Genomic DNA, 54,949 nt, shown 5'->3' on the forward strand with positions numbered 1-54,949 from the left:
GGCGTACCTCGAACACGGCGATGCCCTCGTCGGCGAGGCGCAGGGCGAGGTTCTTGGTCCACATGGCAAGCCCCGCCTTGGACATGCAGTAGTCGGCGCGCTCCGGCGAGGCCATTTCGGCGCTGACGGAGGTGATGTTGACGATGGTTCGCGGGTGCCCGGCAGGGGCGGCGAGCATCGCCTTGACGACGGCCTGCGTGAGAAAGACCGTGCCGCGCAGGTTGACCGCCATCACGCGGTCGAAATTCTCGGGCTTCAGATCGAGCAGGTCGCCACGCGTCGGCGCGGCGATTCCGGCATTGTTGACGAGGCAGTCGATACGGCCGAAGGCGCCAAGCGCGGCCTCGACGAGCTTCGGATGGTCGGCAAGGTCGGAAATGTCGGCCCGATGGAACGCGAAGCCGGCGCCGCAAGCCTCCATCGCCGCACGCACCTCGGCAACGCCCTCCTCGCGCACGTCCGTCACCACGAGATCGAAGCCCTCGGCGGCAAGCGCCTCGGCCACGGCACGGCCGATACCGCGCAAGGCCCCGGTGACGATGGCGGCAGGGCGGCTCATGACAGCTCCTCGCCGCGGATGTGATCGGCCACGCGCAGCGCCTGTGCGGCGACGGTGAGCGCGGGGTTGACGGCGGCGGATGTGGGCAGGAAGCCGGCGTCCACCACGAAGAGGTTGCGGTGATCGTAGGAGCGGCAGAAGGGGTCGAGCGGGGCTTCCGCCGGGTCCACACCCATGCGCACGGTTCCGCACTGGTGCGACGGCGTGCGCTTGTCGAAGGGGCGCGAGAGCACGATGGGATAGCCGGAAGCGCGGCAGATTTCGCGCATGCGCCTGGTGAGGCGCTTCAGGGAGCCGAGGTTAGTGCGGCGCCATCGGAGGACGATGTCGGCGCCGTCCACCATGACGCGACTCTCCGGGTCCGGCAGGTCCTCGGTCATCAGGTACCAGTCGACCGAGCGGCCGGCGATGAAGTCCGCCGCCGGGCCGGGCAGGAAGCGCACGTTGGGGCGCAGGATGTCGCCGGAGATCTTGCCGAGAAGCTGGACGTTGCCGAGCGGCCTGCCGCCGTTGCCGTCTGTGAGGTAGAAATCGTTGAAGCCGAGGGTCTTCTGGTAGACCGCGTCGTTCTTCCGCCACGGGTCGATGGCGAGCATCGCCGCGCTGTTGTGGTTCATGAAGTTGCGGCCGACCTGGCCGGAACTGTTGGCAAGTCCGCCATTCTCGCCCGAGCGCAGAAGGAGTGCGGCCGAGTTCACCGCACCGGCCGACAGGATCACCAGCTTGGGGCTCACGCTCTTCTGTTCGTTGCCCTGGCGATAGTGCACGCGGGCGATGGATTTGCCGTCGGCCGCCGCTTCCAGCCGCTCCACCTTCGCTTCCGTCTCCAGGCGGATGTCGGCGTCCTCGAGTGCGGCGGCCAATGCGCAGGTCTCCGCGTCCATCTTGCCGCGCCCGGCGTTGGGGAAGGCGTCCCACGGTGTTCCGGCGCGGCTGAGCCAGGCTTCGTGGTCGACGCCGAGCGGCAGGGAGGCAGGGTGGAGGCCCTGCGCCTTGAGCTTCTCGCGCACGCTGGCGATGGCCGGCTCGTCCGGCACCGGCGGAAAGGGGTAGGGGGCGGAGTGAAAGGGCTCCGTCGGGTCCTCGCCGAGCGCGCCACGCACGTTGAAGAGCGCCTCGGCCTTGGTGTACCAGGGCTCCAGCTCTTCGTAAGGAAAGGGCCAGGCGGGCGAGACGCCGCCGAAATGCTCGATCTCGGAGAAATCCTCACGCCGGAAACGGATCAGCACGGCGCCGTAGAATTTCGAGTTGCCGCCGACATAGTAGTAGTTGCCGGGGTTGAAGGGCGCACGGCCGGCCTCGCGCCACATCTCCTGCGGCCGATAGTGGCCGGCGCCGAAGATGGCCTTCGCATCGATGCATTCGGGCGTATCGGCAAGCCGCCCGCCGCGCTCCAGGATGAGGATCGAGGCGCCGGAGTGGGCGAGCCCGGCGGCCACCGTGGCGCCGCCTATGCCTGAGCCGATGATGACGATGTCCGGACTTTTCCGCATCAGCTCAAAGAATCCGGCTCTCTGTCTCCGGGTCGAAGAAGACGCTCTTGGAGAGGTTGAAGGCGAGTGGCGCGGTGGTGCCCGGTGCGATGTTGGCGTCAGCGCGCAGGCGGGCGATGACGCCCTTGCCGCCCAGATGCGTGACGGCGAAGGTGTCGGAGCCGGCCGGCTCGACCACCTCGATGAAGCAATCGGCATGGGCGAGGCTGACAGCGTTGCGGTCGGCGCCTTCGGGGTCGGTCAGCGCCTCCGGGCGCACGCCGAAGATCACGTCGCGCCCCTTGTAGGCGACAAGCCCCGCCGGCGGGTGGGCGAGCGGCAGGCTGATGGGGGGTGCGGCGCCGCGCTCCAGGTCGAGCGCCAGGCCGGCCGAGCCGTTGGTGATCTTAGCGGGGATAAGGTTCATCGCTGGCGAACCCATGAAGTCGGCGACGAAGGTGTTGACCGGGTTGTTGTAGATCTCGGCAGGCGTGCCGAACTGCTGCAGAACGCCGTCCTTCAGGACGGCGATCTTGGAGGCGAGCGTCATCGCCTCGATCTGGTCGTGGGTGACGTAGACGATGGTCGTGCCCATGCGCTGGTGCAGACGCTTGATCTCCGTGCGCATGTCGACGCGCAGCTTGGCGTCGAGGTTGGAGAGCGGCTCGTCGAACAGGAAGACCTGCGGGTCGCGCACCAGCGCCCGGCCCATGGCGACGCGCTGGCGCTGGCCGCCCGAAAGCTGGCTCGGCTTGCGGGAAAGCAGGGGGCCGATCTGCAGCGTCTCCGCCACGCGGGCAATCGCCGCTTCGCGCTCGGCCTTGGGTACGCCCCGGATTTCCATGCCGAAGCCGATGTTCTGCGCCACGGTCATGTTGGGGTAGAGCGCGTAGGACTGGAAGACCATGGCAATGTCGCGCTTCGACGGGTGCAGCTCGTTGACCCGCCGCCCGCCGATGCGGATTTCGCCGGCGGTGATCGGCTCCAGCCCGGCGATGGTGTTGAGCAGGGTCGACTTGCCGCAGCCCGACGGCCCGACGAGCACCAGGAAACCGCCTTCCTCGATCTCCAGATTGATGCGCTTCAGCACTTCGACATTGCCGAAGGATTTTTCAAGGTCGATGATCTGAAGAAAGGACATTGGCCTACCCCTTGACCGCGCCGGCCATCAGCCCGCGCACGAAATAGCGGCCGGAGACGATGTAGACGATCAGCGTCGGCAGCGCCGCCATGATCGCGCCGGCGAAGTGGACGTTGTACTCCTTCACGCCCGTGGAGGAGGAGACGAGGTTGTTGAGCGCCACCGTCACGGGAATGGAATCGACGCCGGCGAAGGACGCCCCGAACAGGAAATCGTTCCAGATGTTGGTGAACTGCCAGATGACGGTGACGACGATGATCGGGCCCGAGGAGGGCAGCAGGATGCGGCGGAAGATCTGGAAGAAGCTGGCGCCGTCGATCTGCGCCGCGCGTACGAGCTCGCTCGGGAAGGCCGCGTAGTAGTTGCGGAAGAAGAGCGTGGTGAAGCCGAGGCCGTAGACGACGTGCACCAGAACGAGACCGGGGATGGTGCCGGCCAGGCCGAGCAAGCCCAGCATGCGCGCCATCGGGATAAGCACGATCTGGAACGGGATGAAGCAGGCGAGCAGCATCACCCCGAAGACGACGCCGGCGCCGCGGAAGGTCCATTTGGTGAGCACATAGCCGTTCAGCGCGCCGAGCACGGTGGAGATGAAGACGGCTGGAACCACCATGAGGATCGAGTTCATGAAATAGGGTTTGAGCCCCGTCGGCTGCACGCCGATCTGCGCCGTCGACCAAGCTTTGAGCCATGGCTCGACGGTGGTGGCCAGCGGCAGGGACAGCATGTCGCCCTGGCGGATCTCGCCCAGCGGCTTCAACGAGTTGACCAGCATCACGTAGAGCGGCAGCAGATAGTAGACCGCGAACAGGATGAGCGCGGTGTAGATGAGTGCGCGGGCGAGCCGGTTCGGCGCGAGGGTGGAGGGCGTGCGCGAAGCGGCAAGCGGCGTTTCGGTGGCTGCCGTCGTCATCGCCGTGCCCCCGCCCGCAGCTCGGAATAGAGATAGGGGATAATGATCGAGAAGATCATGATCATCATGATGATGGCCGACGAGGCGCCGATGCCCATGAGGTTGCGCGTGAAGGTGTAGGAATACATGAAGGTGGCCGGCAGCTCGGTTGCCTGGCCCGGTCCGCCGCCGGTGAGCGCGATGACGAGGTCGTAGGCCTTGATGGCGAGGTGGGCGAGCACGACGAAGGCCGACAGGAAGACAGGCCGCATCAAGGGGATGATGATGCGGCGGTAGGTGGTGAAGGTCGAGGCACCGTCGATTTGCGCCGCCTTGATGATGTCGGGGTCGACGCCGCGCAGGCCGGCCAGGAACATGGCCATGACGAAGCCGGAGGATTGCCACACCGCAGCGATCACCACCGTATAGATCGCCATCCGCCGGTCCTTGATCCAGTCGAAGGCGAAGCTCTCCCAGCCCCATTGGTGCATGGTGTGTTCGATGCCGATGCCGGGGTCGAGGAACCACTTCCACGCCGTGCCCGTGACGATGAAGGAGAGCGCCATCGGATAGAGATAGATGGGCCTGAGCACGCCCTCGGCGCGGATTTTCTGGTCGAGCAGGATGGCGACGAGCAGGCCGAGAACGGTGCAGATGACGATGTAGAGCGTGCCGAAGATCGCCAGGTTGGTGATGGCGCGCCACCAGTGCGGCAGCTTCCAGAGGCGCTCGTAATTTTCGAAACCGACCCAGTTGTAGGAGGGCAGGATGCGCGAATCGGTGAAGGAGAGGTAGCCCGTATAGGCGATGAAGCCATATACGAACAAAAGGATGAGGAAGAAGCTGGGGCTCAAGACCAGCTTGGGGATGTAATCCTGCAGGCGTTCCTTCACCAAGAAACTCCCTTTTCGGGTGGGGGCGCCGGCCGTTTTCGGGTGCAGCCTAGGCCGTTTTCAGGTGTGGCCAGCGGGGGCGCAGGTGGCGCCCCCGACCGGCGTGGTGCCTACTTGACGGCTTCCACCGCGGCGGCGAGCTCGGCCGGTGCGTCGTCGGTCGAGATGTCGCCGTTGAAGTGCTGGGTGATGACGTCGTACATGGCGTTCTTCACGGCGGCAGGATTGGCGTGGCCGTGGGCCATGGAGCCGTAGAGCGCGCCGTTGGTGTTGGCCTCCGCCAAATCCGCCATGCCCTTCTTGCCGCAGTCGTCGAACTCCTCGTTGGGGACGTCGGTGCGCGCGGGCACGGAGCCCTTGACCGTATTGAAGGCGATCTGGAAGCCGGGGTCCATGATCGCCGAGGCCATCATGAGCTGCGCTTCGCGCTGCTCCTCGCCGACCTGGAACATGACGAACTGGTCGGAATTGAAGGTCACCGCTCCTTGCGTGCCGGGGAAGCGGATGCACACGAAATCCTCGCCCGGAGTCTGGTCGGCGTTGAGGAACTCGCCCTTGGCCCAGTCGCCCATCATCTGCATGCCGGCCTCGCCCTCGATCACCATCGAGGATGCAAGGTTCCAGTCGCGGCCGGAGAAGTTGTCGTCGACATAGGAGCGCAGCTTCTCCATGCGGGCGAAGGCTTCGCCCATCTTCTCGCCGCCGAGCGCTTCGGGATCGAGGTCGATCATCGACGCCTTGTAGAAATCCGTGCCGAGCGAGAGAACGACCGCGTCGAAGATCGTCGCGTCCTGCCATGCCTGGCCGCCATGGCCGAGCGGCGTGATGCCGTTCTCCTGCATCTTGTCTAGGACAGCGATCAGCTCGTCCCAGGTCTCCGGCGCCTTGCCGCCGGCGGCATCCAGCGCTTCCTTGTTGATCCACACCCAGTTGGTGGAGTGGACGTTCACGGGAGCGGCGATCCAGGTGTCCTCATATTTGGAGAACTGCTTCAAGGCGTCGGGGACGACCTCTTCCCAGCCCTCCTCGCTGGCGATCTGGTTGAGGTCCGCGACGACGCCCTGTTGTGCCCAGTCGAGAATGTCGAAGCCCAGCATCTGCACCGCCGTTGGCGCGTTGCCGGCCGTGACGCGGGCGCGCAGGGCCGTCATCGCCTGCTCGCCGCCGCCGCCGGCAACCGGCATATCCGCCCAGGTGACGCCCTTGGATTCCAGGTCCTTCTTGAGCACGTCGAGGGCGGCGGCTTCGCCACCCGAGGTCCACCAGTGCAGCACCTCGACACGGCCGACGTCCTGGGCGTAGGCCGCAGCGCCGACGCTTGAGGCAAGCATTGTTCCGATCAGAAGTTTGCGCAACATATCGTTTCCTCCCTAGTTGCAGCATTCTCCGGCGCGGGGGCGCCGGAAATTCCACAGCCTGCCGGGCACCTTTGGCGGGTCCGGCTGTCGGCTGATCCTGTGGTCCGTTCCTCCCTTCGTGCGGTCGCCCTCCTGTGCGACCTTGCCCTCATTTCCGACCGAAGGCGGGCGTCCGCTTGTCGCGGAAGGCGGCCACACCGGCGCGCAGATCACCCGTCATGGCGACGAAGCCGCTGGCGAGCACGTCCGCCGCTGCATCGTCGTCACCTTCGGCAATGGCTATCATCGCCTTCGTCGTCTCCGTGGCCAGCGGCCCGCGCGCGGCGATAACGGCCGCCCAGGCACGCGCCTCCTCCAGTCCCTGTCCGGTCTCGGCCAGCCGGTCGACGATGCCCAACGCGAATGCGGCCTCCGCCGTCAGCACCTCGCCGCCGATGGCCATGCGGCGCACTGCCTGGGCGCCGAAGCGGCGCACCGCGCGCTGCGTGCCCGACCATCCCGGCACCACGCCGATCCCCGTTTCGGGGAAGCCGATCTTGGCATGCTTCTCGGCCACCCGAAAGTCCGCCGCGGCCGCAAGCTCCAGCCCGCCGCCCAGTGCGTGGCCGGAAAGGACGGCGATGGTGGGCTGGCGCAGGCGGGCCAGGCGGTCGAAGACGCGGTTGCCGAGGCGGATCCATTTCGTCTGGAAGTCGGCCGCGCTCAAGGCGGACCAGGCATCGACGTCGCCGCCGGCGCAGAAGCCTTTGCCCTTACCGCAGATAAGCACGACGCGGACCTTTTCGGCCGCCTCGATCTCGTCCAGGCGGCGGGCGAGTGCTTCAAGCGTCGGGATATCGAGTGCGTTGAACTTCTCCGGCCGGTAAAGCGTGACGATGCCGAGATGGCCGTCGGTCTCCAGCCGCACGAGCGTATCAGACACGGGCGCCTCCGTTGAGTTCCAGGCCCATGGGGCCTTCGCCATAGAGAATGGCGGGAGACGTTTTGAGGCCGTCGGCGACGCGCAGCGGGATATCAGCCTGCGCCAGCACGTCGCGCTCCAGGTCGATGCCGGGGGCGAGTTCGGTGACCAGAAGGCCGTCGGACGTCAGTTTCATAACGCAACGTTCCGTTACATAGGTGATGCCCTGCCCTTGCTCGACAGCGCGGCGGCCGGAGAAGGAGACCTGCTCGACCTTCTCGACAATCTTGTTGACCTTGCCTTCCTGGTCGATGGCGATGCCGCCGTTGTTCAGCGACAGCTTGGCACCGGCCTTGAAGAAGCCGGAGAAGACGATCTTCCTCGCCCGCGCCGTAATGTCCACGAAGCCGCCGGCGCCGGCCGTCACATGCGGGCGGGCTGCGAGCCTGGAGACGTTGACGGAGCCCTCCCGGTCGATCTCGAGGAAGGAGAGCAGCGAGGCGTCGAAGCCGCCAGCCTGGAAATAGGTGAACTGCTGGGGCGAGGGCATGATGGCCTCGGCGTTGGAGGCGCAACCGAATTTGAAGTCGAGGAGCGGAACGCCGCCCACCGCACCCTGCTCGATGACCCAGGTCACCTTGCCGTGCTGGCCTTCCTCGAGGAGGATGCGCGGCACGTTGGCGGAGATGCCGAAGCCGATATTGACCGCCATGCCCTCGGCAAGCTCCATGGCGACGCGCCGGGCGATCGCCTTCTGCACGCTCATCCCGGGCGTGGAGAAGGAGGAGAGGGGGCGGAAGATTTCGCCGGAGATCGCCGGGTCGTAGGGCGTCTGCGTCGTCTGCAGCTGGTCCGGCGCCACCACGATGCGGTCGACAAGCACACCCGGCACGCGCACGTTGTGCGGCCTCAAGGTGCCGTTCTCGACGACGCGCTTGACCTGGGCGATCACCACGCCGCCATTGTTGCGGGCGGCGAGCGCCTGGTCGAGCGCGCCGAGATAGGCACCCTCGTGCTCGTAGGTGAGGTTGCCGCGTTCGTCGGCCGTGGTGGCGCGGATGATGGCAACGTCCGGGGCGATGGCGCGGAAGTAGAGCCAGTCCTCGCCGTCGAAGGAGACGCGGGCAACGATGGGCTCGCTGGCCGCCACGTTCATGGCGCAGCCCTCGTTTTCCGGATCGACGAAAGTGCCGAGGCCGACCTTGGTCAAGACGCCCGGCCGCTTGGCGGCCGCTTCCCGGTGCATGTCGAAGAGGATGCCGGAGGGCACGTTGTAGGCCGCCACTTCGTTGGCGCCGATCATCTTCCAGATTTCCGGCGGTTCGGCGGAGGAGGGGCCGGAAGGGTAGGAGCCGCAGAGCGTCTTCTTCAGGAGACCGGGCTTCGCCAGATGGTCGATGCCCTTGATGCCGTACATGTCGCCGGCGGCGATGGGGTGCAGCGTGGTGATGGCGCGGGGGTGCCCCTCGCGCTCGAAGCGGGCGCCGATGGCGGCGAGCACGGCGTCGGGACAGCCGAGCCCCGAGGAGGAAGAGACGGAGACGACCGCGCCGTCGCGGATCATCTCCGCCGCGTGCGCCGCTGTGACCTCTTTCTTCACGCGCGCGCCTCCAGCTTTGGATCGATGGCGACGGTCCTGCCGGTGCGGGCGGCTTCGAGTGCCGCTTCGGCGATCGCCAGCGACCAGACGCCGTCTTCGCCCGTGGCCGACGGCGTTCCCTCGCCGCGGATAGCGGCGTGGAACTGGCGTAGCGAGCGCGTGTAGAGGTCTTCCCGGTCGAAGCTGAGTTCCTCCTCACCTTCGGCCGTGCGAAGAACGACGCTGCCCACCGGCTTCTGGGTCATCACGTCGCGGGCGATCAGGGAGCCCTCGGTGCCGTGCACTTCGAAGCCGGTGCCGGCATGCTTCACCGTGAATGCGTCGTGCGTCTGGGCGATGAGGCCGGAGGAGAACGTCATCACCGTCATCACCCCGTCCTCCAGCCCGCCGGCGGCCATGCCGGCGGATTGCGTAACGGCGGCGACCTGCGCCGGGTCGTCGCCGAGCACGAAACGCAGCGTGTCGGCGTCGTGCACCGTGATGTCGAGCACCACGCCGCCGCCGGCCTCCGGCCGCGTGATGCGCCAGCCTTGCAGGTGCTCCGGCAGATAGACGGCATGGAAGACACGGGCGGCGAGCGGACGGCCGATCCGGCCTTTTTTGATCGCCTCGCGCATGGCGCGGTGGGCGCCGGCGTTGCGCAGGTGATGGTTGGTGCCCATGACGACGCCGGCCGCCCGGCAGGCCTCGACCATCGTGCGTGCGTCAGTGCTGGTGAGCGCCAGCGGCTTTTCGCACAGCACATGCTTGCCGGCCTTGGCGGCGGCGAGCGTCTGTTCAAGATGCAGTTCGTTGGTGGTGGAGATGTAGACAGCATCGATATCGGAAGCCAGAAGGGCGTCGAGATCGTTGAAGTGACGGGGGATATCGTTCTCCCTCGCATACGCCTCGGCGCGCTCCGCGCTCGAACTCATCACGGCGACGACCTCGCCGTCCGGCTGGCGGCGGATGGCGCTTATCATGAACTGCCGCGCGATCGTGCTGGCGCCGATCAGGCCCCATTTCACCGTCATGCCGTCCTCCTCGCTTCCGTAATGTCTGGGCCGCAGCTGTCGCGCACGATCAGGCTGATGGCACCGATGTGACTTTCTGCGTCGGTGGTGCCGGCGCGGATCATGTTGAGCATCGTGTGCGCTGCGCGTTCGCCGAGCCCGGCGGTATCGACGGCGACGCTGGTGAGCGCGGGCATGTAGTGCTGGGCCTCGGCCACATCGTCGAAGCCGACGATGGCAAAATCGCTGCCGGGCTCCAGGCCGCGCTTGCGCAGGCCGGTCATGGCGCCGAAGGCGACGGCGTCGTTGAAGCATACGGCCGCCGTCGGCGCGGGGCTGAAGGCAAGCGCCGTATCGATCGCGCTCATGCCGCCTTTGCGGTTTGTATCGCCCTGGATGACCAGTGTCTCGTCCGCCACGATGCCGTGCGCGGCAAGCGCCTCGCGATAGCCGCCGACGCGTTCGTGATAGACCACCATATCCGGGAAGCCGCCCAGGAAGGCGATGCGGCGGTGGCCCTTGCTGATGAGGTGTCTCGTGGCGAGGAAGGCGCCCCGGGGGTTGTCGGGCACCACCACCGGGATGCGGCTGCCGGACAAGCGGCGCATGGTGAAGATCACCGGTATGCCGGCCGAGCGGATATGTTCGAAAGCGTCCGGCGACGTGCCGTGGGCGGGTGAGACGATGAGGCCGGCCACACCCTGCTCCAGCAGCGATTTCAGAACCTCGCCCTGGCGCACGGGGCTCTCCGCCGTGTTGGCGATGAAGGGCACGATGCCGGCCGACTGGAAGACCCGTTCCATGCCGACGGCGAGCTCGGCGAAGAAGGGGTTGGTGAGGTCGTTGATGACCATGCCCACCACGTTGGAGTGGGCCTTTCTCAGATTGGCGGCGCCGCGGTTGTAGACGTAGCCGACCTCTTCGATGGCCTTCCTGACCCGCGACGCGGTCTCCGGCCGGATCAGCGCGCTGCCCTGCAGGACCAGCGACACGGTCGACTTGGAAACGCCGGCCTTGCTGGCGATGTCGAGGATCGTCGCCTTGCCGCGACTGGCCATGTTCCTCCCCGGAGCAGTGGTTCTATTTGGAACGTTCTAATTCACGGAAGTGCTTGACGTCAACAGGGCTTTTCACGCTGCCGGTGACGCGTCATCAGCAGTTAAAGCCGTTACCGAAGAAAAATAGACCGTTCCAATTCCTCTCGCGCACAAGCATCGGAGCCGCCACTTATGCATGGCGCCGGATCCTCGCCTATTCCCCGTGCAGCCGGAATTCCAGATAGAGGTTGCGCTGCAGTATCGAGTGGTTGTCGTCGGACAGGAGCGAGACCATGAGGGCGCCATCGGGGCGGCGCCAGACGTCCAGCGCCTCCATGTTGTCGATCTGGTAGCTCATATCGGCTTCAAGCAGCACCGGGCCGTCGGCCACGCCGCCGGGGCGGATGCTCGCGGCGGAAATACGCCGTAGGCGCATGGCGACGCCCGACGCCATGGAAAAGCGTCGCTCCAGGAGGAGCAGGTCGCCGTCGGGCAGGAAAGCGCCGTCGGTGATGTCGTAGTTGTCGCTGCGGGCAACGGTGAAGACGCCTTTCAGCGGGCCTTCGAGGATGGCGGCGAAGACGTTGCCGCGCGTGTCGATGCTGCGCTCGGTAACGGCCACGCGGGCGCCGGCCAAGGCGCTGTCCTCTGGCGCGGGGGCGATCGTCTCGAAGCCGCGGTTCATGCGCAGTTCGTAGGCGGGAACGAGGAAATCCACCTCGCCGGTGGCCGCGCCCATGGCCCCGGGCGTGAGGCGGAACTCGGCGATGCGGTGGGCGCGCTCGAAGCCGACCGTCACGCGATCGCCTTCAACGGCGATGGCCTCGGCGTCGGTGGTCCACTTTTCCCCGCTGACATTGCCGTCGAGGTCCTGGATAGACTCCATGGTGAAGGTGCCGATACCATCCGGGCGGCCTCCGGCATCGTGCGAGAGCGCACCGAAGAACCAGAGGCCGGTGTCGGCGACGCCGACGAACCGCCTGCCCGCATCCAGGAAGCGGAAGGAGGAGAGGCCGCCGAAGGCGCGGCTGCGCGACGTCATCTCCAGTCCGCCGATGAACTCCAGCGGCCCGAAACGGGTCTCGCTGGAGCCGATGCGAAACTCGGCGATAGGACGGGCTATGATCTCATAGGCTTGAGGTACTTCCTCGGCCCATGTGCCGGAAGGGCAGAGGGTGGCAAAAGAAACGAGAAGCGCGCAAAACCCGGAAGGAAGGCGTCGGCGCACGGAGCGTCAGCCCGCGCGCCGCAAGCGGCCGGCCTGGCCGCGGCGAAAGCTTTCCTCCTCGAAGAGGGAGGCGAGCTGCTCCGTCATGGCGCCGGCGAGTTCCTCCGCATCGACGATGGTGACGGCGCGACGGTAGTAGCGCGTCACGTCGTGGCCGATGCCGATGGCAAGCAGTTCCACGGGCGAGCGCGTCTCGATGAGGTCGATGATCCCGCGCAGGTGGCGCTCCAGATAGTTGCCGGGATTGACGGACAGCGTGGAATCGTCGACCGGGGCGCCGTCGGAGATCATCATCAGGATCCGGCGCTGCTCGGGGCGGGCGATCAGGCGCCGATGCGCCCACAAAAGCGCCTCGCCGTCGATGTTCTCCTTCAGGAGCCCCTCGCGCATCATCAGGCCGAGATTGCGCCGGGCGCGGCGCCAGGGCGTGTCCGCGCTCTTGTAGATGATGTGGCGCAGGTCATTGAGGCGGCCGGGGTTGGCGGGCTTGCCCTCCTTCAGCCATTTCTCGCGTGCCTGCCCGCCCTTCCAGGCCCGCGTGGTGAAACCCAGGATCTCCACGCGCACGCCGCAGCGCTCCAGCGTGCGGGCGAGGATGTCGGCGCAGGTGGCGGCCACCGAGATGGGCCGGCCGCGCATGGAGCCGGAGTTGTCGAGCAGGAGCGTCACCACCGTGTCACGGAAATTGGTGTCGCGCTCCTGCTTGAAGGAGAGCGGCTGCATGGGATCGATGATGAGACGGGGGAGGCGGGCTGTGTCGAGCACGCCTTCCTCCAGGTCGAAATCCCAGGAGCGGTTCTGCTGCGCCATCAGGCGCCGCTGCAGACGGTTCGCCAGCCGCCCGACGACGCCCTGCAGGTTGGCAAGCTGCTTGTCGAGGAAGGCGCGCAGTCGGTCCAGCTCCTCCTCGTCGCACAGGTCCTCGGCGTTCACCACCTCGTCGAACTCGGTCGTGTAGAGGCGGTAGTCGATCTCGCTCGCGGCCTGATCGAAGGGGCTTTCGGGGCGCCTTGCCTCGCCCGGCGTCTCGGTGTCGAGGTCCTCCTGCTCGGAAACGTCTTCCGCCGTGGTCGCGGCGGCATCATTCTCGCCCGCTTCGTTCTCATCGCTGGCGGCATCGGCCTCGTCCGCCTGGCTGCGGTCGCCTTCGGATTCGTCCTCGCCGCCTTCCTCAGAGGATTCTTCGCCTTTGGGCTGGTCGCTGTCCTCTTCGCTTTCCTCGCCCTGCTTGTCCTCCTCGAGATCCTCGCCCATGTCCATAGAGCCCAGGAGCTCGCGCACGGTACGGGCGAAGGCGTCCTGGTCCTCGATGTTGGGCAGGAGGGCATTTAGGTCGGTGCCTGCCTTCTCCTCCACCCAGTCGCGCCATAGTTCGACGACCCGCTCCCCGCTCTTGGGCGCGGCGCGGCCCGTCAGTTTCTCGCGCACCATCAGCGCAATGGCTTCCTCGAGCGGTGCATCGGCCCTCTCGCGCACCTCGGCGAGGTTGGCGCGGGCGAACTTCTCCTCCAGCATGGCGGCGATGTTGTCGGACACGCCTTGCATGGAACGGGCGCCGATCGCTTCCACGCGCGCCTGCTCCACGGCGTCGAAGATGGCGCGCGCCTGCTGGCCATGGGGCGCCAGGCGGTTGTGCAGGCGCACGTCGTGGCAGGCGTGGCGCAGGGCCATGGAATCGCCCAGACCGCGGGTAACGTGCAGCGCTTCGGGCGTCGGCTTCTTCGGCGGTTCGGGCAGGCGGACATGGTTGCCGGCGATGCCCGGCCTGTCCTTCGTGAAGCCCACCTCCAACTCGTGATCGCCGGCGATCGCGCGCACGCAGGCCGTCACCGCGCGCTTGAACGGGTCGAGCGGCGCTTCCTGGGGCTGGCCTGGCTTGCGGTTCGTTTGGCTCAAGGACGTATTCTCCGACCGCTCAGCGGGAGCGGCCATCCACCTGTTTGATGTCCAGGGCGTCGAGGTCGACGCCCTCAAGGCAGCGCACGTTGACCGCCGTCATCTTCGTGCCATCCGGCATGGCGGCGCGGGCAAAGGATTCCATGCCACAGACCGCGCAGAAGAGGTGCTGGATCTTCTCGGTGTAGAAGCGGTACTCGGTCAGGCTGTCTTCACCCCTTTTAAGCTCGAAATTCTCGGCCGGCGTGAACGCGAGGATGCTGCCGCGCCGCGTGCAGTAGGAGCAATTGCAGGTGACCGGGCTCGACAGGTCGACGTCGACGTGGAAGTGCACCGCGCCGCAATGGCAACCGCCTTCGTAGGGCATCTCCTTCTCCTAGCTCAGCACCACGTTGGCCGCCGATTCCGGCAACTCCTCGCCGAAGGCGCGCTGATAGAACTCCGCCACGACGGCGCGCTCCAATTCGTCGCACTTGTTCAAGAAGGTCAGCCGGAAGGCAAAGCCGACATCGCCGAAGATCTCGGCGTTCTCGGCCCACATGATGACCGTGCGCGGGCTCATGACCGTGGAAAGATCGCCGTTCATGAAGGCCGAGCGCGTCATGTCGGCCACGCGCACCATGCGGCCGACGATTTCGCGGCCCTTCTCGTTCTGGTAGTGCTTGGCCTTGGCCTGGACGATGGCCACCTCGTCGTCATGCGGCAGGTAGTTGAGCGTGGTGACGATGGACCAGCGGTCCATCTGCGCCTGGTTGATCTGCTGTGTGCCGTGGTAGAGCCCGGTGGTATCACCCAGGCCCACCGTGTTGGCCGTGGCGAAGAGGCGGAAGGCCGGGTGCGGGCGGATGACGCGGCTCTGGTCGAGCAGCGTCAGGCGGCCCGAGGATTCCAGCACGCGCTGGATGACGAACATCACGTCCGGACGCCCGGCGTCATATTCGTCGAAGACCAGCGCCACGTTGTGCTGGTAGGCCCAAGGCAGGATGCCGTCGCGGAACTCGGTGACCTGCTTGCCTTCCTTGACCACGATGGCGTCCTTGCCGACGAGGTCGATGCGGCTCACGTGGCTGTCGAGGTTGATGCGTACGCAGGGCCAGTTGAGGCGCGCCGCCACCTGCTCGATATGCGTGGACTTGCCGGTGCCGTGGTAGCCCGCCACCATGACGCGGCGGTTGTAGGCGAAGCCGGCCAGGATGGCGAGCGTCGTCTGCCTGTCGAACAGATAGTCGGGGTCGATGTCCGGCACATGGGCATCCGCCACGGAATAGGCAGGCACCACCATGTTGGCATCGAAGCCGAATGTTTCCCTCACCGAGGCGGTCGTGTCGGGCAGGTTGGCGATATCGCGGTCGATCTTGTTCATCATACCTCCAGCGTGCAGCGGACCCCTGTCCGCGCCGCTCGTCGTTTAAACCGTGGCCTCTTAGACCAGTTTATCGTTTCGTGGAATCGATGAACTGGTCTAGCTCTTGCAATTCCGGATGGAAAACCGGTTTCCACTTTTCCTGGAATTGCTCTAGCAGAGACCGGGGTTAACAGAAACCCGCTTGCTTCAGGAGCCTGTAGGCCTGAAGGACGTCGCGCAGGCGGGCCTCCGAGCCCCGGTCACCGCCATTCGCATCGGGATGGTGGCGTTTCACCAGGGTTTTATAGCGTGCCTTGATGTCGACGCCAGTCGCTTTGGCGTCCAGGCCCAGCGTTTCCAGCGCCTTGGCCTCAAGGGGCTTGAGGCGCTTTTCGACCGGCCTGCGCGCCTCGGCCTGCGCATCGCCGAACAGGTTGAAGGGGTCGCCCAGGCGCCGGTAATAGGCGGCGTGGCCGGAGCGGAAAGGGGCGAAATCGGGCGCCGCCTGGCCCTTGCCGACAGAGCCGACCTTCCAGGTGGGCCGATGGCCGGTCATCGCCTCCTTCTGGAACCGGGCGATCTCCGAGTCCTTGAGGCCGGAAAAATAATTGTAGCTCTTGTTGTATTGCCGCACATGCTCGAAGCAGAAACGGAAATACTCGCCCTCCTTGTGCCGGCCCACGGGTGCGCGGTGCAGGCCCGGCTGATCGCAGCCGTCCCACTGGCAGCGCGGCGCATGCGCGTCGGCCTCCGCCTTGGTGTCGGGGCGGATGCGGATTTTCTCGAAATATTTCGAGTTCAGTTTCATACCTGACCTGAAGACAGCAAATCAGTAGGGATTATGGCGGATGGCCACCACGAAACAAGAATTGACATTTCGCAGGGAATGGACCTAGGCCAAAGACTCGTGCCGGGGGACATGCCCCATATGGTGTCAGGAGACCGTATTGTCCATACAATCCGCCATCGAAGCCAAGCTCACAAAAGCCTTTTCGCCCGAGCGCCTGGCGGTCGTCAACGAAAGCCACCTGCATGCCGGCCATCACCACACGGCGGGTGGCCATGAGGAGACCTTCGATGGTTCGGGCGAGACGCATTTCCGTGTGCGCATCGTCAGCCAAGCCTTCGCCGGCATGAGCCGGGTCGAGCGGCACCGGGCGGTGAACGACGTGCTGGCCGAGGAACTCGAGGGCGGCGTACACGCGCTGGCGATCGAGCCGGCGGCACCCGGCGAGGCGACGCGGTGGTGATTTAGTCTAACCGGCGCGCCAGTTCGCACCCTTCGGCCGGCGCTTATTCGCTTTTCCCCGCGGCCGTCTCCTCCACCGCCGGCCTGATGCGCAGCCGGGTGATGCGGTTCTTCTCCCGCTTCATGACGATGAAGCGCTTGCCGAAGAAGGTGAAGGCCTGTTTTTCTTCCGGGATGGTCTGGGTCTCGTGGATGACGAGGCCGGCGATTGTGGTGGCCTCCTCGTCCGGAAGGTTCCAATCGAGCGCGCGGTTCAAGTCGCGGATGGGCACTGAGCCTTCCACGACGATGGAGCCGTCGGCCTCCTGCTTGACGCCCTGCATCTCGACGTCGTGCTCGTCGGCGATGTCGCCGACGATCTCCTCGATGATGTCCTCCAGCGTCACCAGCCCTTCCACCTCGCCATATTCGTCGACGACGATGGCGATGTGCGCCTTGCGGCGCAAGAAAGCGTTGAGCTGGTCCTGCAGCGTCGTCGTGTCGGGCACGAACCACGGCTTCGAGGCGATCTTCATGACGTCGATCTTGCTGGCGTCGTTATCGGCGTCATGGAGGGCGCGCAGGAGATCCTTGGTGTGCACCACACCGACGATGTTCTCCGTCGTGCCGTGCCAGAGAGGGAGGCGTGTATAGGGGCTCTTCAGGATCTCGTGCACCACGGTCTCCGGCGGGTCCTCGGCATTGATGGAGCGCATGTTGGTGCGGTGGATCATGACGTCGGAGACTTCCAGCTCGTGCAGGTCGAGCAGACCGCCGACGCGGTCGCGGTCCTGCTTCACCACCGCGCCCTCGCGGTGCAGCACCTCCACCGTGCCGCGCAGTTCCTCATGGGCCGACAACGCGAAGGTGTCGCGTGAAAGATTGATGCCGAAGATGGATAGTATGACGCGCACGATGGCATTCACCACCGACGACAGGGCGCCGAACAGGAGAACCGTCAGGCGCGCGAAGGGCGAGACGAAGAGGGCGAACCGCTCGGGCATTGCCAGCGCCCAGGATTTCGGCAGGATCTCGGCGAAGATAACGAGCAACACCGTCATGACGAGGGTGGCGTAGAGGACGCCCGCCTCGCCGAACAGGCTCAGGAACAGGCTGGTGGCCAGAGCGGAGGCGAAGATGTTGACGAGGTTGTTGCCGATGAGCAGGGCGCCCACCAGCCGATTGCGCCGCTCGATGAGCGTGCTGACCAGACCGGCGCGTTTGTCGCCATTGCGCTCCAGCGTGTGCAGCCGGGCACGGGAGACGGCGGTCATACCGGTCTCGGTGCCGGAGAACAGAAAGGACAGGAAGATCAGCGCCAGAATGGCACCGCCGGTGATCAGCATCTCGGCCGTCATTGCGTTTGACACTCCCTTAGGAACGCGAGCACCTGCGATGTCGGCACATCCTTGGCGATGAAGGACCGGCCGACACCGTGCGTGAGAATGAAGGTCAGCGCGCCGCGCGAGACCTTCTTGTCCTGCGCGATATAGGAAAGCAGCGCTTCCGCGCCAGGAAGGGCGCCGGAGATATGCTCCAGCCGCGTCGGCAGGCCGACATCGCGCAAATGCGCCTCCACGCGGTCGGCGTCGTCGGGGCTGGCGAGATTCATGCGGGCGGAGAAGCGGTGCGCCAGCACCATGCCGATGGCCACGCCCTCGCCATGCACCAAGCGCGCGCTGTCGTAACCGGTAGCGGCCTCGAGCGCATGGCCGAAGGTGTGGCCGAGATTGAGCAGCGCGCGCTCGCCGCTCTCGCGCTCGTCGCGCTCGACGATCTCGGCCTTGGCACGGCAGGACCGGGCGATGGCTTCGGTACGCGCCGCGCTGCCGGAAAAGACATCGCGCCAGTTCGCCTCCAGCCAGGCGAAGAAATCCGGGCGGTCGATCAGCCCGTATTTCGCCATCTCGGCGTAGCCTGCACGGAGTTCGCGCCCAGGCAGCGTGTCGAGGGTGGCGGTGTCGGCGAGCACCAGCCTCGGCTGGTGGATGACGCCGACGAGATTTTTCCCACGGCCCGTGTTGATGCCGGTCTTGCCGCCGACAGAGGAATCCACCTGTGCCAGCAGGGAGGTCGGCACCTGCACGAAGTTCATGCCGCGGCGCACGATGCCGGCGGCGAAGCCCGCCAAATCGCCCATCACACCGCCGCCGAGCGCGATTACCGCATCCCGCCGCTCCAGCCGAGCGCCGAGAATTGCGTCCACCGTCTCCTGAAGGGCATCGAAGCTCTTGCTGCGCTCACCGGGAGGGAGGGTGATGGCGGTGCTTTCGATGCCCGCCGCCTCCAGCCCTTCCTGCAGCGGCTCGAGGTGGAGGGCGGCGACGTTCTCGTCCGTCACGACGGCCGCGCGCGCGCCGGGCAGGCGGGCGGCGATCTCCGCGCCGGCGCGAGCCAAGAGGCCGGCGCCGATGAGGATGTCATAAGCGCGTTCGCCAAGGCCGACGGAAACGGTGGCCGGTTCTTCGGTGCGCTGGTTCATGGTGCAGGTTTCCTCACCTCTCGCCCCTCCGCCAGGAAGCGGGCGAGGCTGGTCATCACTTCCGCGGCGATCACCTCTTTCGGCTCGTCGCGCGAGCGCACGGTAACGTCCGCCTCTTCATAGACCGGATAGCGAACCTCCATAAGGCGCTGCATGACCGCGCGCGGGTCTTCGGCCTGAAGAAGCGGCCGGTTCTGGCGCTTGGCCACCCGCTGCATCAGCGTGTCGAGGTCGGCCTTCAGCCACACGGAAACGCCGCGGCGGGCAATCGCCTGGCGGGTTGCGGCGCTCATGAAGGCGCCACCGCCGGTAGACAGCACCTGCGGCCCCTCCTTCAGGAGGCGCGCGATCACCCGGCGCTCCAGCGCGCGAAACTCCTCTTCACCGTAAGCGGCGAAGAGATCGGGGATCGTCATGCGCGAAACGTCCTCGATTTCGTGGTCGCTGTCGATGAAAGGCAAACCCAGTGTCGCCGCCACCTTGCGTCCGATCACGGTCTTGCCGGCGCCCATCAGCCCGACGAAGACGACCGTGCGCCGCCCAAGCCGGTTGAGCAGGGCCGGGATGTTCGCCACGTCTTGATTGTCGGTCGCCGTCATGCCGCAGGTTTCGACATCAAAAGACATATCGCGTCAAGCGTTTACGATGCCGGCGGCGGCTTGCCTTGTCCGGCCGCGCGTTCCATAACCTTGAGGAACCAACGCCTCGACGGGAGCGACATGCCGACCCTTTTCCGGCTCTTGACGGTGATCGCCATCCTCGCCGGCCTCTTCTACGGCGCCATGTTCGCGCTTGCCACGCTGGTGGAGCCGAACAGGGTCGAGATGACCGTGGACGTGCCGGCGGAACGGCTTCTTACCGAGTGAGCGAAACGATGGCGAGCGGCGCGAAGATCGAGGCATTCCTGGAGATGATGGCCGCCGAGCGTGGGGCGAGCGACAACACGCTCGCCTCCTACCGCCGCGACCTGGAGGACGCGGACGCTTTTCTGGAGGCGGCGGAGAGCGGGCTTGCGGGCGCCAGCCCGGCAGGCATCCGCGCTTATCTCGGTGACATGGCCGGGCGCGGCTTCGCGGCCACGACCCAGGCGCGCAAGCTCTCGGCGCTGCGCCAGTTCTTCAAGTTCCTCTATGCCGAAGGTCTGCGCGGCGACGACCCGACAGGCGTGCTCGACAGCCCGAAGAAGGGGCGGCCGCTGCCGAAGACGCTGAGTGAGGCGGAGACGGGGCTGCTTCTGGAGCGCGCCGCGCAAGAAGCGCGGGCAGCAGTCGAAGGCTCGCCCGAGCGTATCGCCGCGCAACGCCTGTCGACGCTCCTGGAGGTGCTCTACGCGTCGGGCCTGCGTGTCTCGGAGCTTGTCAGCCTGCCGGTCACGGTGGCGTTGCGCGACGAGCGCTTCTTCACCGTGCGCGGCAAGGGCGGCAAGGAGCGCATCGTGCCGCTGTCGGGCAAGGCGCGAGCCGCGGTGGCGCTGTGGCTTGCCGAGCGCGCCAGGCACCCGACGCTGGCGGAGAGCCCCTGGCTCTTCCCCGCCGCTTCGGAGCGCGGCCATCTGCCACGGCAGGTGTTCGCCCGCGAGCTCAAAGGTCTTGCCGCGCGCGCAGGCATCGCCAGCGCCAAGGTCTCGCCGCACGTGCTGCGCCACGCCTTCGCCAGCCATCTCCTGCAGAACGGGGCAGACTTGCGCGCGGTGCAGCAGCTTCTCGGCCATTCGGATATTTCGACGACGCAAATCTACACGCATGTGCTGGAAAAGCGGCTGCAAGAACTGGTACAAAAACACCATCCGCTTGCCGACTAGGCTTATGGTCGCTATGTGAAGCCATCAATCGCGGGCCCTTCTATCCTTTCAGTGCCCTGAACCGCGTGTCTCGTGTCGATTTGGCGGGTTAATGTATAACTATCTCGATTTCGAAAAACCGGTCGCCGATCTCGAAGGCAAAATCCTCGAACTGAAGACGTTGAGCGAAGGCGGCGAGGCCGTCGACGTTGCCGAGGAGATCGCACGGCTGGAGAAGCGCTCGAAGGATGCGTTGCGTGACATCTACAAGACGCTGACGCCGTGGCAGAAGGCGCAGGTCGCCCGCCACCCCGACCGGCCGCATTGTATGGACTATGTGCGTGAGCTTTTCACCGATTTCACGCCACTGGCCGGCGACCGTGCCTTTGGCGAGGACCAGGCGATCGTCACCGGCTTTGCCCGCTTCAAGGGCCAGGCGATCGCCCTGATCGGCCAGGAAAAGGGCAACGATACGCAAAGCCGGCTCAAGCACAATTTCGGCATGGCAAGGCCCGAAGGCTACCGCAAGGCGGTGCGCGTGATGGATCTGGCCGACCGCTTCGGCATCCCCGTCATCACCCTGGTGGATACGGCCGGCGCCTATCCGGGCATCGGTGCCGAGGAGCGGGGGCAGGCCGAGGCCATCGCCCGTTCCACCTCTAAATGTCTCGCCCTCCAGGTGCCGAACCTCTCCGTCATCATCGGCGAGGGCGGCTCGGGCGGGGCCATCGCCATCGCCACCGCCAACCAGGTCTACATGCTGGAGCACTCCATCTATTCGGTGATCTCGCCGGAAGGGGCGGCGTCAATCCTGTGGCACGATTCCACGCGTGCCAAGGACGCGGCGACGAACATGAAGATCACCGCCCAGGACCTCTTGCAGCTCAAGATCATCGACGGCATCGTGCCTGAGCCCGTGGGTGGCGCGCACCGTGCGCCCGATACTGTGATCGCGGCCGCCGGGGAGACTATCGATAAGGGCTTCAAGGAACTCGCCGAGGGCGGCTCCGACTACCGCGAGCACCGCAGGGAAAAGTTCCTCGCCATCGGCCGCAACCTGTAATCGTCGTCACCGTTATGCCGCGGGACTGCCATAATCTTGCCTTGCCAGCGACTTCAATGGTAGGCGATAAACATCAATTCGCACGTTACCGGTAATGATTTGTCAAGCCTAACGGGTCTTTAGTTGTGGGGTAAAAGCCCGCTCCTGCCGCCTGGAGGGGGATTGGCAGTCAAATAGAGACGTTGCATGAAGAGCCGCATCGCACGCGCTGCCCTGCTGACCGTCGGCCTCGCGCTCGCGGGATGCAGCGGCGAATCGCTGGAAGACATTGCGCCCAAAGCCGAGCGCCAGCTCCCGGCCGCCATCGTTCAGACCATGAAAGCGAAGGGGATCAGCAAGGGCGCCCCGATCATGATGCGCATCTTTAAAGAGGAAGGTGTGCTTGAGGTCTGGAAGCAGAAGCAGAACGGCCGCTACGACCTCGTCACCAGCTACGACATCTGCAAATGGTCGGGCAAGCTTGGGCCGAAATACACCGAGGGCGACCGGCAGGCGCCGGAGGGCTTCTACGGGGTGCGCCCGCAGCAGATGAACCCGCGGTCGAGCTACCACCTGTCCTTCAACATCGGCTTCCCCAATATCTATGACCGCGCCAACGGCCGCACGGGGCAGCACCTGATGGTGCACGGCGCCTGCTCGTCCGCCGGCTGCTATTCCATGACCGACGAGCAGGTGGAAGAGATCTATGCCTTCGCGCGCGATGCCTTTCGCGGCGGCCAGCAGGCGTTCCAGCTTCAGGCCTTTCCCTTCCGCATGACGCCGGAGAACATGGCGCGCTACCGCAATGATCCGAATTATCCGTACTGGACCATGCTGAAGGAAGGCTACGACCACTTCGAGATCACCAAGCAGCCGCCGCGGGTGGATGTGTGCGAGAGGCGCTATGTCTTCAACCGCATCCCGGCGGAGGGCGAGAGCTTTGTGGCGACGGAGGCTTGTCCGCCCTCCACGCAGCCCGATAGCCTGATGGCCGCCTACAAGAAATACAAGGCGCAGCAGGACGTCGCCTTCGCCGAAGCGGTTAAGAAGAAGGCCAAGCCGGAGCCGAACCCTTCGATCCTCGGGCACGAGGAAGCGCTTTTGGTGGCTGATTGGACCCGGCGGCGGGCGAGGGGCGAAAAGGTCTCGCCCGAGCCGCCGTCGTTGGCGTCGGTAAATGTCGCCGCGAGTGAAAAGCCGGAGAACGAGGCCCCGGCGCCCGTATCCGCCTATGCTTCCGCCTCCACCGGGGCGCGGGAAGCGCAGGCCGAGGTAGGCGTACCGCCGCTGACCACCGGCTCGCTGCCCGCGCCGACACCGAACCCTAAGGGCGCGCCCGCGCCGGCTCAGAAGGCGGAATCTTCGCCGCAGTCACCCATAAGCCGCTTCTTGAACATCTTCAGCAAATGACGCCATGAATCTCGTACGCGATGCGGCTGAGGTTTACGATCTCAAGGGGCTCAACTGCCCCCTGCCGGTCCTGAAGGCGCGCAAGCGGCTTGCCGGCATGAAGCCTGGCGCATGCCTTTGGCTGGAGACGACGGATCCGCTGGCGGCGATCGATATCCCCGCCTTCTGCGCCGAGCAAAAGCACCGCCTCGTGGAAACACGGGTTGTACCGGGTGGCCACCGCTTCCTCATCGAGCGAGGCGCTGGCTAGCGAACCGATTTTCGGAAAGCACGGATGCGTAAAATCCAATAACCTACAGCGTCTTTCGTGCGTTCAGGCGCGGAAGCCGGGGATCGCCAGGGGATTGTGCTCCAGGGCTGTGCGGTCGGGCGTGTCGACCGCCGCCTGGCCCGCGAAGGCGGCGAAGATGCGGCGAACATAGTCGACATCGAGCGCGTGTCCGATGACGACGATACGCGTGCCGCGCCCGCTGTCGGGCCAGCGGGAGAGCCTTTCCGGCGCGTGCAGGAGCCTTTGCGCGCCCTGGACGAGGAGCGGGCGCGAAGGCTCCTCTATCGTCTCCACCAGCCCCTTGATGCGCAGGATGTGCTCGCCCTGCTGCGTGGCGAGCAGATCGAGGAAATTCTCGACCGCCGCTTGCGGCAGGGGGCGGTCGTGGGTGAGCGACACGGACTGGAAGCGCCCCTCGTGGTGCCCGTGATCGTGCGGGTGGTCATGGTCGTGGTGCGCGGCCGGCGGCGGTGCCGTGCGAGGGCCTGCGTCTCTCTCGAACATGGCCGCCGAGCCCGCCTCGGGCGCGCGGGCGTCGAGGATTTCCGCGTTCGGGTTGAGTGCGGCCATATGGCGGATGAGCGCCTGCCGGTCCTTGTCCGGAGCGAGATCGCCCTTGGTGAGGAGCAGGCGGTCGGCCACGACGACCTGGCTCAGCGCTTCTTCATGGGCGTCGAGCGTGGCCGCGCCGTTCACCGCGTCGACCACCGTCACCACGCTCCCGACGCTGTAGGTCCGCGACAGCTCGGGATGGGCCATCACCGCCTGCAGCACGGGCACGGGATCGGCAAGGCCGGTGGTCTCCACCACCACGCGGCGCAGTTTTTGCGCGCGCCCGGCAAGCGCTGCCAGCGTGTCGACCAGCGCCCCGCGCACCGTGCAGCACAGGCAACCGTCGCCAAGCTCGATAACGCCGTCGGAGGCCTGCTCGACGAGCAGGTGGTCGATGGAAATCTCGCCGAACTCGTTGACGATCACGGCGGTGTCGGCGAGTGCAGGGTCCTTCAGCAGCCGGTTGATGAGCGTCGTCTTGCCGGCGCCGAGGAAGCCGGTGACGATGTCGAGGACTATCGGCTGGCCTCCCATGCTCAGTCGCCCTGGTCCACAACAGCCGACTGCGGCGGGTAGGCGGGACGCGGGGTCGGTATCGGCACATTGGCGTAGCGGGGTGTCTTCGATTCCGGCCCATCGGCGCCGCCGAGGCCGACGGCAACAAGCCGGGGCTCACGCGTCATCTCCCGTACATAGGGCGAATCGATGACGAGGCGGCCCTCGTCGTCACGCATTTTCACGCGCTTTGCCACCGCCTCCTGCGAGCAAATTTCTGGCCGCATGTCGGTGGCGGTATTGCTGTCGGGCGAGGATGGGCGCAGGCTTGCCAGCGCCGGCGCGGCAAAGCCTCGCGCCTTGAAGCCCTGCGCCAGAAGCTCCGCTGCCTTCTCCGCCCGCTCCACCTGCGATTGCGCGCCCAGCACGATGGCGGCGAGGGTGCGCCGGCCGCGCGTCGCGGTGGCGACAAGGTTGAAGCCGGAGGCGCAGACGTAGCCCGTCTTCATGCCGTCGGCACCTTCGAAGCGGCCGATCAGGAAGTTGTAGTTGGGCATGACCTTCTTGCCGGCGCGCAGGCCCTCGATGGAGAAGTATGCCGCGTACTGCGGAAACTCGGTGCGGATCGCCCGCACCAAGAGGGCCAGATCGCGTGCCGTCGTGTATTGCTGCGTGGAATGCAGCCCGTGGGCATTGACGAAATGCGTCCCCGTCATGCCCAGGCGCTGTGCCTCCGCATTCATACGGGCGGCGAACGCGCTTTCCGAACCGCCGACATTCTCGGCGATTGCCGTGGCCACGTCGTTGGCCGATTTGACCATGATGATCTTCAGCGCGTTGTCGAGGGTAAGAACCGAGCCCGGCGGATAGCCCATCTTGCTGGGCGGCTCCTTGGCGGCGCTCTGCGTCATGCGCACGGGCGAATCGAACTGCATTTCGCCGGCCTCGACAGCGCGGAAGGCCACATAGGCCGTCATCAGCTTGGTAAGCGAGGCCGGATACCAACGCTTGAAGGCGTCCTCCGCGGCCAGCACGCGCCCGCTATCCACCTCCATGAGAACATGGGGGCCGGCAATGGCGGCCGCGCCCGGCAGCGACAGAAAAATTGCCGCTGCCGCGGTGAACGCTCTGCCGCTCCGCCAAAACCGTATTGCGTATCCCGATTTCATGTATTGCCTGTGTGCTGCCGATATCCGTAAGATGGCCGGGTCAAAAGCCTGCCCTGCCCACCCCTTTCAAGCTCGCGGCCGCTGCCATATCTAGCGCACATGTCGCCACGATGGCAAAGGGCGGGTCAGCGGCATTGTCCCGCAGCCGGCGGGATCCCGCAAGCGAAGGAACACACTTTATGCCCATCGTGAATCGTTCAGCCGAACTTCATGACGAGATCACGGCGTGGCGCCGCGAATTACACAGAAAACCGGAAATTCTGTTCGATGTTCACGAAACGGCGTCCTTCGTGCGCGCGAAGTTGGAGGCTTTCGGCTGCGACGAGGTGGTCACCGGCCTCGGACGGACCGGCGTGGTGGGGATCATCCGCGGCAGCCGCGGCACGGGACCGACGATCGGCCTGCGCGCCGATATGGATGCGCTGCCGATCGAGGAGGAGACCGGCGCCCATTATCGCTCGACGGTGCCTGGCCGGATGCATGCCTGCGGCCATGACGGGCACACCTCCATGCTCCTGGGCGCAGCCAAGTATCTCACCGAGACGCGTAACTTCGCGGGCACCGTGGCTGTCATCTTCCAGCCGGCGGAAGAGGGCGGGGGTGGCGGCCGCGAGATGGTGAAAGACGGCATGATGGAGCGCTTCGGGATCGAACGCGTGTTCGGCATGCACAACCTGCCCGGCCTGCCGGTGGGGCACTTCGCCATTCGCCCCGGCCCCATCATGGCGGCGACGGCGGAATTCGTCATCGAGGTGCAGGGCAAGGGCGGTCATGCGGCGATGCCGCACAAGACGGTGGATTCCATCGTCGTCGCCGGGCAGATGGTCGGCGCGCTGCAGACGATCGCCGCGCGCTCCGCCGATCCGCTGGAATCGATCGTCGTTTCGGTGACCAAGATCCACGGTGGCGATTCCCACAACATCATTCCCGACAGGGTGCGGATGGAAGGCACGGTGCGCACCTTGAAGAAGGAGATGAATGTGCTCGCCGAGGAGCGCCTGCGTGCCCTGTGCACCGGCATCGCCGAGGCGCACGGGGCCAGCGTCACGGTGGCCTATCAGTCGAATTACCCGGTCACCTTCAACCACGCCGAGGAGACGGAATTCGCGGCGCAAGTGGCGCGCGAGGTGGCGGGAGACACCAACGTGGAGACCGGCATCGCCCCCCTGATGGGCGGTGAGGATTTTTCCTACATGCTGGAAGCGCGCCCCGGTGCCTTCATTTTCGTTGGCAACGGCGACGGCGCCTATCTGCACAACCCGCGCTACGACTTCAACGACGAGGCCATACCGTACGGCGTAAGCTACTGGGTGCGGCTGGCGGAAACGGCACTGCCGGGCTAATTCCATTTCGGCTTGGCGAAGCCGCCGCGACGCGTTATGAGTGTGCCCGTTTCCGGTCCCGTAGCTCAGCAGGATAGAGCATCAGATTCCTAATCTGAGGGTCGCTGGTTCGAATCCAGCCGGGATCGCCAACAAAATTCGGTCCGCACAGGACACACGGGTTACACTTCATTTTGGACACAACGCTTTTGCCCCGAAGGGGTTTTGAAGTGATCGAGGAGGCCACCAATCGGGCGGCGAACGGCGAACGGTCCGTGATCGCCGGAATCCGTCTCAGCCACCCTGAAAGGATCCTGTTCAAGGAACAGGGCGTCACGAAGCGCGATCTCGCCGCCTATATGGAGCGGGCATCGGCGCACATGTTGCCTTACCTCAAGGACAGGCTCATCAGCCTGGTGCGTTGCCCTCAGGGCAGGGCAAGGCAGTGCTTCTTCCAACGTCATGGCAGCGCCGGCATGCCGCGGCAGTTCCGCAGCCTCAACGTGCATCAGAAGAAGGGCGGCGAAAGAGAGTATCTTTACATCAGGGATGCGGCCGGGCTCGTCGCGGCCGCGCAGATCGGTGTCCTCGAGCTCCACATCTGGGGCTCGCGGGTGGACGATATCGAGCGGCCGGACAGGCTCGTTTTCGACCTCGATCCGGACCCCACGGTCAGTTTCGAGAAGGTCAAGGAAGCGGCGGTGCACATGCACGACATCCTTGAGACGCTCGGCCTTTCGAGCTTTCCCCTGCTCACCGGCGGCAAGGGCATTCACGTCGTGTGCCCGCTCGTGCGCCGCTATCGATGGCCGACGATAAAAGCTTTCGCCAAGGCGCTGGCCGAGCGCATGGCCGAAGACGATCCGGGGCGTTATGTCGCAACCATGAGTAAGGCAAAGCGCAAGGGACGCATCTTCATCGACTATCTCCGCAACGAGCGCGGCGCTTCGGCGATCGCACCTTTTTCGCCGCGTGCCAGAAAAGGCGCCCCGCTCGCCTGGCCCGTCGACTGGGACGAACTGGGTTCGATCGACGCCGCGGACGTGTTCCGCCTTGGAAAGGCCGATCCGCAGGCGGTTTCCGCCTGGAGGAGCTATGGCCGCCGGCAAGGGCTCAAGGCGGCCACATTGCGCGCACTCGGCGTGCGGGCGGAAGAGGTGCTGAAGCCGAATTTCGACCCCTAACCCAGGCGACATTCGTTTTCGGGCGCCTGTCCCGGGCGGTCCGATCATGGCGGAGATTAGGCGGCTATTCATATTCTATGACAGAACGTCTCTGAATTTTATGAAGTCTGCCTCAACCTTTTCCAACTCATCGCATTCAAAGGGTTTCCCGGAGCGCCTATCGCGGCTTCCGCGCACTTCCCATTAACCAAGCAGGATGTTCATGCAGCGTCGTTCTTTCATCGTTTCCGGTGCCCGCTTTCTGTTGGGCGCTTCGGCGGCTCTCAGCAGTTCGGCCGTCTTTGCCCAGGAGCAGGCGGAGGCGCCGCGCGCGGGAGACGGAGCAGCCGGCGAGAGCGCAGCCTTTTCGTTCGAGCAACTCAGCGCGGCCATGAAGCAGCGCGCCGGCGAGAGCTACGAGGCGCCGGAAGGCACGCTGCCCGACGTCATCACGGAGCTCACCTACGATCAGCACCGCGCCATCCGCTTCCGTCCGGAAGAGGCGCTGTGGCGCGGCGAGGCGCCGTTCGAGCTCCAGGCGTTCCATCCTGGCTGGCTCTTCAAGCAGCCGGTGAGGATTCATGTGGTCGAGAACGGCCGCGCCTCGGCGATCCATATCGACAGCAGCATGTTCGAGTACCGCAAGCCGCTGAATGCGGAAGATTTCGCCGGCCTCGAACTGCCGGGTGTCGCCGGTTACCGGCTGCACTATCCGCTCAACGATCCGCAGGTGATGGACGAGCTGGTTGCCTTCCTTGGCGCCAGTTATTTCCGTGCGCTCGGCCGGGGCAACGTCTACGGGCTCTCGGCGCGCGGCCTCGCCGTCAACACGGCGACGAGCGAGGGCGAGGAGTTTCCCCGCTTCACTGATTTCTGGATCGAGAAACCGACCCGCGAAAGCGCCGAGGTCACGGTCTACGCCGCGCTCGACAGCGAGAGCGTGACCGGCGCCTATGCCTTCAAGATCACCCCCGGGCGGAACACCGTGATGGACGTCACGGCGCGGCTTTACATCCGCAGCGACGTTAAGCGTTTGGGTATTGCACCCATGACCTCCATGTTCCTCTTCGCCGAGAACAACAAGAGCGCTTTCGACGATTTCCGTGGCCAGGTGCACGACAGCGACGGGCTGAAGATCGTCCGCGCCAGCGGCGAGGAATTGTGGCGAACCCTCAACAACCCGCACGAACTGGCGAATTCGTTCTTCTCCGAGACGAGCCCGAAGGCCTTTGGCCTGTTCCAGCGCGACCGCGTATTCGACCACTATCAGGATGCCGGCGCTGGCTATGAGCGCCGGCCTTCGCTGCTGGTCGAGCCCGTGGGCGACTGGGGCAAAGGCACGATCAACCTCGTCGAATTGCCGACGGAGCTGGAGATCAACGACAACATCGTCGCCTTCTGGATCCCGGAAGGCGAGGTGAAGGCGGGCCAGGAGCTCGAGTTCCGCTACCGCCTCACATGGGGTGCCATCGAGGAGCCAAGTGAAGCGCTGGCGCGGGTCTCCGCCCTCAGGACGGGCATCGGCGGCGTGTCGGGTGTCGAGAACTCGCAGACGCTGCGCAAGTTCGTGGTCGATTTCGAGGGCGAGGCGCTGCGGAACCTTTCTGCCGATGAAGACGTTGAAGCGAGCATTTCCGTCAGCCGTGCAGAGGTTGTCCATACAACAGTATCGCGGGTCGAAGCCAACGGTGCGTGGCGCATGGTGATCGATCTGGAGCCGGACGGCGATGCGCCGGTGGAACTGAGCGCTTCGCTGCATTTGGGCGAGCGCAAGTTGTCGGAAACGTGGGTGTATCAGTGGAGAGAAAATGATGGGCGTTCCTGAGGGAAAAAGCCGCGTGCATCACCTTGTCGAGGAAAGCGGCCTGCCGGCCGCCCCGATGGCGATGCCGGAGCAGACACTCGTTCGACAGCGCCGCGGCTTGCTCCTGCGGCCGCTGATGCAGTGGTTTGCGCTGCGCTAAGCCAGCCTTACTGGCTCCAACGGATAACAATGCATGGTCACGCTCCGGCGCATTCTCTCCCTTTCGTTCGCTGCCACGATGGCGGCGATCGCCAGTTTTCTGGCGGCGGGCTATTTCTACGCCGACGGCGTGCAGTGGCTCGACCCGGCGCGCGTCGTGCTTCTGGCGATCAGCACCGCCTGGCTCGCCTGGGGAGCGGGGCTGGCTCTTAACGGCCTTCTTTCGGCACGTGGAAAAAGAATGCCGGACGCTCCCCCCCAGACGGCGCCGACGGTAAGAACAGCGGTGCTCGTTCCCGTCTATAACGAGGATCCGGCCAAGAGCTTCTCTCACGTGGCGGCGATGACCGGAAGCCTCGACCGCCTCGGCTTCGGCGGGCAATTCGACTTCGCCATCCTTTCCGACACCAACGACCTGCGGATTGCCCGCCAGGAGGAATTCTGGTTCGACCGGCTGAAGGGGGAGGTGGGCGAGGCCTGCCGGGTGTTCTATCGCCGCCGGGAGTCCAATCCCGGCAAGAAGGCCGGCAACATCGCCGATTTCATCAAGACCTCCGGCGCGCTCTACGACTACCTCATCATCCTCGACGCCGACAGCCTGATGGAAGGCGCCACGATGGTGGAGATGGTGCGGCGCATGGAGGCGGAGCCGGACCTCGGCCTCCTGCAGACGCTGCCCAAGGTTGTCCATGCGCGGTCTTTCTTCGGCCGCGCGATCCAATTCTCCGCCTCCTATTATTCACCCGTCTATGCGGGCGGGCTGGCGATGCTGCAAGGCAGGGAAGGGCCGTTCTGGGGGCATAACGCCATCGCGCGCACGCGCGCCTTCGCCGGCAGCTGCGGCCTGCCGGAGCTGCCGGGCAGGCCTCCCTTTGGCGGCCATATTCTGAGCCACGACTATGTCGAGGCAGCGCTTCTCGCGCGCAACGGCTGGAAGGTGCGTCTCGACCCGGATCTCAGGGGCTCCTTCGAGGAAGGGCCGGACAATGTGATCGACTTCGCCAAGCGTGACCGGCGCTGGTGCCAGGGAAACCTGCAGCACAGCCGCCTCCTCGCCGCTCCCGGCTTGAAGGCCTGGAACCGCTTTGTCTTCATCCAGGGCATCATGGCCTATGTGGCTGCCCCCCTTTGGGCGCTGTTCCTGGTTGCCAGCATCGTCGCACCGGCGATGAAGGTGATCCCGGACTATTTCCCCGTGCCGGGCCTGTTGCCGGTGTTCCCGCGCGTCGAACAGGCCAACGCACTGGCCCTTATGACGGGCGTCGTCGGCCTTTTGATCGGGCCGAAGCTCCTCATTCTCCTCGACGGCGCGGTGACCGGGCGCAACCGCCGTTTCGGCGGCTCGCTCCGCTGTTTCTTCAGCGTCATGGTCGAGGTCGCGTGCACGAGCCTGCTTGCCCCGGTGATGATGATGTTTCAGTCGCGCGCCGTGATTCAGGTGCTGGCCGGTCTGGACGCGGGATGGCCGGCGGCCAACCGCGAGGCGGATCGGGTAAGCCTCGGCGAAGCATGGGCGGCGAGCTGGTGGATCGTCGTGGCGGGCTCGCTGACAATCGGCGCCGCCTATCGGCTGGCGCCGGACTACCTGCCCTATGTCATGCTGGTGACGGGACCGCAGCTTCTGGCGCCGCTTCTCATCAGCGGCACATCTTTCGCGGCCGCCGGGCTTGGCCGGCGGTTCGGCCTCTTCGCCACCATCGAGGAGCGGGTACCCGCCTCGGTGATGCGCTTGCAGGAAGGCATTCTTTTGCGTTGGCGCAGCGACGTGGCGGCAGAGGCAGGCGAGGCTGTGGCCAGACCTATACAGCCGCTGCGTGACACCCATACGCCGGCCGGGGCGGGGAGAACTTAGTGAGCACATCCATTCCGCCGGCCGTTGGGGGCCGGGATCATCGCCTGGACGTCTTCCGCGGCCTGGCCTTGCTGACGATCTTCGTCAATCACGTGCCAGGCAACATCTACGAGGCGCTGACGTCGCGCAATTTCGGCTTCTCCGACGCGGCCGAGGCATTCGTGCTGATGTCTGGTATTGCCGTGGGGCTTGCCTATGCGCGCGGCTTCAGGTCCGGCGACCTCGGCAAAGCTCTCCTGCGGGTATGGCGGCGGGCCGGCACGATCTATGTCACGCATATCGTCACCACCGTGTTCGCCATCGCCATCGTCGCCGGCGGCATCCTGTTCCTGGACACGGCGGAGCTGGTGGAGAAGTTCAACTTCACCCGCCTTCTCGACCGCCCGCTTTCGGCGATGGTCGGCGTGCCGACGCTCGGCCACCAGCTCGGCTATTTCAACATCCTGCCGCTCTATTTCATGCTGCTGGTCGTCTCGCCGCTTTACATCATGATCGGGCTGAGGGACCGCTGGGCGATGATCGGCCTTGCCGCCCTGATTTGGCTTGCGGCGGGGACGTTCCGGCTGAACCTGCCCAACTACCCCAACCCCGGCGGCTGGTTCTTCAATCCGCTGTCCTGGCAGCTCATCTACGCCATCGGCATTGCCGCTGGCCTGTCGGCAAGCGAGGGGCGCAAGCTGGTCCCGTTCAACCGCAGGCTGTTTTACGCCGCCGCAATCTTCCTCGCCTTCGCGCTGATGTGGATAAAGCTGCGCATGGGTGCCTTACCGGGCCGGCAACATCTGCCCTTCTTCATCGCCGGCTTCGACAAGACGTTCCTTTCCCTGCCACGCCTGCTGCACACCTTGGCGCTGGCCTACGTATTGACGAACCTTGCAGCGGTGTCGCGCCTTCTGGCGGAGCCGGCCTTCCGGCCCGTCGCGCTCATGGGTCAGAACGGCCTTGCGGTTTTCGCAACGGGCTCCGTTCTATCGATCGCGCTGCAGGTTCTGCGCGCGCGCTTCGAGACGACGGTTCTGGAGGATACCGCGCTGATCCTTGGCGGCATCCTCCTGCAATATGCGGTTGCCCGGTTCCTTTCGGAGACATCGGAAAAGAAGAGGCGTACAGCCGCTTTGCCTGATCTGCCCCTCGCAGCGGCGGTTCAAAGCCAGTCTGGCATCGAATCCAAGCCGATGAGCGCCTCATAGGTCAAGCGCGGGCGCACCACGTGGAAGTGGTCGTCCTTGACCAGAACTTCCGGCACCAGGAGGCGTGAATTGTAGGTGCTTGCCTGCACCGCGCCATAGGCGCCCGCCGTGGCGATGGCGATCAGGTCGCCAGACCGCATCGCCGGCAGGTCGCGGTCCAGCGCCAGGAAGTCGCCCGTTTCGCACACGGGCCCCACCACGTCCGCCGTTATGCGCGGAGCGTCCACCGCCGGCTCACGCACCGGGCGGATGGTGTGATAGGCGTCGTAGAGCGTCGGGCGGATGAGGTCGTTCATCGCCGCGTCGACGATGAGGAAGTTCTTCGCGTCGCCCTCCTTCACGTACAGGACCTGCGAGACGAGGACACCGGCATTGCCGGCGATCAGCCGGCCCGGCTCCAGAAACACCTTCACGCCCAGCCGCGTCACATGCTTGCGCACGATCTCGGCGTAGGCTTGAGGCAGCGGCGGCGGCTCGTTGTCCTCGCGGTAGGGCACGCCGAGCCCGCCGCCGAGGTCCACGTGCTCGATGGCGTGGCCATCTTCCCGCAGCGTCTCCGTCAGCTCCGTCAGAAGCGCGAAGGCGTCGTCGAAAGGCTGCAGCTCGGTGATCTGGCTGCCGATATGCATGTCGATGCCGGTGACTTCGAGGCCGGGCAGCTCGGCGGCGCGCCGATAGGCGGCACGGGCATCCTTCCACGGAATGCCGAACTTGTTCTCCGCCTTGCCGGTGGAGATCTTCCGATGCGTCCTGGCGTCTACGTCCGGGTTGATGCGCAGCGAGACAGGGGCCGTCAGGCCCAGCGCCTGGGCGCGGGTGGAAAGAAGCTCCAGTTCGGGCATGGACTCGACATTGAAGCAGAGAATGCCGGCGACAAGCGCGAAATCCATCTCGCGCGCCGTCTTGCCGATGCCGGAGAAGAGGATTCTCTGCGCCGGGATGTCGGCGGCGAGCGCACGGCGCAGCTCGCCCTCGGACACCACGTCTGCGCCGGCGCCAAGGCCGCCCAGCGTCTTCACCACGGCCTGGTTCGAGTTGGCCTTCATGGCGTAGCAGATAAGCGAATCGAGGCCGGAAAGCGCTTCTTCGAAGACGCGATAGTGGCGCGTCAGCGTGGCGGTGGAATAGCAATAGAAGGGGGTGCCGACCGCTGCCGCGATCTCCGGCAACGGCACGTCCTCGGCATGCAGGATGCCGTCATGATACTGAAAGTGGTTCACGGGCTAAATCAGTCCATCGAGAATGAACGGCCGCTCCCTGACTGGCCTCTTCGGCTCCGGCGGCAGAGGCTCGTCGTTGCGTTCGGCCTCTTTGCGCGCTTCGACGGCGGCCTCGTAGGGCGTGTCGAGCGGCGCCTTGCGGCCGCAGGCGGCAAGGCCGAGCGCCAGGCCGAGCACGAGAAGGGTGAGCGTTCCGCGGGCCGTCATGTATCGTCCGTTCTCTTCAAGCAAACAAAGGTGCGGGGGTTTTAACGCCTTTTCGCCGCCGTTGCATCCGGTTTCGGGGCATCCCGTTTCAAGCGTTTCCTCCAGGCGCGGATCTGCCGGCGCACCTCGGCTGGTGCCGTGCCGCCGTAGGAGGTGCGGCTTTTGACCGAGTTCGTCACCGACAGGACCGAGTAGACCCCGTCGGTGATCGCCGGATGGATCGCCTTGAGATCGTCGAGCGGCAGCCTCTCCAGCCCGCATTTCCGTTCTTCCGCCAGCGCCACGGCGCGGCCGGTCACGTGATGGGCCTCGCGGAAGGGCAGGCCCGCCTCGCGCACCAGCCAGTCGGCGAGGTCCGTGGCGGTGGAGAAGCCGCTTCCGGCCGCCTTCCGCATCGCCCGGCCGTCGACCTCCAGGTCACCCACCATGCCGGTCATGGCGGCGAGCATCAGGTCGAGCGTCTCGGCGGCGTCGAAGACGGCCTCCTTGTCCTCCTGCATGTCCTTGGAATAGGCGAGCGGCAGGCCCTTCATCACGGTCAGGAGTCCGACCAGTCCGCCGTTGATGCGGCCGGTCTTGGCGCGTATCAGTTCGGCGGCGTCCGGGTTCTTCTTCTGCGGCATGATGGAGGAGCCGGTTGAGAAGGCGTCGGAGAGCCGCACGAAGCCGAATTGCGGCGTCGACCATATGACGATCTCTTCGGCAAGCCGCGAAAGATGCGTGGCGCAGATGGCGGCGACGGACAGGAACTCCAGCGCGAAATCGCGGTCCGAGACCGTGTCGATGGAGTTGCGCGTCGGCTCGCGGAATCCGAGTGCCTTGGCCGTCATGTGCCGGTCGACGGGAAAGCCGGTGCCGGCGAGTGCTGCTGCGCCCAGCGGGCATTCGTCCAGCCGCAGAATCGCGTCGCGCACGCGTGAGCGGTCGCGGCCGAACATCTCCACATAGGCCATCAGGTGGTGGCCGAAGGTGACGGGCTGGGCCGTCTGCAAATGGGTGAAGCCGGGCATCACCGTCGCCACGTGCTCCTCGGCGCGGGCAAGGAACGCTTCCAGAAGTCCACCGAGCGCGGCATCGACGCGCTGCAACTCCTCCTTCACCCACAGGCGGAAGTCGAGCGCCACCTGGTCGTTGCGCGAGCGCGCGGTGTGCAGCCGTCCGGCGGCCGGCCCGATCAGTTCGGCAAGCCGCGCCTCCACATTCATGTGGATGTCCTCCAGCTTGGCGGAGAATTCGAACGTGCCGGCCTCGATCTCTGACAGGATCGTGTTCAGTCCGTGAGCGATCTTTCGTTCGTCTTCGGCCGAGATTATGCCAGTTTCGACCAACATGGCGGCGTGTGCCAGGCTGCCGCGGATGTCCTGGGCGTAAAGCTTCTTGTCGAAGCCGATGGACGCGTTGATGGCTTCCATCACGGCGTCGGGGCCTGAGGCAAAACGTCCGCCCCACATGCGGTTGCTGGCTTTATTTTCGCTCATTGTGATAACCGGGCTTGGAGTGGTGTTTTAGGAATGGCGGACACTATGCGGAACCTTCCAGCGCTTCGCCTGATCGCAATCGCTGCGGTGGCGGGCGTCGTCGCCGGGGCCATCGCCGTATACGTGATGGGCGGGGCCGATGGCAACAACGCCGCTGGCGGGAGCGAACAGACGGCCTGCGCCGCCAAGACCGAAGAGGCGGCGGCGCTCGAACCTGTCATCACTGGCGACGTGGCGGCGCTGCTGCCGGCCGATCCGTCCCAGCCCTTGAGCGACCTCGCCTTCAACGGCCCCAACGGCGAGGCGATGACGGTCGCCGACTTCGCCGGCAAGGCGCTGCTCGTCAATCTGTGGGCCACCTGGTGCGTTCCCTGCCGCGAGGAGATGCCGGCCCTTGACGCGCTGCAGCGGGAAATGGGCTCCGACCGCTTCGAAGTGGTGGCCGTGAACATCGACCGCGGCGGCGACGAGAAGCCGAAGGCCTTTCTTGAAGAGATCGGCATCGGCTCGCTCGACTACTACCGCGACGAATCGCTCGCTATCTTCAACGACCTGAAGCGACGCGGGCTGGCGCTTGGCCTGCCGGTGACCCTCCTCATCGATGAGGAAGGCTGCCTGCTTGCCCACATGAACGGGCCGGCCGAATGGGCGGGCGAGGACGCCAAACGGTTGGTTGTGGCTGTCGTGGGGGAAGAGCGCTGACCCTACAGACGGGCGCCCGGCATCAGAATTTCAGCTTGAAGCTGGCCGTCACTTTCTGCTGCGGGACGAACTCGGCCATGCCCGAGGATACCGAATACTCGCCCTTGAGAGTGGCGCTGTCGCTGATCGCCCAGTTGAGCCCGGTGCGGGCGGTGAGCCTGCCTGATTGGCCGCGCGACGAGGCTATCACGTGGCTGTCGCCCGTCTCCTCATCCAGCGACGTGACGACAGCGCGCGACGTCCTCCTCGCTGCCCGCGATACTTCCAGGACGGCGTGCGGCGTCAGCTTCCCGACATTGGCGGTCACCGTTGTTTCTCCGCGCACACCAAGCGTAAGCTCGAGCGAAGCGATCGATCGCGACTGGCTGAGGCGGGCTCCGTCGCCCTTCTCCCGATAGTTGCCCAAGCGCGTGTGCAAGAGCTTTGCCTGCCCGTAGGAGCGGACGCGAACCCGATCGCGCTCGAAGCGACGGCTGTAGCGCGCCTGACCGTAGAACTGGTTTGCCGCACGGCGGCCCGTTGCGGACTGCCCGGCGGCGCCGTAGTTGCCCGAGAATTCGCTGCGGGAAGCGCCGAGCGCGACATCCAGAAAAGTATCTCTCGAGGTCGTCAGGCTGCCATAGAGCGTGTTGGACAGGTAGTAGGTCCCCAGCGAACCGTCGGCACCGAACGGTATCCTGTCGAAGGCCGCGCCGACGGCATTTCCCACCAGAAGGCGCGGGCCAAGGCGCATGTCGGCGCCGAACGTGAGACCGTTTGTGTAAAGTGCTGCAAGGCGCGGGTTCTCGGCGCGCGCGCTGTCGAGCGTCACGTTGCCGCCAAGCCAGGCCGCACGGCGCCGCGTGCGGCGCGCCTTTTCCGGTGCGAGAAGGTGCTTGGTCTCGAAGGCGGCGCCCTTCTTCTTCGATCCACCGGCGAACCGCATCGCCAGCGAGCTCGCATTGACGTTTCTGCCGTCAAGGCGCGGGCCGCGCGTGCCCTCAAGACGGTTGCGGACCAATTCGAGCTGCCGGTTGGCGCTCGCAATGCTCTTGCCCCTCTGTCGGGAAAGCGCGGCAAGGGTGTCGGAAAGGGCGATCACCGTGCCGTCCTCGGCCGCCGCCGGCGGACCCGCCGCCAGCGCAAATATCGCAACCAATCCGGTAGCGCTCAGCCGCCTGAGCATCAGAGATCGAAACATAGCCCCGCCGCCCGCAAGAAAGCGTACAGCTCACTCAAACCTGCACCCAGCCATTCAACTAATCGCAATCGAGATTTATCACAATCAGTAACGCACCGTTTCGTCCATAAATTTTGCGTGATTGTTGGCAAGTGTTGTTTATCTGCCATAGTCGGGGCAGGCTTGCGGGGACGATCGGAGGGTCTCCGTCGAATTTCTCCGACGGAACACAGTCGCGAGGCCGGCCATTCTGCTTGGAGCCCGCGATAAGAGGCACACGGACGGAAGGCTGCGCCATGGATCTCCGCACATTTCGCCGCGATTACGTCACCGCACCAATCTTCAAGTGGGCTTCGAGCATCATGCCGCCCATCTCCGAGACGGAGCGCGAGGCGATCGATGCCGGCACCGTGTGGTGGGACGGGGAGCTGTTCTCCGGCAACCCGGACTGGAACACGCTTCTGGCCACTCCGAGGGCAAGGCTGTCGGAGGAGGAGCAAGCCTTCATGGACGGGGAGGTGCGCGAACTCTGCGCGCTCGTCGACGACTGGACGCTGAACTGGCGCGACCGGGACCTTGCCAAATCCGCCTGGGATTTCATGCGCAAGAAGAAGTTCTTCGGCATGATCATCCCGAAGGACTATGGCGGGCTCGGCTTTTCCAACACGGCGCATTCGGAGGTGGTGCGCATGGTCTCTTCGGCCAGCGTGGTGGCGGGCGTTACCGTGATGGTGCCCAATTCGCTGGGGCCGGGCGAGCTTCTCATGCATTTCGGGACGGATGCGCAGCGCAACTACTGGCTGCCGCGGCTCGCCGACGGCCGCGAGATCCCCTGCTTCGGCCTCACCTCGCCCGACGCCGGCTCGGATGCCGCGGCGATGGCCGATACCGGCGTGGTCGAATACGGCACCTGGAAGGGGAAAAAGGTGCTCGGCGTGCGCCTCAACTTCCACAAGCGCTACATCACGCTCGGCCCCATCGCCACGGTTATGGGGCTTGCCTTCAAGATGCGCGACCCTGAAAACCATCTGGGCCGGGGAGAGGAACTGGGCATCACCGTAGCGCTCTTGCCCACCGATACAAGAGGCGTCAGCCACGGCGAGCGGCACATCCCGCTCTTCACCTTCTTCCAGAACGGGCCGCTCTACGGCAAGGACGTGTTCGTGCCGCTGGACCACATCCTGGGCGGGGAAGAGCAGATCGGCCAGGGCTGGACCATGTTGATGACCGCTCTTGCCGCCGGGCGCAGCATCTCGCTGCCGTCGCAATCGGCGGCGTCCGCCGCCATGAGCGCACGTGCCACGGGCGCCTATGCGCGGGTGCGCAGCCAGTTCAACGTGCCCATCGGCCTGTTCGAGGGCGTGCAGGAGCCGCTCGCCGAGATCGCCGGCAACACCTATCTCATCGACGCGGCGCGGCGGCTGACGGTGGCCGCCCTCGACCAGGGGCACAGGCCGTCGGTCCTCTCGGCGATCATGAAGTACCACGCCACGGAGCGCATGCGCCGCTCGCTGGAGCATGCCATGGATATCCACGGCGGCAAGGGCATCATCGACGGCCCGCGCAATTACCTCGCCAGCGGCTACCGCTCGGTGCCCATCGGCATCACCGTCGAGGGGGCGAACATCCTCACCCGCAGCCTGATGATCTTCGGCCAGGGCGCGGTGCGCTCGCACCCCTTCATGCTCAAGGAGATGCTGGCGCTTTCGAACGAGGACAAGGCGGAAGGGCTCGAAGCCTTCGACCGCGCCTTCTGGGCGCATTTCGGGCATGTCGCGAGGACCAAGTGGCGGGCCATCGTGCGCGGCTGGTCGGGCGGGCTGATCGGCCCGGCGCCCGACGGTGCCGCCATGCCGCGTCACTGGAAGAGGCTGTCGCGCTATGCCGCCGCCTTCGCGCTCCTCACCGATGTCGCGCTCCTGACCCTGGGCGGCGCCCTGAAGCGCAAGGAGCTGATCTCGGCGCGGCTTGGCGACATCCTGGCCGAGCTTTATCTGCTCGGCGCCGTCCTCAAGCGGTTCGAGGACGAGGGCCGGCAGGAGGAAGATCGGCCGCTCGTCGACTATCTGATGCGCCAGGGCGAAAGCCGCATCGGCGCGGCCTTCAAGGGCGTGCTGGACAATCTGCCGGCGCGTTGGGCTGCCTGGTCCGTGCGCGTTGTCACCTTTCCCATGGGGGTGCCGGAGCCCGTCCCCTCCGACCGGCTGATCGCGCAGGTGGCGGACATCCTCATGAAGCCCTCAGCCCAGCGCGACCGGCTGACACCGGACCTCTACCTCGGCGCCGGCCATGCCGAGCACCCCATCAAGGACCTCGAGGAAGCTTTCCAGCTCGTCACGGAGGCCGCACCCATCGAGAAGAAGCTGCGCGACGGCAAGGTGCCGGACCCGCAGGCGGCCCACGTAAAGGGCATCATCACCGCCACCGAACTCGCCCTCCTCGCCAAGGTGAAGGAGGCTGTGGACAAGGTGGTCGCGGTGGACGCCTTCCCCATGGAGGAGATCTCCCCCATCGCCGATCAGCACAGGAAGGCAAAGAAGACCAGCGCCCGCCCTCGCCGCCAGAAGCAGCCGGCGCAATAGGCCTCCGCCAGCGGCCATCGAGGCCCCCGTTAAACCCATTCTTCATGCTTTTCTGAGAAAAGGGGGGATTGTCGGGGGACAGGTCAAATGCGTTTGCTTGCCTCATTGCGGGGAATGTCCGCGCGCGGCCGCATTAAGCTCACCTACTGGACGATTCTCGGTACAGCGGGCTGTATCGTCGTCGCGGTCAGCATCAACTATACTTTGTTCCTGTCCTTTGACGAGGCAGTGCGGAAGCGGGCCGTCCTCTCCGCCGTCGTGATCACAATTCTGCTGGCAGCGCCGCTGTTCTTCTACCTGACGCTCAAGCTGCGCGAACTGGCCATTGTCAATTACAAGCTGGCCGACGCGGCGGCGACGGACTTCCTGACGCGCTGCCTCAATCGCGGCTCCTTCTCCGCGCGCGTCGAGAAGTGGCTGGCCGACGGCGGCGATGACGAGGCTGTCGCAGGGGCGCTCCTGGTGATCGACGCCGACCACTTCAAGAAGATCAACGACCGCTTCGGGCACTACGAAGGCGATATGGCGCTGAAGGCGATCGCTCACGCGATCCGCTCCGCCGTGCGCAAGACCGATCTGGTGGGCCGGCTCGGCGGGGAGGAGTTCGGCGTCTTCCTGCCGGGGGCGACCGAGCGCGGGGCGGCAAGTGTTGCCGAGCGCATCCGCCAGAGGGTCAATCGCGTGGCCTTTCGCCCCGGCGGCGAGATCTGCCCGCTCTCGGTCAGCGTGGGATGTGCCGCCTTCACGCGCAGGGTCGGCTTCAGCGAGCTCTTCCGCGTTGCCGACGAGCGCCTTTACGAAGCCAAGAGCGCCGGCCGCAACCGCATCATGCTGACGCGCATCGAGGTGGACCAGCCGCCGGCCCTGGCGCTGCATTAGTGCAATTCCAGGAAAAGTTGGTACCGGTTTTCCGTCCGAAATTGCGACAAAACAAGGAGTTAGACAAGTTCATCGATTCCATGACGATGAACTGGTCTAGCGCGTCGGAACGGGCGGGTCCTCGCGGTAGTCGTAGAAGCCGCGGCCCGATTTACGGCCGAGCCATCCCGCCTCGACATATTTCACCAAGAGCGGGCAGGGGCGGTATTTGGAATCGGCCAGCCCCTCGTAGAGCACCTGCATGATGGACAGGCACGTGTCGAGGCCGATGAAATCGGCAAGCTGCAGCGGGCCCATCGGATGGTTGGCACCGAGCTTCATGGCCGTGTCGATCGCTTCCACCGAGCCTACGCCCTCGTAGAGCGTGTAGATGGCCTCGTTGATCATCGGCAACAGGATGCGGTTGACGATGAAGGCCGGGAAATCCTCCGCCACCGTGATGGTCTTGTCGAGGCTTTCGACGAAGGCACGGGCGGTGTCGAAGGTCAGGTCCTCGGTGGCGATGCCGCGCACCAGCTCCACCAGCTTCATCACCGGCACCGGGTTCATGAAATGGATGCCGATGAAGCGCTCGGCGCGGTCGGTCTGCGAGGCCAGCCGCGTGATGGAGATGGAGGAGGTATTGGTGGCGACCAGCGCCTCCGGATTGAGGATCGGGCAGAGCTGGGCGAATATCTTGCGCTTGATCGTCTCGTCTTCCGTCGCTGCCTCGATAACGAGATCGCAGTCCGCCAGATCCTCCAGCGCGTTCGCCGGCGCGATGCGGCCGAGCGCCTTCTGCCTTTCCTTGTCCTCGAGCTTCTCGGAGGAGACCTGGCGCGCCATGTTGCCGCTGATGGTGGCGATGCCCGCCTCGATGCGCTCCGGCGAAATGTCGTAAAGCTTTACGCGGTAGCCGGCCAGCGCGCTTACATGGGCGATGCCGCTGCCCATCTGGCCGGCGCCGACGATACCCACCGTCTCGATCTTGCCCGTCATGTCACCGATCCTGCCGCGGGGTGCGTGTCGCCCCCGCGCATGTTCTTGTTGCAGTGCAACCTACAGCATCGGCCCGAAAATCGGAATCGATTTTTCGGAAGGCACGATGCGTAGATTCAAAAACTTAGAGCGCCCTTGTGTAGCATCCGAACGGACACCGGACACTCCAAAAGGGCGGGGGAGCCGTGTCTACCCCGCCCTTCGCAAATTGTGCACGCGCCTTGAGGAATGTCAAAGCGCCTTTTCGAGCTCCGGCAGGACGTCGAAGAGATCGGCCACCAGCCCGTAGTCGGCGACCTGGAAGATGGGTGCCTCCTCGTCCTTGTTGATGGCGACGATGACCTTGGAATCCTTCATGCCGGCCAGATGCTGGATGGCACCGGAGATGCCGCAGGCGATGTAGAGATCGGGCGCCACCACCTTGCCCGTCTGGCCCACCTGCCAATCGTTCGGCGCATATCCCGCGTCGACCGCCGCGCGCGAGGCGCCGACCGCGGCTCCCAGCTTGTCGGCTACCGGCAGGATCACCTCCTCGAACTTTTCCGCCGAACCGAGCGCCCGCCCGCCGGAGATGATGATCTTCGCGGAAGTGAGCTCGGGCCGGTCGGTTTCCTCGATCTTGTTCTCGATGAAAGCGGAAAGGCCGGGGTCTTCGGCGGCATTCACCGTCTCGACCGGAGCCGAGCCGCCTTCACCCGCCGCCTGGAAGGAGGCGGTGCGCACGGTGACGACGCGCTTGGCGTCGGTCGCTTCCACCGTCTGAATGGCATTGCCGGCATAGGTGGGGCGCTTGAAGGTCTTCTCGTCCACCACCTCGATAACGTCGGAGACCTGCATCACGTCGAGGAGTGCTGCAACGCGCGGCATCACGTTCTTGCCTGTCGTCGTGGCCGGCGCAATCAGCGTGTCGTAGCCGTCGGCCAGCGAAAGCACGGTAGCGGCCAGCGGCTCGGCCAGGCGTTCGGCGAGCGTGTCGCTCTCGGCCAGGAGCACCTTGCGCACGCCGGAGAGCTTGGCTGCGGCCTCGGCCGCCGCCTTGGCGCCTTGGCCTGCAACCAGCACGTCGATGTCGGAGCCGATCTTCGCCGCCGCCGAAAGCGCCTTGGCCGTCTGCTCGGAGAGGGAGTGGTTGTCGTGTTCGGCGATGAGGAGAATTGCCATCTCGTCGTTTCCTTCCCTAGAGCATGATCCCGAAAAGTGGATACCGGTTTTCGGAAAAGATCATGCTAAAACAAATAGTTAGATCATGATGACGATTCAACGAAGCGGCATCATGATCTAGAGCACGCCGGCTTCGTTCTTCAGCTTGTCGACCAGCTCGGCCACCGAGCCAACCTTGATGCCCGCCTTGCGGCCAGCCGGCTCTTCGGTCTTCAGAACCTTGAGGCGCGTCTTCACCTCGACGCCGTAATCCGCCGGGCTCTTCTCGTCGAGCGGCTTCTTCTTGGCTTTCATGATGTTGGGCAGCGAGGCGTAGCGCGGCTGGTTCAACCTCAGGTCCGTCGTCACGATGGCCGGCAGCTTGAGTTCCACCACCTGCAGGCCACCGTCGACCTCGCGCGTCACCGTCGCCTTCTCGCCGTCGATCGCCACGTTTGAGGCGAAGGTGCCCTGGGCCCAGCCGAGAAGGGCTGCCAGCATCTGCCCCGTCTGGTTGGAATCATCGTCGATCGCCTGCTTGCCGAGGATGATAAGGCCCGGCTTCTCCTCACCGGCCACGCCCTTGAGTATCTTCGCCACGTCGAGCGGCTCGACAGCCAGGTCGGTCTTCACCAGGATAGCGCGGTCCGCACCCATGGCGAGCGCCGTGCGCAGCGTCTCCTGCGCCTGCGCCGGGCCGATGGAGACGGCCACGATCTCTTCGGCCTTGCCGGTCTCCTTGAGGCGGATCGCCTCTTCCACCGCGATCTCGTCGAACGGGTTCATCGCCATCTTGACGTTGGCGAGCTCGACACCGGAGCCGTCGGCTTTAACGCGCGGCTTCACATTCGCGTCGATCACCCGCTTCACCGGAACAAGGACCTTCATGCGCATTCACCTTTCTCAACTCCGCAACCCGGCGCTGGATAGCAGCGCCAAGCCCGGTCCGATGGCTGATTTCCGCCATGTTCGGGGCAAAACGGGACAGCTCGGTCGTTCCCCGAAGGCGTGGCTTTGCCGGAAGCCGCCGAACCGTAGTGAGGCCTGACGTACACGTCAATACGGACGAGGCGAATAGGGAATGGTGAGTAGTCGGTAGTGAGAAAGAGATCGCGGCGCGGCGGAAAAATCGGACTCACTTATTCGAGCTCCACCGCGTCCGGCGGTACGATACGCCGGTCGAGGAGCGGCACGCCGCGCCGGCGCATGACGATGACGAGGACGGCGCCGGCCAGGATGCCGCCAATATGGGCCGCCCAGGAAACCTGGTTCTCGCGGTCGACCACGAACATGAAGAACTGCGTGCCGATCCACAATGCCAGCGCCAGGAAGGCCGGTACCCGCAGCGGAATACGGGCAAAAGCGAGCACCCACAACTTCACCTTTGGGTGCAGTATCAGATAGGCGGCAATGACGCCCGCCACCGCGCCCGAGGCGCCGATAAGCGGTGCCTGGGACTCGGGCATCACCATGCCGTGAAGGGCCGCGCCCGCGATGGCGCAGGCAAGATAGAAGATGAGGTAGCGGAAATGGCCCAGCGCATCCTCGACATTGTCGCCGAACACCCACAGGAACAGCATGTTGCCGCCCAGATGCATGATGTCGCCGTGCAGGAAGGCATAGGTGACGTAGGTTAGCGGTGCCGGCACCAGCTCGAGCTCCGGCGGCAGCATCGCCAGATCGTAGGCGACGGAGGGGATGTAGCCGAGGCCGAGGGCGGCCGCTTGCGCGAAACCGGCACCGCCGACCGTCGTCGTCAGCCAGGCGAGCACGTTGAGGGCGATGATGCCGAGCGTGACGTACTGGCGGTCGATATGCCTCAGCCGGTTGGCGTCGTGGAGCGGTATGAACATCGGCCTTGCCCCGGGCCGATCGGCCCGCTCTCTTCAGCGATTCTGCCCGGGCACCCATAGCACGTCGCGCGCGCCGTTGTCATTGACGGCACGGGCGGCGACGAAGAGAAGGTCGGAGACGCGGTTTATGTAGCCGATCGCTTCCACGCTCACCGTCTCGCCCGGCGTGTGGCTCAACTCCACCATCAGCCTCTCTGCGCGCCGCGCGACGGTGCGGGCAAGATGCAGTGCCGCGGAAGCCGGCGTGCCGCCCGGCAGCACGAAGGAGGTGAGGGGCGAGAGGTTGGCGTTCAGCGCATCGATGTCGCGCTCAACGCGCTCCACCTGCGCGGCGACGATGCGCAGCGGCTCATGCGCGGGCTTTTTGCCGGTCTCGGGCGTAGCAAGGTCGGCGCCGAGATCGAACAGGTCGTTCTGCACGCGCATCAGCATGGCGTCGATCTCGGGATGCGCTTGCGCGGTGTGGATGCGCGCCATGCCGATGCAGGCACTGGCCTCGTCCACCGTGCCGTATGCGGCCACGCGCAGATCGCATTTAAGCCGGCGCCCGCCCGCCGCGAGGCCGGTCGTGCCGTCGTCGCCCTTGCGGGTGTAGATCTTGTTCAGCTTCACCATGGCTCAACCCTGCGACTGGGCGTACCACATTGCCAGGACGATCAGCACGATGGCAACGAACTGGAGCGCCACGCGTGCTTGCATCAGCTTGTTCGAGGTATTTCCCGAGCCGCCGCGCATCATGTTGATGAGGCCGCGGACGAGCACGAAGACGACCGCGACCATGACAACGACGATCAGGATGTTGAAGGCGGTGGACATGGGCTCCTGCTTTTGTTGCGGGGCTGGCTCAGCCCTGGGTGGCGAGAATGCGGTAAAGGGCCGAAGCGGGCATGAGCCGCTTCAGGGTTGCACCGATCTTCGCCGGCAAGGTTACGACATAATGCGGCCGGGGGCGCGGGTGAAGAAGCGCATGGCGCAAAACCTTGTGGACGGCCTCCGGCCCGAGCTTCAGGCGCGATTTGCCGCCGCCGCCGCGCAGGCGCTGAAGCTGGGCCTGATAGGCTTCGCGGTGGACTGAGTTCTCGACATCGATGTTGCGCTCGAACCAGTAAAGGCCGTTGATGGCGATCTTCGAGCGGATCGGGCCAGGCTCGATGAGGGAGACATGAACGCCCGAGCCCTCAAGCTCGGCGCGCATGCACAGCATCAGCCCCTCCAGCGCGTGCTTGGAGGCCGCGTAGGCGCCGCGATAGGTGACCGGCACGAGGCCGAGGATCGACGAGCAGTGGACGATGCGGCCGTGCCCCTGGGCGCGCATTGCCGGCACGATGCGGCGCGTCAGGTCGTGCCAGCCGAAGAAGTTCGCCTCGAACTGCTCGCGCAAAGCCGCCACCGGCAGGTCCTCCACCGCGCCTGCCTGTGCGTAGGCGCCGTTGTTGAACAGCGCGTCGAGCCCGCCGCCGGCGCGGGCAAGCACCTCATCGGCCAGCGCGGCGATGGAGGCGGGCTCCCGATAGTCGAGATAGAAGGCCTCGATGCCGGCGTCTTGCAACGCCGCCAGATCTTCCGCCTTGCGCGCCGTGGCAAAGACGCGCCACCCCTCGCGCTTGAGCGCCCGGGCGCAATAAGCGCCGATACCGGAAGAGGCGCCGGTGAGAAGGATGGTCTTGCTCTTGTTCATCGGGGTGTTGTTTCGCTGTGGTGGTTGATTGCCTATAAGGACACTGGTTCGCATGGTAGTGCGGGAAGTGTTCAGGTGGAATTAGCCGTCTTGGAAATACCGGCGCCCCTTCGCGCGCTCCTCTCCGTCTGGCCAAGGCGGGATAAATCAGGGAAAGCGGGAATGGTCGAGGGCTCATCGTGCATGGATTGACAGCGCTCAGACAAATCGTGGGCGACGCCTTCGGTCATTTCAATTCCGACGACGGCTGGGCAATGGCCAGCCACCTGGCGATAAGCGCCATCATGGCGCTGTTTCCGTTCATGATCTTTGCCGTGGCGCTGGCAAGCTTCCTTGGTGCGGGCATCTATGCCGACAGGGTGGTGCACCTCATCTTCGAGACGCTGCCGGAGGAAGTCGCCGGGCCGATCGGCGCGGAAGTGGAACACGTGCTGAAAGTACGGCGGGGCGGTATTTTGACCTTCGGCGTTGCCGGCGCCGCCTTCTTCGCCTCGAACGGCGTCGAAGCGCTCAGGCTCTCGCTCAACCGGGCCTACCGCGTCGACGAACAGCGCTCCTTCATTTGGCTCAGGGTGCAGAGCCTTGGTTTCGTATTGATTGCCACGGCGGGCTTCCTGACGGTCAGCCTGCTTCTGGTGGTCGCGCCCGTGGCCGCCGAGTTGGCGGCCCAGCACCTGGAATGGATCGAGCCCTATCTCGGCACGATCAACCTGTGGCGCTATGTGATTGCGGTGGTGGTGCTCGTGGCGGCGCTGGCCTCCATCCATCTGTGGCTCCCGGGGGGCAAGCGGACGCTGACGGACATCATGCCCGGCATCGTCTTCACGCTCATCGGGTGGATTGCCGGCTCCGGCCTTTTTGCGGCCTATCTCGCGCGTTTCAACAGCTATGCCAGCACCTATGCAGGCCTTGCCTCTATCATGATCGCCGTCGTCTTCCTCTACATCGTCTCGGCGATCTTCATCCTGGGCGGCGAGATCAACGCTGCCATCATGCGCTACCGCGGGCGGCGGACGGTGGCCGACTGACCCGTGGCAAGCGCCACGCCAAGCGTGGTGACGGCCATGCCGGCGATCTGCAGCGGCGTCAGGGTCTCTCCGAACAGCGCCCAGGCCATCACCGCCGTGACCGCCGGCACGAGGTAGAAGAGCGAGGCGACGCGCGCCACCGCCCCGTTGCGGATCAAGACCATCAAGAGGAGGATCGCGCCCAGCGAAAGCACCAGCACCAGCCACGCCATGGCGAACAAGAGCTCGCCCGTGAGCACGAATTGCTGGTCTTCCAGCAGCAGCGAGGCGAGGAAGACGATCAGCCAACCGCCGAGATACTGGCACAGGGTCGCCGTGACGAGATCGGCGTTGGCGACGAAGCGCTTCTGCCATACGGTGCCGGCGCTCATGGCGATGACGGCGACAAGCCCGGCGCCGACCGTCGCCGCCGTGACGCCGCCGGCGGCCTCTCCGAGCTTCGGCGAAAGCACGATGGCGACACCCACAAGCCCGACGCCGAGCCCCAGCCAGAGCCGCCGGTCCACCGTCTCGCCGGCAAAAGCCCCGGCCATCGCCGCCGTCAGCAGCGGCTGCAGCCCGACGATGAGGCCGGCCAGGCCCGCTGGCAGGCCGTTGCGGACGGCCCAGAACACCCCGCCCAGATAGACGCCGTGCATGAGCATGCCGGCGATGCCGGCGTGGAAGGCCGTGCGCGGGGCGAGCTTTCGCGCCTTCATCACCGGCACGAGCAGCAGCAGGAGCGCGAAGCTCAGCGCAAAGCGCACCCACAGGAAAGTGAAGGGCTCGGCCCATGGCATGGCGTAGCGCGCGCCGATGAAGCCAGTGGCCCAGAGCAGGACGAAAAGCGCGGGAATGGCTTTGGCGGCGTCGGCCATGGATGATCCGGGGGAGGTTGTTGAACGGGCGTTCTCTGCGCTTTTCGGTGCCGCAAGGAAAGCGAAAGTTTTGCGTCCTATTGTCAATGGTGCTGAAGTTCGGGAGCGCTGGCCCAAAGGGCCGGCGGGGCGCCATGCTGATGAGGCTCGATGCGAGCTGGCTCATCTTCGCCATCGTCACGGTGGCGTTGCTTTCCTACCTGTTTTCCATCGGCCTCAATGCCCTTTTGCGCGACGACGGCTTCGGCGTGCTCGGCAATGGGGCGATCGTCGTCCTCGGCTTCTTCGGCGCCATTCAGGGCGCGAACATGTACGGCATCCGCTTCGGCAGCCTGCTGGACGCCGTGCTTGCCGGCGTGGCGGGTGCGTTCGCACTCTTCCTGCTGCTGGTACTGGCAAAGCTGGCCTTGAACCGGCTTCTGTAGGCTCCTAATCCCGCTCGAGCCCCACCATCCGCGCGATATCCCCCGGCGTGGCGCCGGCCGCGCGCAAGGCGGCGATCCCGGTGTCGCCGTGACTCTTGGAGAGCTTGCGCCCATCCTCGTCGAGAATGAGCGCGTGATGGTGATAGAAAGGCACCGGCAGGCCAAGCAACTCCTGCAGCAGCCGATGAACCGCCGTCGCGTGGAAGAGGTCGCGCCCGCGCACCACGTGGGTGATGCCCTGCAACGCATCGTCGACCACCACCGACAGGTGATAGCTCGCCGGCATCTCCTTGCGGGCGATCACCACATCGCCCCAGACCTCCGGCCGCGCCGGCACACTGCCCGTCTCGCCGTAAGGCCCGCTGCCGCTCTCCTCCCAGAAAAGCGGCCTGCCCCAATGCGCCATGGCTGCCTTCATGTCGAGCCGCCAGGCGAAGGGCTCTCCCCCCTCCATGCGCCGCCGCCGCTCGGCCGCCGGCCGCTTCCTGTCGACCGGCGGGAAGTGCGGCGCCCCGTCGGGATCACGCGGCCAGGGCGCACCGTCCGCCTCCGCATCGGCGATATAGGCACGTGCCTCGCCCCGGCTCATGAAGGAGGGGTAGACGATCTCCGCCTCCACAAGGCGTTCCAGCGCCTCCGCGTAGTCGTCGAAATGCTTTGACTGGCGGCGCACCGGCGTCTTCCATTCGAGCCCCAGCCAGGCCAAGTCGCGGTAGATCTGTTCTTCCAACTCCGGGGTGCAGCGGGTGATGTCGATGTCCTCGATGCGCAGGAGGAAACGGCCCCCCGCCTCGCGGGCCATGGCGAAGTTCAGGAGGGCCGAATAGGCGTGGCCCAGATGCAGGGCGCCGTTGGGGCTCGGGGCGAAGCGGAAGACAGGAGTTGTCATGAACCGCGCAGGAAACGGATTGTGGTGGCCATCCCGGCATTGCTAGGCTCCGCCCGGAAAAACCGCAAGGACCGAGGATATGCAGCGCATCGAAACGCCGGAGGACATCGCCCGCGGGCTCGATGCACTGGTCGCCGCCGACCGCAGGCTGGGCGCGGTGCGCGGGGCGGCGGGCACCGTTCCCTTGAGGCGCAGCCCGCCTGGCTTCCACAGCCTTGCCTCGGTCATCGTCTCCCAGCAGGTCTCAAGAGCCAGCGCCGACGCCATTTTTGGCCGGCTATGCAACCTCATAGCGCCGCTGACGCCGGAGCTTCTCCTTTCCGCCGGCGAACCGGCGCTCGTGGAGGCTGGCCTCTCGCGCGCCAAGCAGCGGGCACTGGTGGCGCTCTCCAACGCGCTTGCCAGCGGCCTTCTGGACCTTGAACGCCTCGGCGCGCTGCCCGCCGACGAGGCGATCGCAGCCATGACCGCGGTTCCCGGCATCGGCCCGTGGACGGCCCAGGTCTACCTTCTGGTGGCAGCTGGCCACGCCGATATCTTCCCTGCGGGCGACGTCGCCCTGCAAAGCGCCGCGGCGCATGCGCTGGCGCTTGATTCGCGCCCGGACGGCAAGAATCTCGCACTGATGGCCGAATCATGGAGCCCCTGGCGCTCCGTCGCGGCCCGGCTCTTCTGGGCCTACTATCGCGAAATGAAGGGCCGGGAAGCAGCTCCGGCGGCATGAAGTCCTGAAAAATCAGCGGTTTCGCATATTTGCTGCATTGCGGCATCGAATAACAGCTTCACATTCCTGTCATCACCTGCTTACAGTATCCGCACCGATCGATCTGCCTGGAGAAGGAGTTCAGGGAACGTGACGATCGCTGTATCGCCGGACGGCATGCCCGCTCTGGTGTTGAATGCGGACTATCGCCCGCTCAGCTACTACCCCCTGTCGCTATGGTCGTGGCAGGACGCCATCAAGGCTGTGTTCCTCGACCGGGTGAATATCGTCGCCGAATACGAGCACGCGGTGTCCTCGCCTTCCTTCTCCATGAAGATTCCCAGTGTCGTCAGCCTCAAGACCTATGTGAAGCCGTCGCGCTATCCCGCCTTCACGCGCTTTAACGTGTTCCTGCGCGACCGCTTCCAGTGCCAGTATTGCGGGGCAAGGGAGGATCTCACCTTCGACCACGTGGTGCCCCGCCGCTCCGGCGGCGTCACCTCGTGGGAGAACGTGGTCGCCGCCTGCTCGCCCTGCAACCTGAAGAAGGGCGGGTTGATGCCGGAAAGGGCGAAGATGTGGCCGCAACAAAAACCGTTCCGGCCGACAGTGCACGATCTGCATAACAATGGGCGGCTTTTCCCGCCCAATTATTTGCACGAAAGCTGGATGGACTTTCTCTACTGGGACGTCGAGCTGGAGCCGTAAGGGCGCTTTGTTTGTTCGCAATTCCGGACGGAAAACCGATTCCCACTTTTCCTGGAATTGCTCAGCGCTTCAAGGCGCTGCGCAGGGCCACCGCGGCCAGGATGGCGCTCGCCACCACGTTCCAGCCGGCGAAAGAGAGGCCCAGGAAGCGCCCCGCCGCCTGATCGCAGGCGGGCGGGACGACGGCGTTGAGCTGGTCGAGCAAGCTGCCCGAGCCGCTGGAAGGCGCGACCACGCCGCAGTCGGACGGGCCTTGCCACCAGCTCCATTCCACGCCCGCGTGGTAGACGCCTAGTCCCAGCCCCCACAACATCAGGAGCCCGCCTGCCAGCAGCAGGCCGCGCGTAACGAGCGCCGGCCAGCGCATGGTAGCCGAGATGAGGGCCACCAGCATCAGGGGCACGCCGATGTAATAGGGCGTGCGCTGTTCCAGGCACAGCTTGCAAGGAATGAAGCCGCCCAGATGCTCGAAGCCGAGCGCCGTGCCCACCGTCGCGGCCATGGCAAGCGCCAGGAAGCCGGAGGTGATCGTCTGCAGTCTGCCGGTGGGGGCGGTAAGGGTCATGTCAACCTCAGAAGACGTAGCGCACAGCCGCGAAGCCGCCGATGAGCAAAACCATGAACAGGGTGAAAAGAAGGCCGAGATTCTTTTCGATGAAGACACGGATCGGCGGGCCGAAATGATAGAGCAGCCAGGAGACGAGGAAGAAGCGCAGGCTGCGCCCGACGATGGAGACGGCGATGAAGACTGGCAGGTTCAGCCCCGTGGCGCCGGAGAAGATGGTCAGCACCTTATAGGGAAAGGGCGTGACGGCGGCGAAGAGGACGCCCCAGCCGCCCCAGCGGTTATACCATTCGGCGATGCGCTCAAACGCATCTTCCTGGCCGTAAAAACGCAGGATCGGCTCACCCAGGGTCTCGTAGAGGAAAGCGCCGATGGCATAGCCGAGCAGGGCACCAGCCACCGAGGCGAGCGTGCAGATGAAGGCGTAACGCAGCCATTTCGTCCGCTCCGCCAGCACCATGGGAATGAGCAGCACGTCCGGCGGAATGGGAAAGACCGAACTTTCGACGAAGGAAACGCCGGCCAGCCCTTTTTCCGCATGCCGCGTCGCCGCCAGCGACATGGTGAAGTCGTAAAGTCTACGAAGCATGGAGCATCCTTGGATAGCGCCGCCTTATCTAGCGAGCCGGGCGGAGCAGCGCAACGCTCCAACTGCCGCAGGCAAAACGGAGACATCGAGGCATCTGCATCCATCCACACCCATTCCAACAGTTGACGTGACCGTGCTTGACCGTATAGTCCGCGCCTGCCCATATCGGGTATTGGCCCCTGTGGCGGAATTGGTAGACGCGACCGACTCAAAATCGGTTTCCGCAAGGAGTGCTGGTTCGAGTCCGGCCAGGGGCACCACGCTTCTCTCTCATCGCGCTTCGGATACGCGTGCTTCCCGGTTGGCCGCGCCGCCAATCGGAGAGGGCAGACCGGAACCATAGCGCCGTTCATTCCCATTTACCGTTATCCCCAAGCGTAAATGCCGACGGGGGAAAACGGCGGATAAATCCATATCCTTATTTCAAGATAGCTGGAGCCGCACCTCAGGCTGGAGACGCGTAAGTTTTCTTCCTGAGAGGCGTCAAGATGTGCAAAGAGGCGTTAGGTTCTCTATTATCTTTTACGAATAACCGTATAAGTTCTGGCGTTGAAGTCCCGATCCGCGGGAAAGTCGGGCAAAATCCTGCCAAGCACTCACGGCTTCTGCTGAACTCAACGGCGCTGGCGCTGTGGCCCTTGAGTCGTTCGGGCGTGGCCTGTGCAATCGTGGCGGCTTCCGCTGCGGCACCGATGCAGGCGCACGCGGCAGACTACTCCGTCTCGAACGAGGCGCAGCTGCGTGCCGCGATTGCCGCAGCCAACGCGAATGTCGATGCAGCCGACACGATCACGCTCCTGAACGACATCGTGGTTTCCGATCCAACGCCTTTCCCGGCGTTTGCCAACCCGGTGACGATCGATAGCGGAAGCTTCACACTCAAGGTGGCCGACTCCCTGGGCGGTGCCGACGGTGCAAGCCTGTCGTCCCTGGGCGGCCCGCTCATCATCGGCGGCGCATTCCAGGGGGGCAACGTCGATAGTACAACCAGCACCGATGCCGGCGGCATCGGTCTTTCGATGACGAATGGCTCGGTCGACAATGGCGGGACCGTGACCGGCGGAACGGGCGGGGGGAACACTGGCCTCGATACGATTTCCGGTGCCGGCGGGGTCGGCATGTCGCTTACCGATTCGGACCTCGTCAACCGCGGCGCGATCGTCGGAGGCGCCAGCGGCGATATCGACGTCGAAAACACAAGCAGTCCCACCCTCGGTGTAGCGGTGGCCACCGGCGGGGTGGGGCTTGCCATGTCCGGCGGCTCGCTTAACAACCAGGGCACGATCACCGGCGGGCTCGGTGGCAGCGTCAGCAACATACCGGCGGGGGGAGGAGACAATCTCTTTGCCGGCCGAGGCGGTGTCGGCGCCTCGCTCACCGGCGGCAGTCACGTCAACAGCGGCACCATCATCGGCGGCTTGGGTGGTTTCGGCGCCAATGCGGGTGGTTCAGCCCACGGCGCTGGTGGAGACGGGCTGCAACTCACCGACGCAACAATCACCAATGACGGAGATATTCTCGGGGCGGACGGACGCGTCGGGGGCGGTACAAGCGATACTGGCGGCAGCGCAGGCGGCGCCGGCATCATGGCAACGAACAGCACGATCATCAATAACGACACCATCCGCGGCGGTGTTAGCGGCACTGGCGGCTCCGGCGCGGGTGTATACGGCACCGACCTGACGATTATCAACAAGGGCACAATCTCCACCGGAACCGGAGCGGCGAACCCGGTTGCCATCAATCTTGGGGGGGCAGCCAATGTGCTCGAGCTGCACGGCGGATCAACGATCCTCGGCCGCGTTTATGCCTTGAGCGGCAGCGACACTCTCAGATTGGGCGGCGATACGGACGACAGCTTCAATGCTGGAGACATCGGCGGCACCTTCCCAAACCCGCTGAGCCAATACAACCGCTTCGAGCACTACCAGAAGACCGGCGACAGTACCTGGACACTGTCGGGAACAACCAACGTCGTCACCCCCTGGCAACTGCTCGGCGGCATCCTGTCCGTGTCGAGCAACACGAACCTGGGCGGCGCGGCCGGCGGGCTCACCTTCGACGGCGGCATCCTGC

55 protein-coding genes and 2 tRNA genes (2 of these 57 only partly in view) are annotated in these 54,949 nt (G+C 65.3%); 22 read left to right on the forward strand and 35 right to left on the reverse strand.

Translation table 11 applies throughout. The features are described from left to right. The 15 genes from GPJ75_RS04985 to GPJ75_RS05055 form a co-directional block, all read right to left on the reverse strand. Positions 1-559 carry the 5' portion of a 3-ketoacyl-ACP reductase gene (locus GPJ75_RS04985; protein WP_163265717.1) on the reverse strand. 203 nt of this gene lie to the left of the window's left edge, so only the first 559 of its 762 coding nucleotides appear in the window; the start codon lies at positions 557-559; its stop codon lies off the left edge, out of view. Further along, positions 556-2,052: a GMC oxidoreductase gene (locus GPJ75_RS04990; protein WP_163265719.1), complete on the reverse strand. Its 1,497-nt coding sequence runs from the start codon at positions 2,050-2,052 to the stop codon at positions 556-558. The genes GPJ75_RS04985 and GPJ75_RS04990 overlap by 4 nt, the downstream gene beginning before the upstream one ends. A gap of 4 nt (positions 2,053-2,056) precedes the next feature. Next, complete coding sequence (locus tag GPJ75_RS04995; protein WP_163265721.1) at positions 2,057-3,172, reverse strand: ABC transporter ATP-binding protein; 1,116 nt, start codon at positions 3,170-3,172, stop codon at positions 2,057-2,059. A 4-nt stretch (positions 3,173-3,176) separates the two neighbouring features. After that, positions 3,177-4,085, reverse strand: coding sequence for a carbohydrate ABC transporter permease (locus GPJ75_RS05000; RefSeq protein ID WP_163265723.1), 909 nt, complete (start codon positions 4,083-4,085; stop codon positions 3,177-3,179). Beyond that, on the reverse strand, positions 4,082-4,960 hold the full coding sequence (locus GPJ75_RS05005; protein WP_163265725.1) for a carbohydrate ABC transporter permease: 879 nt from the start codon (positions 4,958-4,960) through the stop codon (positions 4,082-4,084). Before GPJ75_RS05005 ends, GPJ75_RS05000 begins: the two co-directional genes overlap by 4 nt. A 107-nt stretch (positions 4,961-5,067) precedes the next feature. Further along, positions 5,068-6,312: an ABC transporter substrate-binding protein gene (locus tag GPJ75_RS05010; protein WP_246248919.1), complete on the reverse strand. Its 1,245-nt coding sequence runs from the start codon at positions 6,310-6,312 to the stop codon at positions 5,068-5,070. Between the two features lie 151 nt (positions 6,313-6,463). After that, positions 6,464-7,237, reverse strand: coding sequence for an enoyl-CoA hydratase/isomerase family protein (locus GPJ75_RS05015; RefSeq protein WP_163265729.1), 774 nt, complete (start codon positions 7,235-7,237; stop codon positions 6,464-6,466). After that, positions 7,230-8,816 (reverse strand): acyl CoA:acetate/3-ketoacid CoA transferase, encoded by a 1,587-nt coding sequence (locus tag GPJ75_RS05020; RefSeq protein WP_163265731.1) that lies wholly within the window; start codon positions 8,814-8,816, stop codon positions 7,230-7,232. The genes GPJ75_RS05015 and GPJ75_RS05020 overlap by 8 nt, the downstream gene beginning before the upstream one ends. Then, entirely contained in the window at positions 8,813-9,829 is a 1,017-nt protein-coding gene (locus GPJ75_RS05025; RefSeq protein WP_163265733.1) for a Gfo/Idh/MocA family protein, read from the reverse strand. Before GPJ75_RS05025 ends, GPJ75_RS05020 begins: the two co-directional genes overlap by 4 nt. Next, complete coding sequence (locus GPJ75_RS05030; RefSeq protein WP_163265735.1) at positions 9,826-10,866, reverse strand: LacI family DNA-binding transcriptional regulator; 1,041 nt, start codon at positions 10,864-10,866, stop codon at positions 9,826-9,828. The genes GPJ75_RS05025 and GPJ75_RS05030 overlap by 4 nt, the downstream gene beginning before the upstream one ends. Before the next feature lie 193 nt (positions 10,867-11,059). Beyond that, positions 11,060-12,073: an esterase-like activity of phytase family protein gene (locus GPJ75_RS05035; RefSeq protein ID WP_246248903.1), complete on the reverse strand. Its 1,014-nt coding sequence runs from the start codon at positions 12,071-12,073 to the stop codon at positions 11,060-11,062. Positions 12,074-12,079: 6 nt separating this feature from the next. Continuing rightward, positions 12,080-14,005 (reverse strand): cobaltochelatase subunit CobT, encoded by a 1,926-nt coding sequence (cobT, locus tag GPJ75_RS05040; RefSeq protein WP_163265737.1) that lies wholly within the window; start codon positions 14,003-14,005, stop codon positions 12,080-12,082. Further along, the gene (locus GPJ75_RS05045) at positions 13,989-14,336 is read right to left on the reverse strand and encodes a GFA family protein (protein WP_163265739.1); all 348 of its coding nucleotides are present in this window, start codon (positions 14,334-14,336) and stop codon (positions 13,989-13,991) included. The genes cobT and GPJ75_RS05045 overlap by 17 nt, the downstream gene beginning before the upstream one ends. A gap of 9 nt (positions 14,337-14,345) precedes the next feature. Next, positions 14,346-15,332: a cobaltochelatase subunit CobS gene (gene cobS, locus GPJ75_RS05050; protein WP_163265741.1), complete on the reverse strand. Its 987-nt coding sequence runs from the start codon at positions 15,330-15,332 to the stop codon at positions 14,346-14,348. A gap of 169 nt (positions 15,333-15,501) precedes the next feature. Further along, a complete protein-coding gene (locus tag GPJ75_RS05055) occupies positions 15,502-16,122 on the reverse strand; it encodes a J domain-containing protein (protein ID WP_163265743.1) in 621 nt (206 codons plus the stop codon). Between the two features lie 139 nt (positions 16,123-16,261). Here GPJ75_RS05055 and GPJ75_RS05060 point away from each other — a divergent pair, with 139 nt between their 5' ends. Then, positions 16,262-16,564, forward strand: coding sequence for a BolA family protein (locus GPJ75_RS05060; protein WP_163265746.1), 303 nt, complete (start codon positions 16,262-16,264; stop codon positions 16,562-16,564). A 43-nt stretch (positions 16,565-16,607) separates the two neighbouring features. Here the strand turns inward: GPJ75_RS05060 and GPJ75_RS05065 are convergent, their stop codons facing one another. The 3 genes from GPJ75_RS05065 to GPJ75_RS05075 are packed head-to-tail and all read right to left on the reverse strand — an operon-like array spanning position 16,608 to position 19,623. After that, positions 16,608-17,900 carry an HlyC/CorC family transporter gene (locus tag GPJ75_RS05065; protein ID WP_163265748.1) on the reverse strand — a complete coding sequence of 431 codons (1,293 nt, stop codon included), beginning with the start codon at positions 17,898-17,900 and terminating at the stop codon, positions 16,608-16,610. Then, positions 17,897-19,024, reverse strand: a complete 1,128-nt coding sequence (gene aroB, locus GPJ75_RS05070) for a 3-dehydroquinate synthase (RefSeq protein ID WP_163265750.1) — start codon at positions 19,022-19,024, stop codon at positions 17,897-17,899. Before aroB ends, GPJ75_RS05065 begins: the two co-directional genes overlap by 4 nt. Then, positions 19,021-19,623: a shikimate kinase gene (locus GPJ75_RS05075; protein WP_163265752.1), complete on the reverse strand. Its 603-nt coding sequence runs from the start codon at positions 19,621-19,623 to the stop codon at positions 19,021-19,023. Before GPJ75_RS05075 ends, aroB begins: the two co-directional genes overlap by 4 nt. A gap of 120 nt (positions 19,624-19,743) precedes the next feature. On the opposite strand from GPJ75_RS05075, the gene GPJ75_RS05080 reads away from it, so the two are divergent. The 5 genes from GPJ75_RS05080 (at position 19,744) to GPJ75_RS05100 (ending at position 23,506) form a co-directional block, all read left to right on the forward strand. Then, the gene (locus GPJ75_RS05080) at positions 19,744-19,890 is read left to right on the forward strand and encodes a histidine kinase (protein WP_159586084.1); all 147 of its coding nucleotides are present in this window, start codon (positions 19,744-19,746) and stop codon (positions 19,888-19,890) included. 8 nt (positions 19,891-19,898) lie between these two features. Next, complete coding sequence (locus GPJ75_RS05085; protein ID WP_163265878.1) at positions 19,899-20,825, forward strand: site-specific tyrosine recombinase XerD; 927 nt, start codon at positions 19,899-19,901, stop codon at positions 20,823-20,825. 91 nt (positions 20,826-20,916) lie between these two features. Beyond that, the gene (locus GPJ75_RS05090) at positions 20,917-21,867 is read left to right on the forward strand and encodes an acetyl-CoA carboxylase carboxyltransferase subunit alpha (protein WP_163265754.1); all 951 of its coding nucleotides are present in this window, start codon (positions 20,917-20,919) and stop codon (positions 21,865-21,867) included. A 186-nt stretch (positions 21,868-22,053) separates the two neighbouring features. Then, entirely contained in the window at positions 22,054-23,256 is a 1,203-nt protein-coding gene (locus GPJ75_RS05095; RefSeq protein WP_163265756.1) for a L,D-transpeptidase family protein, read from the forward strand. Between the two features lie 4 nt (positions 23,257-23,260). After that, positions 23,261-23,506: a sulfurtransferase TusA family protein gene (locus GPJ75_RS05100; RefSeq protein ID WP_163265759.1), complete on the forward strand. Its 246-nt coding sequence runs from the start codon at positions 23,261-23,263 to the stop codon at positions 23,504-23,506. Positions 23,507-23,569: 63 nt separating this feature from the next. Here the strand turns inward: GPJ75_RS05100 and GPJ75_RS05105 are convergent, their stop codons facing one another. After that, positions 23,570-24,613, reverse strand: a complete 1,044-nt coding sequence (locus GPJ75_RS05105; RefSeq protein WP_163265761.1) for a CobW family GTP-binding protein — start codon at positions 24,611-24,613, stop codon at positions 23,570-23,572. A 2-nt stretch (positions 24,614-24,615) separates the two neighbouring features. Continuing rightward, positions 24,616-25,743 carry a D-alanyl-D-alanine carboxypeptidase family protein gene (locus GPJ75_RS05110; protein WP_163265763.1) on the reverse strand — a complete coding sequence of 376 codons (1,128 nt, stop codon included), beginning with the start codon at positions 25,741-25,743 and terminating at the stop codon, positions 24,616-24,618. A gap of 179 nt (positions 25,744-25,922) precedes the next feature. Between GPJ75_RS05110 and GPJ75_RS05115 the strand changes: the two genes are divergently transcribed. The 7 genes from GPJ75_RS05115 (at position 25,923) to GPJ75_RS05145 (ending at position 33,233) form a co-directional block, all read left to right on the forward strand. Further along, positions 25,923-27,086 carry a M20 aminoacylase family protein gene (locus GPJ75_RS05115; RefSeq protein WP_163265765.1) on the forward strand — a complete coding sequence of 388 codons (1,164 nt, stop codon included), beginning with the start codon at positions 25,923-25,925 and terminating at the stop codon, positions 27,084-27,086. A gap of 54 nt (positions 27,087-27,140) precedes the next feature. Next, a tRNA-Arg gene (locus tag GPJ75_RS05120) sits at positions 27,141-27,217 on the forward strand. A gap of 78 nt (positions 27,218-27,295) precedes the next feature. Continuing rightward, positions 27,296-28,249, forward strand: coding sequence for a non-homologous end-joining DNA ligase (gene ligD / locus GPJ75_RS05125; protein WP_246248904.1), 954 nt, complete (start codon positions 27,296-27,298; stop codon positions 28,247-28,249). A 202-nt stretch (positions 28,250-28,451) separates the two neighbouring features. Beyond that, positions 28,452-30,053: an OpgD/OpgG family glucan biosynthesis protein gene (locus tag GPJ75_RS05130; RefSeq protein WP_163265767.1), complete on the forward strand. Its 1,602-nt coding sequence runs from the start codon at positions 28,452-28,454 to the stop codon at positions 30,051-30,053. Continuing rightward, a complete protein-coding gene (locus GPJ75_RS05135) occupies positions 30,037-30,192 on the forward strand; it encodes a hypothetical protein (protein WP_163265769.1) in 156 nt (51 codons plus the stop codon). Before GPJ75_RS05130 ends, GPJ75_RS05135 begins: the two co-directional genes overlap by 17 nt. 33 nt (positions 30,193-30,225) lie before the next feature. Continuing rightward, on the forward strand, positions 30,226-32,043 hold the full coding sequence (mdoH, locus tag GPJ75_RS05140) for a glucans biosynthesis glucosyltransferase MdoH (RefSeq protein WP_163265771.1): 1,818 nt from the start codon (positions 30,226-30,228) through the stop codon (positions 32,041-32,043). Continuing rightward, the gene (locus tag GPJ75_RS05145) at positions 32,043-33,233 is read left to right on the forward strand and encodes an OpgC family protein (RefSeq protein WP_163265773.1); all 1,191 of its coding nucleotides are present in this window, start codon (positions 32,043-32,045) and stop codon (positions 33,231-33,233) included. The genes mdoH and GPJ75_RS05145 overlap by 1 nt, the downstream gene beginning before the upstream one ends. Here GPJ75_RS05145 and lysA read toward each other — a convergent pair. From lysA to argH, 3 genes are read right to left on the reverse strand one after another with little or no spacing between them, the layout of a single operon-like run. After that, positions 33,188-34,453, reverse strand: coding sequence for a diaminopimelate decarboxylase (gene lysA / locus GPJ75_RS05150; RefSeq protein WP_163265775.1), 1,266 nt, complete (start codon positions 34,451-34,453; stop codon positions 33,188-33,190). The two genes, GPJ75_RS05145 and lysA, sit on opposite strands and share 46 nt — an antisense overlap. A gap of 3 nt (positions 34,454-34,456) precedes the next feature. After that, positions 34,457-34,660 (reverse strand): LPS translocon maturation chaperone LptM, encoded by a 204-nt coding sequence (lptM, locus tag GPJ75_RS05155; RefSeq protein ID WP_163265777.1) that lies wholly within the window; start codon positions 34,658-34,660, stop codon positions 34,457-34,459. A gap of 41 nt (positions 34,661-34,701) precedes the next feature. Continuing rightward, on the reverse strand, positions 34,702-36,138 hold the full coding sequence (gene argH / locus GPJ75_RS05160; RefSeq protein WP_163265779.1) for an argininosuccinate lyase: 1,437 nt from the start codon (positions 36,136-36,138) through the stop codon (positions 34,702-34,704). Between the two features lie 33 nt (positions 36,139-36,171). On the opposite strand from argH, the gene tlpA reads away from it, so the two are divergent. Next, positions 36,172-36,840 carry a thiol:disulfide interchange protein TlpA gene (gene tlpA / locus GPJ75_RS05165; protein WP_163265781.1) on the forward strand — a complete coding sequence of 223 codons (669 nt, stop codon included), beginning with the start codon at positions 36,172-36,174 and terminating at the stop codon, positions 36,838-36,840. Between the two features lie 22 nt (positions 36,841-36,862). Here the strand turns inward: tlpA and GPJ75_RS05170 are convergent, their stop codons facing one another. Beyond that, entirely contained in the window at positions 36,863-38,020 is a 1,158-nt protein-coding gene (locus GPJ75_RS05170) for an autotransporter outer membrane beta-barrel domain-containing protein (protein WP_163265783.1), read from the reverse strand. Between the two features lie 275 nt (positions 38,021-38,295). Between GPJ75_RS05170 and GPJ75_RS05175 the strand changes: the two genes are divergently transcribed. Further along, entirely contained in the window at positions 38,296-40,581 is a 2,286-nt protein-coding gene (locus GPJ75_RS05175) for an acyl-CoA dehydrogenase (RefSeq protein ID WP_163265785.1), read from the forward strand. An 87-nt stretch (positions 40,582-40,668) separates the two neighbouring features. Beyond that, positions 40,669-41,460, forward strand: coding sequence for a GGDEF domain-containing protein (locus GPJ75_RS05180; RefSeq protein WP_246248905.1), 792 nt, complete (start codon positions 40,669-40,671; stop codon positions 41,458-41,460). A gap of 96 nt (positions 41,461-41,556) precedes the next feature. Here the strand turns inward: GPJ75_RS05180 and GPJ75_RS05185 are convergent, their stop codons facing one another. From GPJ75_RS05185 to GPJ75_RS05215, 7 genes are all read right to left on the reverse strand, one after another. Then, positions 41,557-42,438, reverse strand: coding sequence for a 3-hydroxybutyryl-CoA dehydrogenase (locus GPJ75_RS05185; RefSeq protein ID WP_163265787.1), 882 nt, complete (start codon positions 42,436-42,438; stop codon positions 41,557-41,559). Positions 42,439-42,669: 231 nt separating this feature from the next. Further along, positions 42,670-43,599: an electron transfer flavoprotein subunit alpha/FixB family protein gene (locus GPJ75_RS05190; protein WP_163265789.1), complete on the reverse strand. Its 930-nt coding sequence runs from the start codon at positions 43,597-43,599 to the stop codon at positions 42,670-42,672. 117 nt (positions 43,600-43,716) lie between these two features. Then, positions 43,717-44,466, reverse strand: a complete 750-nt coding sequence (locus GPJ75_RS05195; protein WP_163265791.1) for an electron transfer flavoprotein subunit beta/FixA family protein — start codon at positions 44,464-44,466, stop codon at positions 43,717-43,719. A gap of 251 nt (positions 44,467-44,717) precedes the next feature. Then, the gene (locus GPJ75_RS05200; protein WP_163265793.1) at positions 44,718-45,431 is read right to left on the reverse strand and encodes a rhomboid family intramembrane serine protease; all 714 of its coding nucleotides are present in this window, start codon (positions 45,429-45,431) and stop codon (positions 44,718-44,720) included. Between the two features lie 33 nt (positions 45,432-45,464). Beyond that, the gene (locus GPJ75_RS05205; protein WP_163265795.1) at positions 45,465-46,046 is read right to left on the reverse strand and encodes a cob(I)yrinic acid a,c-diamide adenosyltransferase; all 582 of its coding nucleotides are present in this window, start codon (positions 46,044-46,046) and stop codon (positions 45,465-45,467) included. A 3-nt stretch (positions 46,047-46,049) separates the two neighbouring features. Then, the gene (locus tag GPJ75_RS05210; RefSeq protein ID WP_159586061.1) at positions 46,050-46,247 is read right to left on the reverse strand and encodes a twin transmembrane helix small protein; all 198 of its coding nucleotides are present in this window, start codon (positions 46,245-46,247) and stop codon (positions 46,050-46,052) included. Positions 46,248-46,275: 28 nt separating this feature from the next. After that, positions 46,276-47,109 (reverse strand): SDR family oxidoreductase, encoded by an 834-nt coding sequence (locus GPJ75_RS05215; RefSeq protein WP_163265797.1) that lies wholly within the window; start codon positions 47,107-47,109, stop codon positions 46,276-46,278. Between the two features lie 176 nt (positions 47,110-47,285). Here GPJ75_RS05215 and GPJ75_RS05220 point away from each other — a divergent pair, with 176 nt between their 5' ends. Beyond that, positions 47,286-48,137 carry a YihY/virulence factor BrkB family protein gene (locus GPJ75_RS05220; RefSeq protein ID WP_163265884.1) on the forward strand — a complete coding sequence of 284 codons (852 nt, stop codon included), beginning with the start codon at positions 47,286-47,288 and terminating at the stop codon, positions 48,135-48,137. Here GPJ75_RS05220 and GPJ75_RS05225 read toward each other — a convergent pair. Next, positions 48,107-48,994: a DMT family transporter gene (locus GPJ75_RS05225; protein ID WP_163265799.1), complete on the reverse strand. Its 888-nt coding sequence runs from the start codon at positions 48,992-48,994 to the stop codon at positions 48,107-48,109. The two genes, GPJ75_RS05220 and GPJ75_RS05225, sit on opposite strands and share 31 nt — an antisense overlap. 134 nt (positions 48,995-49,128) lie before the next feature. Between GPJ75_RS05225 and GPJ75_RS05230 the strand changes: the two genes are divergently transcribed. Continuing rightward, positions 49,129-49,419 (forward strand): hypothetical protein, encoded by a 291-nt coding sequence (locus GPJ75_RS05230; RefSeq protein WP_163265801.1) that lies wholly within the window; start codon positions 49,129-49,131, stop codon positions 49,417-49,419. Between the two features lie 4 nt (positions 49,420-49,423). Here the strand turns inward: GPJ75_RS05230 and gluQRS are convergent, their stop codons facing one another. Continuing rightward, entirely contained in the window at positions 49,424-50,308 is an 885-nt protein-coding gene (gluQRS, locus tag GPJ75_RS05235) for a tRNA glutamyl-Q(34) synthetase GluQRS (RefSeq protein WP_163265803.1), read from the reverse strand. Positions 50,309-50,387: 79 nt separating this feature from the next. Here gluQRS and GPJ75_RS05240 point away from each other — a divergent pair, with 79 nt between their 5' ends. Together GPJ75_RS05240 and GPJ75_RS05245 are read left to right on the forward strand one after the other, a co-directional pair. Next, positions 50,388-51,032 (forward strand): DNA-3-methyladenine glycosylase family protein, encoded by a 645-nt coding sequence (locus tag GPJ75_RS05240; RefSeq protein ID WP_163265805.1) that lies wholly within the window; start codon positions 50,388-50,390, stop codon positions 51,030-51,032. 129 nt (positions 51,033-51,161) lie between these two features. After that, positions 51,162-51,719, forward strand: coding sequence for an HNH endonuclease (locus GPJ75_RS05245; RefSeq protein ID WP_163265807.1), 558 nt, complete (start codon positions 51,162-51,164; stop codon positions 51,717-51,719). Between the two features lie 61 nt (positions 51,720-51,780). Here GPJ75_RS05245 and GPJ75_RS05250 read toward each other — a convergent pair whose 3' ends face one another. Further along, positions 51,781-52,284, reverse strand: a complete 504-nt coding sequence (locus GPJ75_RS05250; RefSeq protein WP_163265809.1) for a disulfide bond formation protein B — start codon at positions 52,282-52,284, stop codon at positions 51,781-51,783. A gap of 7 nt (positions 52,285-52,291) precedes the next feature. Beyond that, a complete protein-coding gene (locus GPJ75_RS05255) occupies positions 52,292-52,873 on the reverse strand; it encodes a YqaA family protein (RefSeq protein ID WP_163265811.1) in 582 nt (193 codons plus the stop codon). A gap of 175 nt (positions 52,874-53,048) precedes the next feature. Between GPJ75_RS05255 and GPJ75_RS05260 the strand changes: the two genes are divergently transcribed. Together GPJ75_RS05260 and GPJ75_RS05265 are read left to right on the forward strand one after the other, a co-directional pair. After that, positions 53,049-53,133: transfer RNA gene (locus GPJ75_RS05260), tRNA-Leu, on the forward strand. A gap of 393 nt (positions 53,134-53,526) precedes the next feature. Next, on the forward strand, positions 53,527-54,949 hold the 5' end (the start) of the coding sequence (locus GPJ75_RS05265; protein ID WP_163265813.1) for an autotransporter outer membrane beta-barrel domain-containing protein. The gene runs 2,507 nt beyond the window's last position; the window shows 1,423 of its 3,930 coding nt (coding positions 1-1,423); the start codon lies at positions 53,527-53,529; its stop codon lies off the right edge, out of view.

The sequence above is a fragment of the Chelativorans alearensis genome, assembly GCF_010993735.1.
Taxonomy (GTDB): domain Bacteria; phylum Pseudomonadota; class Alphaproteobacteria; order Rhizobiales; family Rhizobiaceae; genus Chelativorans; species Chelativorans alearense.

What these genes read in the sequence shown, in the direction of transcription:
- GPJ75_RS04990 (WP_163265719.1), bottom strand. Translation starts at nt 2,052, where the DNA reads ATGCGGAAAAGTCCGGACATCGTCATCATCGGCTCAGGCATAGGCGGC.
- GPJ75_RS04995 (WP_163265721.1), bottom strand. Translation starts at nt 3,172, where the DNA reads ATGTCCTTTCTTCAGATCATCGACCTTGAAAAATCCTTCGGCAATGTC.
- GPJ75_RS05000 (WP_163265723.1), bottom strand. Translation starts at nt 4,085, where the DNA reads ATGACGACGGCAGCCACCGAAACGCCGCTTGCCGCTTCGCGCACGCCC.
- GPJ75_RS05025 (WP_163265733.1), bottom strand. Translation starts at nt 9,829, where the DNA reads ATGACGGTGAAATGGGGCCTGATCGGCGCCAGCACGATCGCGCGGCAG.
- GPJ75_RS05030 (WP_163265735.1), bottom strand. Translation starts at nt 10,866, where the DNA reads ATGGCCAGTCGCGGCAAGGCGACGATCCTCGACATCGCCAGCAAGGCC.
- cobT (WP_163265737.1), bottom strand. Translation starts at nt 14,005, where the DNA reads ATGGCCGCTCCCGCTGAGCGGTCGGAGAATACGTCCTTGAGCCAAACG.
- GPJ75_RS05045 (WP_163265739.1), bottom strand. Translation starts at nt 14,336, where the DNA reads ATGCCCTACGAAGGCGGTTGCCATTGCGGCGCGGTGCACTTCCACGTC.
- cobS (WP_163265741.1), bottom strand. Translation starts at nt 15,332, where the DNA reads ATGAACAAGATCGACCGCGATATCGCCAACCTGCCCGACACGACCGCC.
- GPJ75_RS05055 (WP_163265743.1), bottom strand. Translation starts at nt 16,122, where the DNA reads ATGAAACTGAACTCGAAATATTTCGAGAAAATCCGCATCCGCCCCGAC.
- GPJ75_RS05065 (WP_163265748.1), bottom strand. Translation starts at nt 17,900, where the DNA reads ATGACGGCCGAGATGCTGATCACCGGCGGTGCCATTCTGGCGCTGATC.
- aroB (WP_163265750.1), bottom strand. Translation starts at nt 19,024, where the DNA reads ATGAACCAGCGCACCGAAGAACCGGCCACCGTTTCCGTCGGCCTTGGC.
- GPJ75_RS05075 (WP_163265752.1), bottom strand. Translation starts at nt 19,623, where the DNA reads ATGACGGCGACCGACAATCAAGACGTGGCGAACATCCCGGCCCTGCTC.
- GPJ75_RS05080 (WP_159586084.1), top strand. Translation starts at nt 19,744, where the DNA reads ATGCCGACCCTTTTCCGGCTCTTGACGGTGATCGCCATCCTCGCCGGC.
- GPJ75_RS05085 (WP_163265878.1), top strand. Translation starts at nt 19,899, where the DNA reads ATGGCGAGCGGCGCGAAGATCGAGGCATTCCTGGAGATGATGGCCGCC.
- GPJ75_RS05090 (WP_163265754.1), top strand. Translation starts at nt 20,917, where the DNA reads ATGTATAACTATCTCGATTTCGAAAAACCGGTCGCCGATCTCGAAGGC.
- GPJ75_RS05095 (WP_163265756.1), top strand. Translation starts at nt 22,054, where the DNA reads ATGAAGAGCCGCATCGCACGCGCTGCCCTGCTGACCGTCGGCCTCGCG.
- GPJ75_RS05100 (WP_163265759.1), top strand. Translation starts at nt 23,261, where the DNA reads ATGAATCTCGTACGCGATGCGGCTGAGGTTTACGATCTCAAGGGGCTC.
- GPJ75_RS05105 (WP_163265761.1), bottom strand. Translation starts at nt 24,613, where the DNA reads ATGGGAGGCCAGCCGATAGTCCTCGACATCGTCACCGGCTTCCTCGGC.
- GPJ75_RS05110 (WP_163265763.1), bottom strand. Translation starts at nt 25,743, where the DNA reads ATGAAATCGGGATACGCAATACGGTTTTGGCGGAGCGGCAGAGCGTTC.
- GPJ75_RS05115 (WP_163265765.1), top strand. Translation starts at nt 25,923, where the DNA reads ATGCCCATCGTGAATCGTTCAGCCGAACTTCATGACGAGATCACGGCG.
- GPJ75_RS05130 (WP_163265767.1), top strand. Translation starts at nt 28,452, where the DNA reads ATGCAGCGTCGTTCTTTCATCGTTTCCGGTGCCCGCTTTCTGTTGGGC.
- GPJ75_RS05135 (WP_163265769.1), top strand. Translation starts at nt 30,037, where the DNA reads ATGATGGGCGTTCCTGAGGGAAAAAGCCGCGTGCATCACCTTGTCGAG.
- mdoH (WP_163265771.1), top strand. Translation starts at nt 30,226, where the DNA reads ATGGTCACGCTCCGGCGCATTCTCTCCCTTTCGTTCGCTGCCACGATG.
- lptM (WP_163265777.1), bottom strand. Translation starts at nt 34,660, where the DNA reads ATGACGGCCCGCGGAACGCTCACCCTTCTCGTGCTCGGCCTGGCGCTC.
- argH (WP_163265779.1), bottom strand. Translation starts at nt 36,138, where the DNA reads ATGAGCGAAAATAAAGCCAGCAACCGCATGTGGGGCGGACGTTTTGCC.
- tlpA (WP_163265781.1), top strand. Translation starts at nt 36,172, where the DNA reads ATGGCGGACACTATGCGGAACCTTCCAGCGCTTCGCCTGATCGCAATC.
- GPJ75_RS05170 (WP_163265783.1), bottom strand. Translation starts at nt 38,020, where the DNA reads ATGTTTCGATCTCTGATGCTCAGGCGGCTGAGCGCTACCGGATTGGTT.
- GPJ75_RS05175 (WP_163265785.1), top strand. Translation starts at nt 38,296, where the DNA reads ATGGATCTCCGCACATTTCGCCGCGATTACGTCACCGCACCAATCTTC.
- GPJ75_RS05180 (WP_246248905.1), top strand. Translation starts at nt 40,669, where the DNA reads ATGCGTTTGCTTGCCTCATTGCGGGGAATGTCCGCGCGCGGCCGCATT.
- GPJ75_RS05185 (WP_163265787.1), bottom strand. Translation starts at nt 42,438, where the DNA reads ATGACGGGCAAGATCGAGACGGTGGGTATCGTCGGCGCCGGCCAGATG.
- GPJ75_RS05190 (WP_163265789.1), bottom strand. Translation starts at nt 43,599, where the DNA reads ATGGCAATTCTCCTCATCGCCGAACACGACAACCACTCCCTCTCCGAG.
- GPJ75_RS05195 (WP_163265791.1), bottom strand. Translation starts at nt 44,466, where the DNA reads ATGAAGGTCCTTGTTCCGGTGAAGCGGGTGATCGACGCGAATGTGAAG.
- GPJ75_RS05200 (WP_163265793.1), bottom strand. Translation starts at nt 45,431, where the DNA reads ATGTTCATACCGCTCCACGACGCCAACCGGCTGAGGCATATCGACCGC.
- GPJ75_RS05205 (WP_163265795.1), bottom strand. Translation starts at nt 46,046, where the DNA reads ATGGTGAAGCTGAACAAGATCTACACCCGCAAGGGCGACGACGGCACG.
- GPJ75_RS05210 (WP_159586061.1), bottom strand. Translation starts at nt 46,247, where the DNA reads ATGTCCACCGCCTTCAACATCCTGATCGTCGTTGTCATGGTCGCGGTC.
- GPJ75_RS05215 (WP_163265797.1), bottom strand. Translation starts at nt 47,109, where the DNA reads ATGAACAAGAGCAAGACCATCCTTCTCACCGGCGCCTCTTCCGGTATC.
- GPJ75_RS05225 (WP_163265799.1), bottom strand. Translation starts at nt 48,994, where the DNA reads ATGGCCGACGCCGCCAAAGCCATTCCCGCGCTTTTCGTCCTGCTCTGG.
- GPJ75_RS05230 (WP_163265801.1), top strand. Translation starts at nt 49,129, where the DNA reads ATGCTGATGAGGCTCGATGCGAGCTGGCTCATCTTCGCCATCGTCACG.
- gluQRS (WP_163265803.1), bottom strand. Translation starts at nt 50,308, where the DNA reads ATGACAACTCCTGTCTTCCGCTTCGCCCCGAGCCCCAACGGCGCCCTG.
- GPJ75_RS05240 (WP_163265805.1), top strand. Translation starts at nt 50,388, where the DNA reads ATGCAGCGCATCGAAACGCCGGAGGACATCGCCCGCGGGCTCGATGCA.
- GPJ75_RS05250 (WP_163265809.1), bottom strand. Translation starts at nt 52,284, where the DNA reads ATGACCCTTACCGCCCCCACCGGCAGACTGCAGACGATCACCTCCGGC.
- GPJ75_RS05255 (WP_163265811.1), bottom strand. Translation starts at nt 52,873, where the DNA reads ATGCTTCGTAGACTTTACGACTTCACCATGTCGCTGGCGGCGACGCGG.